This is a genomic window from Bradyrhizobium sp. USDA 10063 (genome assembly GCF_054063735.1).
Map to the genome: position 1 here is coordinate 4940670 of NZ_JBSSGP010000002.1, position 55498 is coordinate 4996167.

General features: G+C 63.9%; 54 protein-coding genes, 1 tRNA gene, 2 pseudogenes and 1 riboswitch (2 of these 58 only partly in view). Of the genes and pseudogenes, 25 read left to right on the top strand and 32 right to left on the bottom strand.

The annotated features are described in order from the left end of the window. Nucleotides 1-545 carry the 3' portion of a 2-dehydropantoate 2-reductase gene (locus ACVJGD_RS25375; RefSeq protein WP_456636867.1) on the top strand. 400 nt of this gene lie to the left of the window's left edge, so the window shows 545 of its 945 coding nt (coding positions 401-945); its start codon lies off the left edge, out of view; its stop codon occupies nucleotides 543-545. A 139-nt stretch (nucleotides 546-684) separates the two neighbouring features. Here the strand turns inward: ACVJGD_RS25375 and ACVJGD_RS25380 are convergent, their stop codons facing one another. From ACVJGD_RS25380 to ACVJGD_RS25400, 5 genes are all read right to left on the bottom strand, one after another. Further along, a complete protein-coding gene (locus ACVJGD_RS25380; RefSeq protein ID WP_456636868.1) occupies nucleotides 685-2325 on the bottom strand; it encodes a lysine--tRNA ligase in 1641 nt (546 codons plus the stop codon). A gap of 169 nt (nucleotides 2326-2494) precedes the next feature. Next, nucleotides 2495-3367, bottom strand: a complete 873-nt coding sequence (locus tag ACVJGD_RS25385) for a transporter substrate-binding domain-containing protein (protein ID WP_456640367.1) — start codon at nucleotides 3365-3367, stop codon at nucleotides 2495-2497. Nucleotides 3368-3489: 122 nt separating this feature from the next. Next, entirely contained in the window at nucleotides 3490-4080 is a 591-nt protein-coding gene (locus tag ACVJGD_RS25390; protein WP_456636869.1) for an SCO family protein, read from the bottom strand. Nucleotides 4081-4114: 34 nt separating this feature from the next. Then, entirely contained in the window at nucleotides 4115-4351 is a 237-nt protein-coding gene (locus tag ACVJGD_RS25395; protein WP_456636870.1) for a hypothetical protein, read from the bottom strand. Nucleotides 4352-4546: 195 nt separating this feature from the next. Further along, nucleotides 4547-5011 (bottom strand): hypothetical protein, encoded by a 465-nt coding sequence (locus ACVJGD_RS25400; RefSeq protein WP_456636871.1) that lies wholly within the window; start codon nucleotides 5009-5011, stop codon nucleotides 4547-4549. A 272-nt stretch (nucleotides 5012-5283) separates the two neighbouring features. Here ACVJGD_RS25400 and ACVJGD_RS25405 point away from each other — a divergent pair, with 272 nt between their 5' ends. From ACVJGD_RS25405 to ACVJGD_RS25415, 3 genes are all read left to right on the top strand, one after another. Continuing rightward, nucleotides 5284-6942 carry an FAD-binding dehydrogenase gene (locus ACVJGD_RS25405; protein ID WP_456636872.1) on the top strand — a complete coding sequence of 553 codons (1659 nt, stop codon included), beginning with the start codon at nucleotides 5284-5286 and terminating at the stop codon, nucleotides 6940-6942. A 64-nt stretch (nucleotides 6943-7006) separates the two neighbouring features. Then, entirely contained in the window at nucleotides 7007-7357 is a 351-nt protein-coding gene (locus ACVJGD_RS25410; protein WP_456636873.1) for a RidA family protein, read from the top strand. 114 nt (nucleotides 7358-7471) lie between these two features. Beyond that, entirely contained in the window at nucleotides 7472-8596 is a 1125-nt protein-coding gene (locus tag ACVJGD_RS25415) for an SbmA/BacA-like family transporter (protein WP_456636874.1), read from the top strand. A 181-nt stretch (nucleotides 8597-8777) separates the two neighbouring features. Here the strand turns inward: ACVJGD_RS25415 and glk are convergent, their stop codons facing one another. The 3 genes from glk to ACVJGD_RS25430 form a co-directional block, all read right to left on the bottom strand. Then, complete coding sequence (gene glk / locus ACVJGD_RS25420; RefSeq protein WP_456636875.1) at nucleotides 8778-9746, bottom strand: glucokinase; 969 nt, start codon at nucleotides 9744-9746, stop codon at nucleotides 8778-8780. Between the two features lie 49 nt (nucleotides 9747-9795). Continuing rightward, nucleotides 9796-11199 carry a GH1 family beta-glucosidase gene (locus ACVJGD_RS25425; protein ID WP_456636876.1) on the bottom strand — a complete coding sequence of 468 codons (1404 nt, stop codon included), beginning with the start codon at nucleotides 11197-11199 and terminating at the stop codon, nucleotides 9796-9798. A gap of 114 nt (nucleotides 11200-11313) precedes the next feature. Beyond that, entirely contained in the window at nucleotides 11314-11769 is a 456-nt protein-coding gene (locus ACVJGD_RS25430) for a CBS domain-containing protein (protein ID WP_456636877.1), read from the bottom strand. Nucleotides 11770-11968: 199 nt separating this feature from the next. On the opposite strand from ACVJGD_RS25430, the gene ACVJGD_RS25435 reads away from it, so the two are divergent. From ACVJGD_RS25435 to ACVJGD_RS25445, 3 genes are all read left to right on the top strand, one after another. Beyond that, nucleotides 11969-12805, top strand: a complete 837-nt coding sequence (locus ACVJGD_RS25435) for a universal stress protein (RefSeq protein ID WP_456636878.1) — start codon at nucleotides 11969-11971, stop codon at nucleotides 12803-12805. Nucleotides 12806-13071: 266 nt separating this feature from the next. Next, nucleotides 13072-13674, top strand: a complete 603-nt coding sequence (locus ACVJGD_RS25440) for a helix-turn-helix domain-containing protein (protein ID WP_456636879.1) — start codon at nucleotides 13072-13074, stop codon at nucleotides 13672-13674. 40 nt (nucleotides 13675-13714) lie between these two features. Then, nucleotides 13715-13906, top strand: coding sequence for a hypothetical protein (locus ACVJGD_RS25445; RefSeq protein ID WP_456636880.1), 192 nt, complete (start codon nucleotides 13715-13717; stop codon nucleotides 13904-13906). A 15-nt stretch (nucleotides 13907-13921) separates the two neighbouring features. On the opposite strand, the gene ACVJGD_RS25450 is transcribed toward ACVJGD_RS25445, so the two are convergent. Further along, nucleotides 13922-15010: an alpha/beta fold hydrolase gene (locus ACVJGD_RS25450; protein WP_456640368.1), complete on the bottom strand. Its 1089-nt coding sequence runs from the start codon at nucleotides 15008-15010 to the stop codon at nucleotides 13922-13924. 241 nt (nucleotides 15011-15251) lie between these two features. Between ACVJGD_RS25450 and ACVJGD_RS25455 the strand changes: the two genes are divergently transcribed. Further along, nucleotides 15252-15467 carry a ChaB family protein gene (locus ACVJGD_RS25455; protein WP_456636881.1) on the top strand — a complete coding sequence of 72 codons (216 nt, stop codon included), beginning with the start codon at nucleotides 15252-15254 and terminating at the stop codon, nucleotides 15465-15467. Here ACVJGD_RS25455 and ACVJGD_RS25460 read toward each other — a convergent pair. After that, the gene (locus tag ACVJGD_RS25460; RefSeq protein ID WP_456636882.1) at nucleotides 15464-16285 is read right to left on the bottom strand and encodes a universal stress protein; all 822 of its coding nucleotides are present in this window, start codon (nucleotides 16283-16285) and stop codon (nucleotides 15464-15466) included. The genes ACVJGD_RS25455 and ACVJGD_RS25460 overlap by 4 nt on opposite strands. Before the next feature lie 270 nt (nucleotides 16286-16555). Here ACVJGD_RS25460 and ACVJGD_RS25465 point away from each other — a divergent pair, with 270 nt between their 5' ends. From ACVJGD_RS25465 to ACVJGD_RS25485, 5 genes are all read left to right on the top strand, one after another. After that, entirely contained in the window at nucleotides 16556-16921 is a 366-nt protein-coding gene (locus ACVJGD_RS25465) for a nuclear transport factor 2 family protein (protein WP_456636883.1), read from the top strand. Between the two features lie 290 nt (nucleotides 16922-17211). Next, on the top strand, nucleotides 17212-18270 hold the full coding sequence (locus tag ACVJGD_RS25470) for a class I SAM-dependent methyltransferase (protein WP_456636884.1): 1059 nt from the start codon (nucleotides 17212-17214) through the stop codon (nucleotides 18268-18270). 143 nt (nucleotides 18271-18413) lie between these two features. Beyond that, on the top strand, nucleotides 18414-19946 hold the full coding sequence (gene amaB, locus ACVJGD_RS25475; RefSeq protein WP_456636885.1) for an L-piperidine-6-carboxylate dehydrogenase: 1533 nt from the start codon (nucleotides 18414-18416) through the stop codon (nucleotides 19944-19946). A gap of 270 nt (nucleotides 19947-20216) precedes the next feature. After that, nucleotides 20217-20387 carry a hypothetical protein gene (locus tag ACVJGD_RS25480; RefSeq protein ID WP_456636886.1) on the top strand — a complete coding sequence of 57 codons (171 nt, stop codon included), beginning with the start codon at nucleotides 20217-20219 and terminating at the stop codon, nucleotides 20385-20387. A gap of 337 nt (nucleotides 20388-20724) precedes the next feature. Beyond that, entirely contained in the window at nucleotides 20725-20907 is a 183-nt protein-coding gene (locus ACVJGD_RS25485) for a hypothetical protein (RefSeq protein WP_456636887.1), read from the top strand. A 547-nt stretch (nucleotides 20908-21454) separates the two neighbouring features. Here the strand turns inward: ACVJGD_RS25485 and ACVJGD_RS25490 are convergent. Together ACVJGD_RS25490 and ACVJGD_RS25495 are read right to left on the bottom strand one after the other, a co-directional pair. Beyond that, nucleotides 21455-22873, bottom strand: coding sequence for an amino acid permease (locus ACVJGD_RS25490; protein WP_456636888.1), 1419 nt, complete (start codon nucleotides 22871-22873; stop codon nucleotides 21455-21457). Nucleotides 22874-23087: 214 nt separating this feature from the next. Continuing rightward, nucleotides 23088-23161, bottom strand: a tRNA-Gly gene (locus ACVJGD_RS25495). A gap of 144 nt (nucleotides 23162-23305) precedes the next feature. On the opposite strand from ACVJGD_RS25495, the gene ACVJGD_RS25500 reads away from it, so the two are divergent. The 4 genes from ACVJGD_RS25500 (at nucleotide 23306) to ACVJGD_RS25515 (ending at nucleotide 25623) form a co-directional block, all read left to right on the top strand. Then, nucleotides 23306-24145 carry a helix-turn-helix transcriptional regulator gene (locus ACVJGD_RS25500; protein ID WP_456636889.1) on the top strand — a complete coding sequence of 280 codons (840 nt, stop codon included), beginning with the start codon at nucleotides 23306-23308 and terminating at the stop codon, nucleotides 24143-24145. Nucleotides 24146-24204: 59 nt separating this feature from the next. Then, nucleotides 24205-24564, top strand: coding sequence for a VOC family protein (locus ACVJGD_RS25505; RefSeq protein WP_456636890.1), 360 nt, complete (start codon nucleotides 24205-24207; stop codon nucleotides 24562-24564). A 127-nt stretch (nucleotides 24565-24691) separates the two neighbouring features. Beyond that, complete coding sequence (locus tag ACVJGD_RS25510) at nucleotides 24692-25093, top strand: SRPBCC family protein (RefSeq protein WP_456636891.1); 402 nt, start codon at nucleotides 24692-24694, stop codon at nucleotides 25091-25093. After that, nucleotides 25093-25623, top strand: coding sequence for a hypothetical protein (locus tag ACVJGD_RS25515; protein ID WP_456636892.1), 531 nt, complete (start codon nucleotides 25093-25095; stop codon nucleotides 25621-25623). Before ACVJGD_RS25510 ends, ACVJGD_RS25515 begins: the two co-directional genes overlap by 1 nt. Before the next feature lie 95 nt (nucleotides 25624-25718). On the opposite strand, the gene ACVJGD_RS25520 is transcribed toward ACVJGD_RS25515, so the two are convergent. Next, nucleotides 25719-27164 (bottom strand): MATE family efflux transporter, encoded by a 1446-nt coding sequence (locus ACVJGD_RS25520; RefSeq protein WP_456636893.1) that lies wholly within the window; start codon nucleotides 27162-27164, stop codon nucleotides 25719-25721. A 206-nt stretch (nucleotides 27165-27370) separates the two neighbouring features. Here ACVJGD_RS25520 and ACVJGD_RS25525 point away from each other — a divergent pair, with 206 nt between their 5' ends. Together ACVJGD_RS25525 and ACVJGD_RS25530 are read left to right on the top strand one after the other, a co-directional pair. Continuing rightward, nucleotides 27371-28708, top strand: a complete 1338-nt coding sequence (locus ACVJGD_RS25525) for a PQQ-dependent sugar dehydrogenase (RefSeq protein WP_456636894.1) — start codon at nucleotides 27371-27373, stop codon at nucleotides 28706-28708. A 168-nt stretch (nucleotides 28709-28876) separates the two neighbouring features. Then, nucleotides 28877-29110 carry a hypothetical protein gene (locus tag ACVJGD_RS25530; protein ID WP_456636895.1) on the top strand — a complete coding sequence of 78 codons (234 nt, stop codon included), beginning with the start codon at nucleotides 28877-28879 and terminating at the stop codon, nucleotides 29108-29110. A 145-nt stretch (nucleotides 29111-29255) separates the two neighbouring features. Here ACVJGD_RS25530 and ACVJGD_RS25535 read toward each other — a convergent pair whose 3' ends face one another. Next, nucleotides 29256-29867 (bottom strand): TetR/AcrR family transcriptional regulator, encoded by a 612-nt coding sequence (locus tag ACVJGD_RS25535; RefSeq protein WP_456636896.1) that lies wholly within the window; start codon nucleotides 29865-29867, stop codon nucleotides 29256-29258. Nucleotides 29868-29968: 101 nt separating this feature from the next. Between ACVJGD_RS25535 and ACVJGD_RS25540 the strand changes: the two genes are divergently transcribed. Continuing rightward, nucleotides 29969-30709 (top strand): SDR family NAD(P)-dependent oxidoreductase, encoded by a 741-nt coding sequence (locus tag ACVJGD_RS25540; protein ID WP_456636897.1) that lies wholly within the window; start codon nucleotides 29969-29971, stop codon nucleotides 30707-30709. Nucleotides 30710-30840: 131 nt separating this feature from the next. Beyond that, on the top strand, nucleotides 30841-31173 hold the full coding sequence (locus ACVJGD_RS25545) for a hypothetical protein (protein ID WP_456636898.1): 333 nt from the start codon (nucleotides 30841-30843) through the stop codon (nucleotides 31171-31173). Between the two features lie 157 nt (nucleotides 31174-31330). Here ACVJGD_RS25545 and ACVJGD_RS25550 read toward each other — a convergent pair whose 3' ends face one another. Further along, nucleotides 31331-32743 (bottom strand): DUF5939 domain-containing protein, encoded by a 1413-nt coding sequence (locus tag ACVJGD_RS25550; RefSeq protein ID WP_456636899.1) that lies wholly within the window; start codon nucleotides 32741-32743, stop codon nucleotides 31331-31333. A 776-nt stretch (nucleotides 32744-33519) separates the two neighbouring features. Next, entirely contained in the window at nucleotides 33520-34626 is a 1107-nt protein-coding gene (locus ACVJGD_RS25555; RefSeq protein WP_456640369.1) for a 2'-deoxycytidine 5'-triphosphate deaminase, read from the bottom strand. Between the two features lie 109 nt (nucleotides 34627-34735). After that, nucleotides 34736-34815, top strand: a riboswitch (SAM riboswitch). Between the two features lie 65 nt (nucleotides 34816-34880). Here ACVJGD_RS25555 and ACVJGD_RS25560 point away from each other — a divergent pair. Continuing rightward, a complete protein-coding gene (locus ACVJGD_RS25560) occupies nucleotides 34881-36089 on the top strand; it encodes an O-succinylhomoserine sulfhydrylase (protein WP_456636900.1) in 1209 nt (402 codons plus the stop codon). Between the two features lie 112 nt (nucleotides 36090-36201). On the opposite strand, the gene ACVJGD_RS25565 is transcribed toward ACVJGD_RS25560, so the two are convergent. From ACVJGD_RS25565 to ACVJGD_RS25575, 3 genes are read right to left on the bottom strand one after another with little or no spacing between them, the layout of a single operon-like run. Continuing rightward, complete coding sequence (locus tag ACVJGD_RS25565; RefSeq protein ID WP_456636901.1) at nucleotides 36202-37224, bottom strand: SGNH/GDSL hydrolase family protein; 1023 nt, start codon at nucleotides 37222-37224, stop codon at nucleotides 36202-36204. A gap of 15 nt (nucleotides 37225-37239) precedes the next feature. Further along, nucleotides 37240-37998, bottom strand: a complete 759-nt coding sequence (locus tag ACVJGD_RS25570) for an SGNH/GDSL hydrolase family protein (protein ID WP_456636902.1) — start codon at nucleotides 37996-37998, stop codon at nucleotides 37240-37242. Beyond that, nucleotides 37995-39245, bottom strand: a complete 1251-nt coding sequence (locus tag ACVJGD_RS25575; protein WP_456636903.1) for an OpgC domain-containing protein — start codon at nucleotides 39243-39245, stop codon at nucleotides 37995-37997. The genes ACVJGD_RS25570 and ACVJGD_RS25575 overlap by 4 nt, the downstream gene beginning before the upstream one ends. A 232-nt stretch (nucleotides 39246-39477) precedes the next feature. Between ACVJGD_RS25575 and apaG the strand changes: the two genes are divergently transcribed. Further along, nucleotides 39478-39873 carry a Co2+/Mg2+ efflux protein ApaG gene (gene apaG / locus ACVJGD_RS25580; RefSeq protein WP_456636904.1) on the top strand — a complete coding sequence of 132 codons (396 nt, stop codon included), beginning with the start codon at nucleotides 39478-39480 and terminating at the stop codon, nucleotides 39871-39873. 128 nt (nucleotides 39874-40001) lie between these two features. Here the strand turns inward: apaG and ACVJGD_RS25585 are convergent, their stop codons facing one another. The 3 genes and pseudogenes from ACVJGD_RS25585 to ACVJGD_RS25595 all read right to left on the bottom strand — a co-directional run bounded on the left by ACVJGD_RS25585 (nucleotide 40002) and on the right by ACVJGD_RS25595 (nucleotide 43347). Further along, nucleotides 40002-41000 (bottom strand): Hsp33 family molecular chaperone, encoded by a 999-nt coding sequence (locus ACVJGD_RS25585; protein ID WP_456636905.1) that lies wholly within the window; start codon nucleotides 40998-41000, stop codon nucleotides 40002-40004. Between the two features lie 211 nt (nucleotides 41001-41211). Beyond that, nucleotides 41212-42138 (bottom strand): ornithine carbamoyltransferase, encoded by a 927-nt coding sequence (argF, locus tag ACVJGD_RS25590; protein ID WP_456636906.1) that lies wholly within the window; start codon nucleotides 42136-42138, stop codon nucleotides 41212-41214. After that, nucleotides 42135-43347 (bottom strand): annotated as a pseudogene (locus tag ACVJGD_RS25595) (acetylornithine transaminase). Before ACVJGD_RS25595 ends, argF begins: the two are co-directional and overlap by 4 nt. A 491-nt stretch (nucleotides 43348-43838) precedes the next feature. Here ACVJGD_RS25595 and ACVJGD_RS25600 point away from each other — a divergent pair. Further along, a complete protein-coding gene (locus tag ACVJGD_RS25600; protein WP_456636907.1) occupies nucleotides 43839-44354 on the top strand; it encodes a GcrA family cell cycle regulator in 516 nt (171 codons plus the stop codon). Between the two features lie 153 nt (nucleotides 44355-44507). Here the strand turns inward: ACVJGD_RS25600 and phoB are convergent, their stop codons facing one another. From phoB to ACVJGD_RS25650, 10 genes and pseudogenes are all read right to left on the bottom strand, one after another. Beyond that, nucleotides 44508-45215, bottom strand: a complete 708-nt coding sequence (phoB, locus tag ACVJGD_RS25605) for a phosphate regulon transcriptional regulator PhoB (RefSeq protein WP_225120842.1) — start codon at nucleotides 45213-45215, stop codon at nucleotides 44508-44510. A gap of 110 nt (nucleotides 45216-45325) precedes the next feature. Further along, nucleotides 45326-46042, bottom strand: coding sequence for a phosphate signaling complex protein PhoU (gene phoU, locus ACVJGD_RS25610; protein ID WP_130583023.1), 717 nt, complete (start codon nucleotides 46040-46042; stop codon nucleotides 45326-45328). A gap of 11 nt (nucleotides 46043-46053) precedes the next feature. Beyond that, nucleotides 46054-46875 (bottom strand): phosphate ABC transporter ATP-binding protein PstB, encoded by an 822-nt coding sequence (pstB, locus tag ACVJGD_RS25615; protein WP_456636908.1) that lies wholly within the window; start codon nucleotides 46873-46875, stop codon nucleotides 46054-46056. Then, nucleotides 46872-47717, bottom strand: a complete 846-nt coding sequence (gene pstA, locus ACVJGD_RS25620; protein WP_456636909.1) for a phosphate ABC transporter permease PstA — start codon at nucleotides 47715-47717, stop codon at nucleotides 46872-46874. The genes pstB and pstA overlap by 4 nt, the downstream gene beginning before the upstream one ends. 3 nt (nucleotides 47718-47720) lie before the next feature. Next, nucleotides 47721-48710 (bottom strand): phosphate ABC transporter permease subunit PstC, encoded by a 990-nt coding sequence (pstC, locus tag ACVJGD_RS25625; RefSeq protein WP_456640370.1) that lies wholly within the window; start codon nucleotides 48708-48710, stop codon nucleotides 47721-47723. A 194-nt stretch (nucleotides 48711-48904) separates the two neighbouring features. After that, nucleotides 48905-49915, bottom strand: coding sequence for a phosphate ABC transporter substrate-binding protein PstS (gene pstS, locus ACVJGD_RS25630; protein ID WP_456636910.1), 1011 nt, complete (start codon nucleotides 49913-49915; stop codon nucleotides 48905-48907). Between the two features lie 143 nt (nucleotides 49916-50058). Next, nucleotides 50059-51357, bottom strand: coding sequence for an ATP-binding protein (locus ACVJGD_RS25635; RefSeq protein WP_456636911.1), 1299 nt, complete (start codon nucleotides 51355-51357; stop codon nucleotides 50059-50061). 32 nt (nucleotides 51358-51389) lie between these two features. Beyond that, nucleotides 51390-52445, bottom strand: a complete 1056-nt coding sequence (locus tag ACVJGD_RS25640; RefSeq protein ID WP_456636912.1) for a lysylphosphatidylglycerol synthase domain-containing protein — start codon at nucleotides 52443-52445, stop codon at nucleotides 51390-51392. A 313-nt stretch (nucleotides 52446-52758) separates the two neighbouring features. After that, nucleotides 52759-53056, bottom strand: a pseudogene (locus ACVJGD_RS25645) (hypothetical protein). Beyond that, entirely contained in the window at nucleotides 53056-54450 is a 1395-nt protein-coding gene (locus ACVJGD_RS25650) for an OmpA family protein (RefSeq protein WP_456636913.1), read from the bottom strand. The pseudogene ACVJGD_RS25645 and the gene ACVJGD_RS25650 overlap by 1 nt, the downstream one beginning before the upstream one ends. A gap of 168 nt (nucleotides 54451-54618) precedes the next feature. Between ACVJGD_RS25650 and ACVJGD_RS25655 the strand changes: the two genes are divergently transcribed. Beyond that, nucleotides 54619-55498 carry the 5' portion of a polysaccharide deacetylase family protein gene (locus ACVJGD_RS25655; protein ID WP_456636914.1) on the top strand. The gene runs 182 nt beyond the window's last position, so 880 of the gene's 1062 nt are visible here — the first part of the coding sequence; its start codon is at nucleotides 54619-54621; its stop codon lies beyond the right edge, outside the window.

The following is a 55498-nucleotide window of genomic DNA, read 5'->3' on the forward strand; positions in this document are numbered from 1 at the left end:
AGCGATTGGCGCCGGACCGCGTTCGCTTCCGACGTGCCGGCGAGCATGAATTTGCCGTCGCAGACGATGCGGACGGGCAGGCGTTCGAAACCCTGCTCGATGGGACGGGCATGCGGGTATTGCGCAGTACCGACTTCGCCACGCGCGCCTGGCGAAAGCTCCTGATCAACGCGGTCGCCAATCCGATCACCGCGTTGACCCTGTTGCGGCAGGCTGTGTTCCGGCGCGAGGACGTCAAGACGCTCTGCCTTGCCATCCTCGAAGAGGCTGTGACCGTCGGGCGCGCCGATGGCGCTCGGCTGGCGCCGGATGAAGCCGAACGAACGCTGGCGACGCTGCTCACCTATCCGCCCGACGCCGGCACCTCGATGTATTTCGATCGCCTCGCCGGCCGTCCGTTCGAAGTCGACGCGCTCACCGGCGCGATCGTCGCGGCGGGCGAACGACATGGTGTCGCCACGCCGCTCAACGGCCTGTTGCTGACGCTGTTGCGCGCGACCAGCGATGGGCTGCGTGATGCGAGTTGTAGGGTGGGCAAAGCGTAGCGTGCCCGCCTCTTCTTGCATCGCCCTTGATGGTGGGCACGCTACGCTTTGCCCACCCTATGCGCTCCTGTCATTGCCGGGCTTGACCCGAAGGAGGATGGATGCGCGGGTCAAGCCCGCGCATGACGGATTGAGAAAGCTATGACGATCGCGCCAATGCGCCGTCGATCATGTTGACGGCGTTCTGGATGCCGTAGACAGCGACGAAGGAGCCGAAGCGCGGGCCTTTCTCCTGGCCGAGCAGCACCTGGTAGAGCATGTTGAACCAGTCAAGCGAGACGCCGGGGCGGCCGTCCTTGCCCTTCTTCACAGGATCGAGGAACGGCTCGCGGCGGCCGATCTCGTAGACCACGTTCTGGATGTCCTCCGCACTCGAGCCCGCCGGCATGTTGGACAGCGCATCGCGCAGATCCTGCAGCGCCGCGCGCTCGCTCTCGGTCGGCTCGCGGAATTGCTTCGTCGGCGCGACGAAATCGCGGTAGTAGTTGATGGCATAGCCGACCATCGCATCCAGCTTCGGATGCGTCTTGGGCGTCACGCCCGGACGATAGCGGCCGATGAAGCCCCACAGCGTCCCGGCGTTCTCCGCGTTCGATGACGACACCAGCGTCAGGAGAAGCTGGAAGGTGACGGGCATGTCCACCTTCGGCGGGTGGCCGGAATGGATGTGCCAGACCGGATTCTGCAGTTGCTGCCGCCCTTCCTGGCGCGGGAAGGCGTCGATGAACTGCTGGTACTCGTCGACATTGCGCGGGATCACGTCGAAGTAGAGCCGCTTGGCCGCCTTGGGCTCGCGGTACATGAACAGCGACAGCGATTCCGGCGAGGCATAGCGCAGCCATTCGTCGATGGTCAGCCCGTTGCCCTTCGATTTCGAGATCTTCTGGCCCTTCTCGTCGAGGAAGAGCTCGTAGTTGAAGCCTTCCGGCGGCGTGCCGCCAAGCGCCGCGCAGATCCTGCCCGACAGCTTCACCGAATCGATCAGATCCTTGCCCGCCATCTCATAGTCGACGCCGAGCGCATACCAGCGCATCGCCCAGTCCGGCTTCCACTGCAGTTTGCAGCGCCCGCCGGTGACGGGGACCGTGACGGTCTCCTTTGTTTCCGGATCCTCGTAGGAAATGGTGCCGGCCTTGGCGTCATGCGCTGTGACCGGCACGTAGAGCACGAGGCCGGTGCGCGGGCAGATCGGCAGGAACGGCGAATAGCTCGCGGCGCGCTCCTCGCGGAGCGAGGGCAGCATGATCGCCATCACCTTCTCGATCCGCTCCAGCATGCGGAGCAGCGCAGCATCGAAGCGGCCCTGGGTGTAGTAGTCGGTCGAGCTGGCGAATTCATAGTCGAAGCCGAACTGGTCGAGGAAGGCGCGCAGCCGCGCATTATTGTGCTCGCCGAAGCTCGGATGGGTGCCGAAGGGATCCGGCACCTTCGTCAGCGGCTTGCCGAGGTGCTGCTCCAGCAGTTCCTTGTTCGGGACATTGTCCGGCACCTTGCGCAAGCCGTCCATGTCGTCGGAGAAGGCGAGCAGGCGCGTCCTGATCTTGTCCTCGGTGAGCACGCGGAAGGCGTGGCGCACCATGGTGGTGCGCGCGACCTCGCCGAAGGTGCCGATATGCGGCAGGCCGGACGGGCCATAGCCGGTCTCGAACAGCACCTCGTCCTTCGGATTTTTTTTCAGCCGCGCGACAATCGCCTTCGCCTGCTCGAACGGCCAGGCGTTGGATTGTTCGGCGAGCGCACGCAGATCGCTCGGGCTTGCGGCAAGGTCAATCACGGACATCAGGGGTCTCCAAGGCCGCGGAAACTAACGGCCTCCGCGGCAAAATGCAAAATGACGGCGTACGAAGAATCGTAGGGTGGGCAAAGGCGCCCTTGCGCCGTGCCCACCATTCACACTCCGCTCGTTATTGGTGGGCACGCTGCGCTTTGCCCACCCTACGACACCTGCGTCAAAACGGGCTGACGGAAAAATAGCGCAGCCACAGATCGGTGTAGCGGCCTTTTTCCCAGAGCCGGAACAGGGCCCAGTTCAACGCCTGCCGGAGCAGGTCGTTGCCCTTGCGCACGGCAATGCCGATGCCTTCGCCGAAAAAGCGGCTCTCGACGAAGGGGCCGCCGGAGAAGGCGCAGCATTCGGCGGAATCCGTGCCGTTGATCCAGAACGCGAGCGCGATCGCGTCGCCGAAGATGAAATCGACCTCGCCGCGGCGGAGCGCCTGCCTGAGCGCATCGTCATTGGGGTAGGTGTGCAGTTCGGCGTCGGTGAACATCGCCTTCAGATAGGCCTCGTGCGAGGTACCGCCGATGACGCCGACCTTCTTGCCTTCGAGATATTCCGGCCGCACCTCCGGTATTACGGCGTTACGCCGCGACACGAAGCGGGCTGGCGCGCGGTAATAGGGATCGGAGAAATCAACCCTCGAGCGCAATTGCGGCGTCACCGCCATCGACGCGATGATGGCATCGCCGCGGTTGGTGGCGAGCGCATCCACCAGCGTCTCGAAGCGGCGCATCTGGATGGTGCAGGTGACCTTGATCTCGTCGCAGATCGCGCGCGCCAGGTCGACGTTGAAACCGGCCGGATTGCCGTCCGGGCCGGTGAAGTTGAACGGCGGATAATCGGTTTCGGTCAGGAAGCGGATCACGGTGATGCGCGACAGGTCCGGCCGCTCCGGCCGCCGCCGCGGGTCCCAGAATCCGGGCACCGCCTGCGGCGCCGCCTCGACAGGCGGCTTCGGGGGCGGGGTTTGCTGCTGTGGGGTTTGTGCGATCGCCGCGTTGCTACAGCCGACCAGCACCGCTGCGACCAGCCATCTGGCCATGGCGCGGATAGCACGGGAGATGTCGAGCGGGGCAATCTGATCTGGCATTTGGCCGGGCAATGTTGCGGAATTGGACGGCCTTATAGACCATCCGGGGCATGATGCGAGGGCCGAGTGGCAATTCAAAGATAACGCTTAAGATCGGCCGCAGCCTCTTCCGGCGAGCGTTTGAGGTTGAAGGACGAGACGAACTTGCCGTCGCGGTCCATCAGATAAATCAGCGCGGTGTGGTCCATGGTGTAGTCGCCGTCTTTCAGCGGGACCTTCTTGGCATAGACGCGGTAAGCCGAGAGCACCTTGGCGATGGCATCGGGATTGCCGGTGAGGCCCTTCAGATGCGGGTCGAAACTCGAGAGATAGTCCTTCATCGCCGCCGCGGTGTCGCGCTCCGGATCGACCGAGACGAAATAGGCGTTCACCTTGTCGGCGTCCTTGCCCATCGCCCGCAGCACTTCGGAAATCTCGAACAGCGAGGTCGGGCAGACGTCGGGGCAATGGGTGAAGCCGAAGAAGATCAGGCTCGGCTTGCCCTTCAAGCTCTTGTCGGTGACGGTCTGGCCGGCCTGGTCGGTGAGCTGGAACGGGCCGCCGATCGCCGACGGGGTGGTCATGCTGCGCAGGCCGCCCATGGTCCAGAACAACAGCAATAGCCCGACCGCCAGGCTGCCGGCGAAGGCAGCCACGATCACGAGCGGGCGGGTGGTCCGATCCATGAAAAAATTCCTCTTGGCCGGTTGTTGGCCCCTGTCAGAAACAGGCGGAGACGCCGGCCGCGATGGTCTCGAAGAACACCGCCGTGCCGTAATGGAACCAGAGCGCGCCTGCGCCGAGCAGGGCGAGCGCGCCCAAGCCCGCAGCGGCCCAGGCGATGGCGGAGGCCACCTTGCCCTGTGCCGAGGCAGGCGCGGTCATTCCATGCGAGGCGGAAACCGGCTGAACCATCTCCTTGAAATAAGCCCGGTTTCGCCGGCCGGCAAGCGCCATGCTGCGGCGCGCCGTCACATCATGCGGAGGGAGATCAATCCGTATTGCATCCCTAATGTACGCTGCGCTCCCTCTCCCGCTTGCGGGAGAGGGCCGGGGTGAGGGTATCTCCTCGATGGGATCATCCGTGAGGACAGAGCCCTCACCCGGCGCTACGCGCCGACCTCTCCCGCAAGCGGGCGAGGTGAACCGCCCTCAGCGCGGGCGGTTCGCCGAGGCCTGGGCGTCGAGGTAGCAGGGCCTGAACATGGCCTGCAGGGCCTTGCCGCGCAGGAAGATCATCCGCGGGGTGAGGCCGCCGCGCGAGGCGATCCAGCGGCGGATCGGGGCCGGGTACATCGAGTACAGCATCTGGGTCGCTTCGGGATTGGTCACGGCGCGGCCGTTGGCGGCGAAATCCCAGGCGGCGTGAAAACCGAGATTGGCATGCGAGGTGACGCAGATCCTATCATGTGGAACCGCGCCGAGGACGATGGTGCAGGCCGAGGCGCAGAGCCCGTCGATGATGACGGTTTCGCCGGAACTGCGAAGACCTTGATATCTGTCGACATAAGTGCCGATCCTGCCGCCGCGATCGTCGGCGATCCGGACCACTGCATGCGAAGCCCCTATACCCGCCAGCAGCAAAACCGCCGCGAGCAACCCCGTCATCAACTTCATGGCCTGCCCCAGTCGAATATCGAATCTGTTGGTTTCAGTGATGCAAGACTTTGGCCAGCGTGTTGTGGCCGCGGATTTTTGTCCAGTCGTCGCGGGTCGGTTAAAACAAATTCAAATCGAGTGTTGCGCGCACGCTGCAGTTTGCGGATGAAAGGTCCCAAACTGGAACAACCTTACCGTGTCCTCGCGGGACAGCCGCCACGAGCCCATTTGCCGTTGACCGCGTGCGAACGCACAGGTCTCATTCAGAGGGAACTCGGGGGAAGAAAGAAATGGCTGAGGATGTAGACGTCATTGTGGTCGGTGCGGGTTTGGCGGGCCTTGTTGCCGCCACAGAGATTACCGATGCCGGGAAACGCGTCATCGTGGTCGAGCAGGAAGGGGAGCAATCGCTCGGCGGCCAGGCGTTCTGGTCGTTCGGCGGATTGTTCCTGGTCGATTCGCCCGAGCAGCGCCGGCTCGGCATCAAGGACTCTCACGAGCTTGCGCTGCAGGACTGGATCGGGACGGCGGGCTTCGATCGCGACGAAGACCATTGGCCGCGGCGCTGGGCGGAGGCTTACGTTGCTTTCGCGGCGGGCGAGAAGCGCAACTGGCTGCGCGCGATGGGCCATCGGCTGTTTCCGATCGTCGGCTGGGCCGAGCGCGGCGGCTACGACGCGATGGGCCACGGCAATTCGGTGCCGCGCTTTCACGTCACCTGGGGCACCGGGCCCGGCATCGTCGAGCCGTTCGCGCGCCGCGCACGCGAGGCCGAGAAAAATGGGCGGCTGATCTTCAAATTCCGCCATCGCGTCGATGCGCTACAGGTGACGAACGGCGCCGCCAGCGGCGTCACCGGCGCGATCCTCGAACCAACGGCAGTCGAGCGCGGCAAGAGCTCGTCACGCAAAGTGGTCGGCGAATTCTCGTTGCGCGCGCCAGCGGTGATCGTGGCGTCCGGCGGCATCGGCGGCAATCACGACCTGGTGCGCCAGAACTGGCCGAAGCGATTGGGCGAGCCGCCGCAGCACATGATCTCCGGCGTGCCCGAGCATGTCGACGGCCGCATGATCGGCATCACCGAAGCGATCGGCGCGCGGCTGATCAACCGCGACCGGATGTGGCACTACGTCGAGGGCATCCAGAACTGGGCACCGATCTGGCCCAAGCACGGCATCCGCATCCTGCCCGGACCGTCATCGATGTGGTTCGATGCGACCGGCACACGATTGCCGGCGCCGCTGTTTCCGGGCTCCGACACGCTCGGGCAACTGCAATACATCATGGGCACGGGTTATGATTATTCCTGGTTCATCCTGACCCAGAGCATCATCAAGAAGGAGTTCGCGCTCTCGGGCTCCGAGCAGAATCCCGATCTCACCGGCAAGAGCTGGCGCATGACGATCAAACGCGCCACCAACAAGGGCGCGCCGGCGCCGGTCGAGGCATTCAAGCAAAACGGCGTCGACTTTATCGTGCGCGACAGGCTCGAGGAGCTGGTCGCGGCGATGAACCAGCTTTCCGGCGACAACCTCTTGAAGCTCGATCATATCCGGATGCAGATCGAGGCGCGCGACCGCGAGATCGCTAATCCTTATGTGAAGGACGCGCAGGTGATGAACCTGCACAATGCACGCAAATATATCGGCGACCGCCTGATCCGCACCGCGGCGCCGCATCGTATCCTCGATCCCGCGCATGGACCGCTGATCGCGGTGAAACTCAACATCCTCACCCGCAAGACGCTCGGCGGATTCGAGACCGACCTCGATTCACGCGTGTTCGACCAGGATGGCCAGATCATCAGGGGACTCTACGCCGTCGGCGAAGCCGCGGGCTTCGGCGGCGGCGGCATGCACGGCTATCGCTCGCTGGAGGGGACCTTCCTCGGCGGGTGCCTGTTCTCGGGGCGGAACGCAGGACGCGCCGCGGCAAGGGCGGTGGGATGAATCGCGACTCGCCAGAGCTTGACCGCTGCGCTAGGTAGTCACCGCCAATCAACGGGAGAACAACATGACCATTCAGCGTTTTGAAACCGGGCCGCGGATGAGCCAGGTCGTCGTGCATGGCAACACGGTGTACCTGGCCGGCGTCGTCGCCAACAAGACGGCCGGTGAAAGCGTGACGAAACAGACCCAGGAGATCCTCTCGATCATCGATGGCCATCTGGCAAAGGCCGGCACCGACAAATCGAAACTGCTGACGACGACGATCTACATCACCGACATGAAGACGTTTCCCGAGATGAACGCCGTGTGGGACGGCTGGGTGTCGCCGGGCAATACGCCGGCGCGGGCCACCGTCGAGGCAAAGCTGGCGGCGCCGCAATACAATGTCGAGATCATGGTGACCGCGGCGAAGTAACCCCGCATTTCACGAGAATGACGATGCCGGCCGTTATGTGCGGCCGGCATCGCCGCACTTTGCGAAAGATCAATCGCGGGCCCACGAGACGGCCTAGAGTTCGATCATAACATCATGATCGACAATCGCGACATCCGGCAGCAGCGATGGCATCGATTCTGGGAGAGCGCCTCGGGTTTCTGGCTCTCGCCGGCGTCGTGGCGGATCTGGCTGCTCTGCGCGCTGCTGGTCAGCGTGGTCGTGCTGCAGCTCTATGTGCAGTTTCGGCTCAACTACTGGAATCGCGATTTCTTCAACGCGCTGGAATCGCGCAGTCCGGATCGCCTGAAGGCCGAGGCGCTGCTGCTGATCCCGTTGGCGGGCGCGAGCATCATGCTCGCGGTGACCTCGGTGTGGGGCCGCATGACCGTGCAGCGCAAGTGGCGTGCATGGATGACGACGCACCTGATCGACTACTGGATCGATCATGAGCGTTACGCCCGCCTGACCGTCGAAGGCGAGCAGACGATCCCGGAATATCGCATCGCCACCGACGCCAGGATCGCCACCGATGCGCCGATCGACTTTGCGCTCGGCCTGGTGTCGTCGCTGCTCACGGCGATCATCTTCCTCCAGGTTCTCTGGACGACCGGCGGCAATGCGGAGTTCGACCTGTTTGGCCACCGGATCTGGATTCCTGGCTATCTCGTCGGCAGCGTCATCATCTATTCGGGCGGCGTCACCGCGGTGATGGTGCTGGTCGGCTCGCCGTTGACGCGCATCATCCAGATCAAGAACCAGACCGAGGCCGAACTGATCAACGCCGCCAACCTGCTGCGCGACCTCGGCGAAGGGGTGGTCCCGGAGCTGAAGGAAGCCGACGTCGAACGCGGCCTTCGCGGCGCGCTGCAGAACGTGCTGACCCAGTGGCGGTATCTGTGCTGGCAATTGATGCGGACGACGCTGGTGTCGCACGGCAACACGCTGTTCGCCCCGATCATCGGGCTCATCCTGTGCGCGCCGAAATTTCTGGGCGGGGCGATGACGCTCGGCGAGCTCACGCAAGCGGCCGCCGCCTTCACGCTGGTGCAAAGCTCCTTCAACTGGCTCGTCGACAATTACAGCCGTCTTGCGGACTGGGTCTCATCGCTTGAACGCGTCGGCGGATTGCTGCTGTCGCTCGATCGGCTGAGCGGCGACACGCGACCGGTCTCGGTCAAGCCCGATGCTCCTGTCGCGGCGGTCGAGCCGCTTCCGTAGATCATGAGCCGATTAGATTGAGGTGCAGCCGGGATGAAGCTGCGCTCCCTCTCCCGCTTGCTTGCGGGGGAGGGCTGGGGTGGGGGTATCTCCGCGAATCGCGCTGTCCGATCGTGGGGAGAGAGCCCTCACCCGGCGCTACGCGCCGGCCTCTCCCGCAAGCGGGAGAGGTGAAGAGAACCTATGCGGCCGTGACGTTCGTCTCGAAGAACGCCTTGAGCCCGACGAAACTGACGTCGGGCCTGGTGACGATATGGACCGGAATATCCCGCAGGTAGCCTTCGAACCGGCCCTTGCTCGTGAAGCAAGTGCCAAAGCCTGACCCTGCCAGATGATCGACGAAACGAGGCACGATACCGCCGGCGATATAGACGCCGCCGCGGGCGCCGAAGGTCAGCGCCAGATTGCCGCAGACCATGCCGAGCATCGCGCAGAACATGTCGAGCGCCGCCCGGCTCGTCTTGCAACTGCCATCAAGCGCGGACTGCGTGATCGAGGCCGCGTCGCGTTCGGGCGCGCCGGCGCCGTCGATGGCGTTCAAGGCGTCATAGAGATTCTTCAACCCGGACCCGGATAGCGCACGCTCAATCGAGACGTGACCGAAGCGCGTACGCATGTGATCGATCACCCGCTCTTCCCGTTCCGAAGTCGCCGGCAAGGTGGCATGCCCGGCTTCGGTCACGATCGCCACGGGCGGGTTGCTCGACGGAACCAGGCAGGACGCCCCAAAGCCGGTCCCCGGACCGACCACGAGCATGGGAGCGCCGGCGATCGGAGTTCGACTGCCGAGCGAGACGAGATCGGAAGCTCCCAGTGCCGGCAGCGACCAGGCCAGCGCCTCGAAATCATTGAGGAGATGCACGGCCGCGAAGGCGAATTGCTGGCGAAGGCTGGCCGCATCGAACATCCATGGGCTGTTTGTCAGCACGACGCGGTTGTTCTCGATCGGGCCCGCGATGCCGAAGATCGCCGCCGTGGCAACGCCGCTCGTCGCGTGGCGGGCGAGGAAGGCGGCGATCGCGTCCGCCGAGGTCGGATAGTCGGCGACCTTGACGTGTTCGATGGGGCCGATCTCGCCACCCCTGACGAGCGCAAAGCGCGCGTTGGTGCCGCCGATATCGGCGAGCAATGCTTGGTTGATCCCGGTCATTGCCTCCGTTCCTGTCGAGTTGCGGTCGGTTGCGCGGGTGGCTTCCGCTTTACCCTTTCGCCGCGACGACGTCCGCCGGCCGTTTGCCGGTTCCGATCCACGTCCGCCTGCTAGCGGCGATGAGGTCCGAGTACCACCGCGCGGAGGCTTTGGGAATCCGCCGCTGCGTGGGGTAATCGACATAAACCAGGCCGAAACGCTGCGAATAGCCTGCGGTCCACTCGAAATTGTCGAGCAGCGACCATACGAAATAGCCTCGGACATCCGCTCCGGCGGCGATCGCCTCCTGCATGGCGGACGTATAGGCCTGCAGATAAGCGATCCGGCCAGTATCCTGGACTCGCCCTTCGCCATCGACCTTGTCGTCGGCCGCTGTGCCATTCTCGAGCACATAGATCGGCAGGCGGAAGCGCGCGTCGATATCGAGCAGCGTGTCGCGGAAGGCATCGGGAACAATGGTCCAGCCGATCGAGGTCCGCTGCACGTCGGCAGGCGCGGGACCGAACGAACATCCGATCACATTGCCGGGATCCGCCTTGATGTAATGCGGCGAGTAATGGTTCAAGCCGAACCAGTCGACCGGCCGCGCGATCAGCGCCATGTCGCCGGGCCTCTGGAACGGCTCGATCGCCTCGGCCAGCCTGGCAGGGTAGCGCGCGAGATGCTGCGGCAACGGGAAGGCATCGTTCCAATAATCGGCAAAGGCCAGCGCCGCTTCCTGGTCCTCCTTGCCGGTTCCGGATGGAAAGCACGGCTGCCGGTTGTGGATCGCGCCTACCGAGACTTTCCCGATCGAATCCCGCAAGACATCGACCGCCGCGCCGTGGCTCAGATTGACGTGATGGATGGCCTTGTGAAGCGCGGTCCGATCGGCGATCCCGGGCGCGTGCCAGCCAAAGCCGTAGCCGAACAGTGTGAACACGCAGGGTTCGTTGAACGTGGCGAAGCGCTTGACGCGGTCGCCATAGCGGCGGGCGACGAGCGCCGCATAGTCGGCAAACCAGCCTGCGATGTCGCGATTGGTCCAGCCGCCGAGATCGTCAAGCGCCTGGGGAAGATCCCAATGGTAGAGGCAGATCCAGGGATCGATACCGGCGGCAAGCAGCGTATCGATCAGCCGGTCATAGAACGCCAGTCCCGCCTCGTTCACGACACCGCGACCGCGCGGCAGGATGCGAGGCCACGACAGGGAGAAGCGATACGCATCGACGCCGATGTCGCGCATCAGGGCGACGTCCTCGGCGTAGCGGTGATAGTGATCGCACGCGACATCGCCGGTGTCGCCATTGCTGACGCGATTTTGCTGCCGGCAAAAAGCATCCCAGATGCTGTCGCCCCGACCGTCCGCCTGCGCCCCACCCTCGATCTGAAAGCTCGACGTCGAGACACCCCATACAAATCCGGGTCCCGGAGCGGGCACCTGCCCACGATCCTTCGAACCATCCTCAGCCATGGCTTCATGCACCCTCTGCGTGGACTCCTGTTCGAATTCACACTGGATGCATTTCACTGACAATGTTTGATGAGGATCAAGCTCCGCCGGCGCCAACGGTTCGCCGCGCTTTTGTCAGTCATGCCGGCACAGGCAGCGTTCGAGCGCGACGAGCAATTGCGTCCGGCCAACGATACCGATCGGCTTGCCGCTACGGACCACCAGCACCTGCGAGATCTGGTGCGCGTCCATTCGCGTGACGACATCGTCCACCGTTGCCGTTTCATCCACGAGCACGGGATCCCGCGTCATGACGGCATCGACCCGCAACGCGTGCGTTCGCTCGTGCATCAGATGACCTTCCGCTCTTCCGAGCATCAATTCGAGCAGGAATCCTGCAGGGCCGGTCACACCCAGCTCCTGGCGGTGCAGGAAATCGCCCTCGGAGATGATGCCGACCAATGATCCATCGTCATCGATCACGGGCAAGCCACGCTGGCCGGTTTCCAGGAGCAGGTGGACGGCATCGAGCAGCGGCGCGTTCGGCTTTATGGTGGCGAACCAGGTTCGCATGACATCCGTTGCCAGCATTGTTTCTCTCCAACAAGCTTCGGCTCTGATCCGATCAAAACGGCAACTCTAGCCTGCACCGGCAAGCCGGCCGGGCCTTGATGTGCGTCAAAATGACGACTGCGTGCTCTGACCTGGATCAATACATCGATCGGTCGCTGTGCTCTTATTGTGAGGTTCAATTTGCGCCGATTGCCACCAATTGTGGGGGAGAATGACGATGCTCAAGAACCTGCTGGTGCTTATCCCTTCCGAACGTCCGGCGCGACCGGTGATCGATGGTGCCGTGCTGCTGACCATGGCCTACGGTGCCCACCTCGACGCGCTGGCGGTCGCCTATGAGAGCGCCAATGTCCCGATCGCCGCGGCAGGCGGCGCCGCAGTCGCCATGATCGTCGAAGAGACCCGGCAGCGCGCGCTCGAGCGCGCGGAGGCCGCGATGCGCGTGTTCGAGATCCAGGCGAAGCACGCGGGGATTTCGTTCACCTGCCGCACGATGAGTGCGACACCGGGCGAGGCGATCGCGATTGCCACCGCCAGCGCCCGGCTTCATGATCTCACCGTCGTCCTGCAGGCGGAACCCGAGCGCGATACGTTCGACAACGACGTGCCTCAGGAGGTGATGTTCCAGTCGGGCGGGCCGGTATTGTTCATGCCCTACACCTTCCGCGGCGCATTTGCAGCGCGGCGCATCGGGATTTGCTGGGACGGAAGCCGCCTCGCCGGCCGTGCGCTGCGGGATGCCATGCCGCTCCTACGGCACGCTGACGCGCTCACGATCATTTCGGTCGGCAATCCGGGGGCGATCCCGGACGAGGCAAGCCCGCAGCGCCTCCTCCAGTATCTGGCGCGGCTTGGACTGCCGGCCAGGGTCGTAGCCTTCCCGGCCGCACACTCCGAAATCCAGCCGGCCATCCTCTCCGTTGCGGCCGATGAGAGCCTCGATCTGTTGGTGATGGGCGGTTACGGGCATTCGCGCCTGCAGGAGCGGCTGCTCGGCGGCGTCACGCGCGAGATGCTCCGGAGCATGACCGTGCCGACGCTGATGTCGCATTGATCATTGGCGAGCACGCCAGGAACAAAGCCCGAAGCCCGGATGGCGCCAACGGGTCGCGCGGATGCGCGCCCGGTTGAGCCTACGGACCTTGAGAAATCACCCCTCCGTAATCTTCCTTAGGGAAGGACTCCGAATTTTCAGGCGCGGTGGAAGCAGGCACTCTGGTTCCATCAGATGATTTGAAGGAGCCCGCCATGCACACCGACGCTTCCCGCCCCGCCCTTCGCCAAGCCCCGGGCATGTCGCCCCGCTTCGGAAGTCCAGCCGTGCAGGGTCCGCTTGCGCTAATGGCCACGCCCTTTCAATACGCGCGCAATGCCGAGATCTACGGCGAAGGTGACGAGGCCGAATATCTCTATCAGGTGATCTCGGGGACCGTTCGTACCTACAAGATGCTGGAAGATGGCCGCCGCCAGATCGGCGGCTTCTATCTGCCGGGCGACGTCTTCGGCTTCGAAGCCGGCGAAACGCACTCGTCTTCCGCCGAGGCCGTGAACGGAGCACAGGTGCTGATCGTCAAGCGCAGCGCGGTCATGCTGCGTGCCGAGCGCGAAAAGGATCTGGCGCAGCAGCTCTGGGATGCCACCACGCGTGAATTGCAGCGCTTCCGCAATCACATGCTGCTCCTGATCAAGACGGCCGAGGAGCGGGTCGCCGGGTTCCTGCTCGACATCGCCCGCCGCACCGCCAGCACGGCGTCGATCGAACTTGCGATGTCGCGCCAGGACATTGCCGATTACCTCGGCCTCACCATCGAGACCGTGTCGCGCACCTTCACGCAGCTTGAACAGTCCGGCGCCATCGCGCTGGCGACCTCGCGCCGGATCGAATTGCGCAACCGCGCCGCGCTGAACCGCCTGAACGCCTGACTATCGATACAATAGACCGAGGTGTGCCATGAACCATTCATTGATCAGTGCGGATCGTGGCACCCATCGCAAGATCATCGCGCTTGGTGCTGCTGCCGCGGTTGCGATCATGCTGCTGGCAGCTCATGGCCGAAGCAGCGAACAGATCGAAGCTTCACACCGGCAGCCCGCCGTCCAGCGTATTGCCGCGCCCAATGCGATGCGCCCAATTACCGTGGCCGAGCTGAAATAGCGCCACCTCTCAGTTTCAGGCGCTGATCCTCTGCCGCAACGCCGCAACCTCGTCACCGCCGGCCTGGAGCCAGCGGACGATCCGGGGCCACGAACGGCTCAAGCTCTCGCGCCCCATGAAAAGACCGAGATGACCGCACGGCTCGGAAGCCTGCGCCAGCCATTGCCGCGGCGTGCCGAGCAGGCGCGCCGTGGCGAACGCCTGCTCGCGTGGCACGACGTTGTCCTTCTCGGCTGCCAGCAGGAACACCGGGACCGTCACCTCGGCGAGATCGATCCTGCGGCCGAGCGCGATGAAGCGCCCCTCGGCGATGCGGTTCTCGCGGAAGATCCAGTTGGTCGCCTCGAGATAAAAGGTCCCCGGCAGATCCAGCACATCGCGATCCCAGCGCTCGAAGCGGGCCAGCAGCGCCGTGCCCTGCTCCGATCCATCGCCGACATCCCTCTGCAACGTCGCTTCGACATCATGCGGGGTGAGCGGCATGCTCCAAAAGCGGAGCGTATGCGTGCCGCTTACGATGCCCTTGCCCTGGTGCACCAGTTCGTCGAACGCTTCCTTTGGCACGCCGGCCACCATCTGTGACAGTTCCGAGGGCACGGAGACGTCGACCGGCGCACCGGCGAGCACAAGTCGCCGCACCTTGTGCGGAAAACGGGCGGCATAGATCAACGACAGCCAACCGCCCTGGCACAGGCCGATCAGATCGACCGGCGCGCCGATTTCATCGACCGCCACGTTGAGATCGGCGAGATAGCTGTCGATCGACAGATAGCGCATCTCTGATGTGGCCGAGCACCAGTCGGTGACATAGACGCGATCCATGCCGCCCTGTTGCAGCGCCTCCACCAAACTATGACCAGGTGCGAAATCGGCGATCAAGGCCTCGTGCAGCGAGAACGGGGCGCAGATCAGAAGCGGCGGGCCTGCGGCCTTCCGTGAAAAATCCCGCAGCCGCAGCGAAGCAAGCTGCAGCGCAATCACGTTCGGCGTGGTCCAGGACAGCGGCGCTTCGCTCCGCGGTTCGGACGGCGCGGGCTCGCGGTTAGCGAACCAATGCAGATAGGCTTCCAGCGCCAATCGGGTGGCGGCCATCGGCCATAGCATCGCCTGCACCGCCCATTCGGTACCTGCGCCCACCTGCTCTTCCGGTGGTCTAGGCTTCTCGCTCAAGCTCACTCTCCCTTTTCTCGCCGGCGCCATGGTTGAGCAGGCATCGGCGAAAGGTTTGACCTCGATCAAGCACCAGAGAAACGCAGGACTGTTATATTAGCTCCGTTTCGGCGAGGAATGCACTCGCGCAAGGGATTGCGGTGCGGCCCGAGCGGGCTGGCCGGAGGAGTTGTCCATGCCCTACCGCTCGAATACGGATCTGCCATTTCCAGTTCGCAGCCACCTGCCTCCGCATGCCCAGGATATCTACCGCGAAGCCTTCAACCATTCCTTTGCCGCGCATGCGGGAGACATCCGGCAAGAGGAGATCGCTCACCGCACCGCCTGGGCGGCGGTGAAGCGATCTTATGAGAAACTCGGCGATCATTGGCTCCGGCGGCACGGAATCTAGTGCGACATCATCAGGCAGATCGGGGCTTCCTGCAGCAGGCCGCGGGTCATGCCGCCGAACATCCATTCGCCGAGCCGGCTGTGGCCATAGCCGCCGGTCACGATCAGATCCGCCCCTTCGTCTCCGGCGAAGCGGATCAGATAGCGGGCATCGGGTTCGGACGTGTGCACGCGAACGTCGCACTGGCAATGTGCGCCGTGGCGTTCGAGATATTTTGCGACATCGCGCACGCGGAGCCGCGCCGCGTCCTGCTGGTCGGAGGTACAGAGCTCGACGACGATCACCCGTGACGCCTTGGCGAGGAACGGCAATGCGTCGCGCACCGCCAGCCGCGCCTCACGGGTGTCCTTCCAGCCGACCACGATGCGGTCGGCCGACAACCCCGTCACGCCGTCCGGCACCGAGAGAATGGGCCGCCCCATCCGCAGCATCGCCTGCGCGGAATCGACATGGTGGTAGTAATCCTCGCCCAACTGCTTGCGCTTCACGACCACGAGATCCGCGGCCCTTGCCTGCGCGGCCAGGAACACGGTCGGATATTCAACACCCCAGCGCCACTCGACCTTCTCCTTTGCCAGGCCGACGATTTTCCTGAACCATTGTTCTTTCGCGGCGACTTCCGACTGCATGCGCTCGACATCGGCCTCCGTGGTCTCCGCGATCACCACGCCCTCGGCAATGAAGGGCGGTTCGATGGCGAAGGCGGAGACGCCGATGATCGATGCCTCGAACCTGGTCGCGATGGCTTCCGCGACACGAATCTGTCCCTCTTCCTGCTGCTGGGGATCCACGTACACCATGATGTTGGCAAAGCTCATAACCACGCTCCGACAATCCGGGATGATGGAGACTTTGTCCCGCATCATCCGGTCATCGCCATTGACCGAGATCAAGCGACGCGACGAAACCGGCCGGCGCCGCATCAGCGATGGTGCGCGAAATCAACGACCGGCACATGATCGGGTTTCGCGCACCACCGCCAATTCCCAGGCGGCGGGTGATGACCTCGGAGGTAATCGATTGGCTCACGCGAACCGCCGATAGTCTTGATCAGCCGATCCGTTCGGCCACAAGCGAAGGAGAGCAGGATGACCGACCACAAGACCATCGCAAGCCGCTATATCGAACTGTGGAACGAGCGCACGCCGAGCCGGCGCCGCGAGATGCTGGCCGAGAACTGGACCGCGGATGCACGCTATGCCGATCCGCTGATGAGCGGCGACGGCCATGAAGGCGTCGATGCGCTGATAGCAGGCGTGCAGGAAAAATTTCCGGCCTTCAAGTTCAAACTGATCGGTGAGCCCAACGGCTTCGGCGACCATCTCCGCTTTTCCTGGGGCCTCGGTCCCGATGGCGTGGACAGTCCGATCAAGGGCACGGACTTCGCGGTGCTGAAGGACGGCCGCATCAAGAGCATCACCGGCTTCCTCGACCAGGTGCCGCAGGGCGCATGATACGAAACCGTGCATGGCGGTGCGGCCGACGAACATCCGTCAGCCTCTCTGCCATGCACTGCCGAGATGAAAGAATGCCGCGCGTCACTATGACCCGCCTCCCGCGGAAGCTCGCGCGCTTGTGACAGCAATCTCGCTGTCGTGAGACGTGACCACCTCGCACCCCGCACCGAAACGGCCTTACGATCACCTCGACGCTGCGATGAAGCGATCTTGCATTCTGCAAGTTCCGCTTCGACTGCGTTGAGGTGACAGTCTCGGTGAAAGACAATTTTTGACGGAGGCATATCATGGAAGTTGATAATGACCGCCTGAACTCTTTCATGGGCAAGATGATCGGTGATGTCGGCGCCGCGATGAACGCGTCGCTGATGCTGATCGGCGACAGGCTCGGCCTCTACAAGACGTTGGCCGAGAAGGGACCGATGAACTCCGCAGAACTGGCGAAGGCCACAGGCACCGCGGAACGCTATGTGCGCGAGTGGCTGGCGGCGCAGGCAGCCTCGGGCTACGTCGAATACAACACTGCATCGGGGAAGTTCTCGATGCTGCCAGAGCAGATCATGGCGCTGGCCGATGAGGACAGTCCGGTTTTCCTGGGCGCCGTCGGCAACGTGATCGCGGCCACATTCCTCGATGAGTCGAAAATCTCCGACGCGTTCAAGACCGGCAAGGGCGTCGGCTGGAACAAGCGCAGCGAATGCCTGTTCTGCGGAACCGCGCGCTTCTTCCGCACCGGCTACAAGCATCATCTGGTGCAGGAATGGCTGCCCTCTCTGGAGGGTGTCGTCGACAAGCTGACGCGGGGCGCGAAGGTGGCCGATGTCGGTTGTGGCCATGGCATATCGACCCGGCTGATGGCGGAAGCGTTCCCGAAATCCAAATTCTTCGGCTTCGACTATCACGATGGCTCGATCCAGGCCGCGCGCGAGCTGACGCGGGATGCGGGACTGGCCGATCGCATGCGCTTCGAGACCCACACCGCGAAGAGTTTTCCGGCGAACGGCTACGATCTCGTGTGCTTCTTCGACTGCCTGCACGACATGGGCGACCCGGTCGGCGCGCTCAAGCATACCCGCAGCACCATGGCCAAGGACGGCACCTGTATGCTGGTCGAGCCTTTTGCCAACGACCGGCTGGAGGACAATTTCAATCCGATCGGGCGGGTCTACTATGCGGCCTCGACGATGGTCTGCACGCCGGCCTCCCTGGACCAGGAGGTCGGGCTCGCCTTGGGCGCGCAGGCCGGCGAGGCCAGGCTTCGCGAGATTGCCCGCGAGGCCGGCTTCACCCGGTTCCGGCGCGCCACCGAAACGCCGTTCAACCTGATCCTGGAGGCGCGGCCATAACGGCCCGGTACTGACGCGGCGCCGCCGCGCGAAGATTCTTCGCGTGGCGGCGGGTGGACTTGACGCGGACAGGCGCTTGCGGGACTTGCTAGCGGATCGAGCGAGCGCTTGCATTAGCGACCGCTGATCCGAGGACATCCGCCATGAGCACCTCCACGCCAGGCTCCACTGTGGCCCGCGAAGCCATCGATCTCCTGTCGAGGCTGCGGGCTGCGCCGGCCTTCGTCGCCGATGGCGGGCTTGTCGCCCGCTCGCCGATCGACGGCCACGCCATCGGGCATCTCAAGCCTGGAAGCGACGACGACATGCGCGCGGCAATCGCTCGCGCGCGCAGTGCGTTCCTGGCATGGCGAACCGTCCCCGCCCCGCGCCGGGGCGAACTGGTCCGCCTGCTCGGCGAGGAACTGCGCGGCTCGAAGGAACTGCTCGGGCGGCTGGTGACGATCGAGGCCGGCAAGATCCTCTCCGAGGGACTCGGCGAGGTGCAGGAGATGATCGACATCTGCGACTTCGCCGTCGGGCTGTCGCGCCAACTTTACGGATTGACGATCGCATCCGAGCGCCCCGGTCATCGGATGATGGAGACCTGGCATCCGGCCGGCGTGTGCGGCATCATCACGGCGTTCAACTTTCCGGTGGCCGTGTGGTCCTGGAATGCTGCGCTTGCGCTGGTCTGCGGCAACGCGGTGGTGTGGAAGCCCTCGGAGAAAACGCCGCTGACCGCCTGCGCGGTACAGGCAATCTTTGAGCGCGCGCTCGCGCGGTTCGGCGACGCACCGCAGGGTCTGGCCGAACTGGTCCAGGGCGACCGCACGGTCGGCGAGGTTCTGGTCGATCACCCCGACGTTGCGATCGTCTCCGCCACCGGATCGACGCGGATGGGCAAGCAGGTGGGTCCGCGCGTCGCCGCGCGCTTTGGCCGGGCCATTCTCGAACTCGGCGGCAACAATGCCGCGATCGTCACGCCCTCCGCCGATCAGGATCTCGCCTTGCGCAGCATCGCGTTCTCCGCGATGGGCACCGCCGGCCAGCGCTGCACCTCGCTGCGCCGTCTGTTCGTGCACGACAGCATCGCCGATGATTTCGTCTCGAGGCTCAGCCGCGTCTATCGTTCCGTCACCATCGGCGACCCGCGCGAGCCGACGACCCTGGTCGGCCCGCTGATCGATGCGGCCGCTTTCGAGGCGATGGGCCGCGCACTGGATGAAGCCACCTCGCTCGGCGGCAAGGTGCATGGCGGGACCCGCGTGGATCAGCAATCGCCGGCCGCCTATTACGTCGCACCCGCCTTGGTCGAGATGCCGGCCCAAACGGGTCCGGTGCCGCGCGAGACCTTCGCGCCGATTCTCTACGTGATGCGCTACCGCGACCTTGCCGAGGCGATCGCCAGCCACAATGCGGTGCCCCAGGGGCTCGCATCATCGATCTTCACGACCGATATCCGCGAGGCCGAGACCTTCCTGTCCGCGGTCGGCTCGGATTGCGGCATCGCCAACGTCAATATCGGCCCGTCCGGCGCGGAAATCGGCGGCGCGTTCGGCGGCGAGAAGGAAACCGGCGGCGGCCGGGAATCCGGATCCGACGCGTGGCGCGGCTACATGCGACGGGCCACCAACACCATCAACTATTCGCGCGACCTACCGCTGGCGCAGGGCGTCAAATTCGACGTCGGGTGAAAAGCCGCCGGCGCAAAGACCGACGCGGGTTTCGTCCAAAGACCGACGCGGGTTTCGTCCAGTGTTCCCTCCGCCGCGGCTCCCGCCCGCATGCGCTTTGGCGTCGTCTGTTCAGCCTCGCGCGCAGTCGATCCGCGCGGTTTGGTTGTCTTTCTGAAACAAAAATTGATCGAACTGCCCCAAAAGAGCGAGGATATCTCCCGGAATATGGCTTGATTTCTCCCTTTCCTAAATTTCGTAGCGGCATTTTTATTTGATGAGTAAGCAATAATGACTGATCAACCATTAGCCATGCAGGCGCTTGGCGACGTCCAACACCAACAAGAATACCTGCGGCCCTGCCGTGAGCATAATGTCGATATCCTTGACGAATTGGTGGAAGTTCTTGAACGCCCCGACTTGATCGTAGCTGTAAGCAGATTGCAGCAACGAAGCGGTTGAGCGCGCTCATGGGGAAACCGCTTCGATCGCTCGCTTTGACCACTTGGATGGCTGTGCTCCCGTTCGTCGGGATGCCGAATGCGCAGGCAAAGCAGCAATGCAGCGCAGCGATGCCCTCAAATCCGCACGGGCAATGGTGGTCCTATCGCCTCATCGACGGACGAAAATGCTGGTATGCGGGCAAGCCCATGCTTTCGAAAGCGTTGCTGGAGTGGCCTAAGGAGGCACCTGCCAAAGCTGGTTCTGCGGAAGTTGGAGGCGTCCTCGCAGCGAAGCCTGGCGATCCATTGGACGCGCAAGAGGTGGCGCTGAAAGACTCTGACACCTTCGAAGCGCGATGGCGCGACCGGATATCTATTTGCAGGGCATGCAACTGACCATCATTTTTGACGGCGCGAAGACGCTTGATCGTCTGTTCGCTGCATGCAGTTCGACAAGATCGACGGCTGACCAGTTCACCTTGGCAGCGGCTGGTCAGCTTGGCCGAATGGCGATGGTCTGGCTTGGCGCCAGAGTCTAGCAAACCCTGACAGTCTGCTGGACGTAGGTATATCCGTTCCAGACCGACTGCGTTTGATAACACGACGAACCAAAGGCTGTAGCGGCACCGATTGCCGCGCCAGTTGCGACACCGGCGGCTGCCGCAGCAGGCCATCCCCAACCGCCGCCTCGGTAGCCGTAGTATCCGCCGCCTCGGTAATAGCGACCGCCGGCCCATCTCGTCCCGCCGCCATGCCAGCCGGGCCTCACTCCAGGATTAAAGTGCGCGGCGCGGACGCCGCCCGCTCGGTAGCCACCTCCACGGCGCGCGTCCGCGCTGTCGGGAATCAGTGTTGCTGCAGTAGCGAACAGTCCGAGAGCCAAGAGCATTCTGGTTGGTCGCATCTTCCGCACTCCCTTTTGGGTGATACAACCAAAACAAGAGTCGCTGTGCGCAAATTCGTTCCCGAAGCAACCTGACCCGCCTGCGTACGGACGAGAGGCTACCCGCTGCTGGCTGACCAAAGACGGGCAAATTTGCCGGCTTCGTCCCGACGGGCAGCGGCCTGCAACCGAACAACACCCCATCAGCCTTGGAGCTGCTCCACCGACGATCGCGGGACGAGCCGACTACGCCTTGCGCCGTAGGTGAAATAGATCAGCAGGCCGATCACTAGCCACGCAGCGAGCCTGATCCAGGTGTCGACCGGCAGCTCCAGCATCAGGAGGAGCGAGGTCCCGACACCCGCGGGTGCAACGAGCCAGATCGCCGGCGCACGAAAGGGGCGGTGCAGGTTGGGCTCGGTGATGCGCAGCACGAGAACGCCGAGACAGACGACGGCGAACGCAAACAACGTTCCGATGCTGACGAGCTCGGCAACAAAGCCGATCGGCAACAGCGTCGCGAGGATCGCCACCACGAGACCGGTCGAGATCGTCGCGACATAGGGTGTGCCGAGCTTCGGATGGATCTTTGCCGCTGCCCGTGGCAGCAGGCCGTCGTGCGCCATGGCGCGAAAGACCCGCGGCTGCGCCAACAGAACCGCGAGAAGACCCGAGGTGAGACCGAAGATAATCCCGAGCTTGATCAAGGGCCCGAGCCAGCCGATCCCGGCCGCGTCGATGCCGACCGCGATGGGATCGGGCACATTCAATTTATCGAACGGCACGATGCCCGTCAGCACGAAGCCAACGGCCACGTAGATCACCGTGCAGATCGCGAGAGAGCCAAGGATACCGATCGGCATGTCGCGCCTTGGATTCCTGGTTTCCTGCGCCGCTGTGGAGACGGCATCGAATCCGATGTAGGCGAAGAATATCACGGCTGCGCCGCGCGCCACTCCCGACCAACCGTAAATGCCCGTTCCGGCATTGGGCGGGATGAACGCGCCCGAGGGATTGGCCGGCGTCACCCAATGCGCGGTGCTGATCGCGGGTGCGGCGCAGAGGATGAACAGTCCTATGACGATCAGTTTGACAACGACGATGATCCTGTTGAACCGGCACGTTTCCCGGATGCCTGCCACCAGCAGCGCGCTGATGAAGATGACCACGACCATCGCCGGCACGTCTGCAATGGCGCCGGTCAACGCCCATGTGCGCGAGGCGGCGTCGTAGGTGAGCGGTGCGGCGGCAAAGCGTGCCGGAAGGTCAAGGCCGAAGTCTCGCGCCAGGCTGACAAAATAGCCGGACCAGCCGATTGCGACCGTAGCGCCGCCCATCACATATTCAAGGATCAAGTCCCAACCGATGATCCACGCAACCAACTCGCCCAGTGTCGCATAAGCATAGGTGTAAGCGCTGCCGCTGATCGGAACGATCGCGGCCATTTCGGCGTAACACAGCCCCGTGAACGCGCAGGCGATGCCGCCGAATAGAAATGAGAGCACCACCGCCGGCCCGGCGTTCTCTGCCGCCGCATGCCCGGTTACGACGAAAATTCCCGCGCCGATGACCACGCCGACCCCCAACGCGATCAGATCGATGGCCGACAGCGTGCGCCTCATCGATCCCCCCTCGGGGTCGGCACAGTCATCTTCAGCGGCCAAATCCACCGCAGATTTGCGGCTCCAGAAGCTGGTCATTAACAACGGTCGCTCTGCTCATGCCCTTTGATCGTCACGCTTAGTGACGAGGTCGAGCTACAATCGTGTTGCTGAACGCCGGAACAGAGTTACTGCGGTAACACCGACAGTCAGACGCTGGGTTGGGTTGTCAGGCTGGAGCGGGCGAAGGGAATCGAACCCTCGTATGCAGCTTGGGAAGCTGCCGTTCTACCATTGAACTACGCCCGCGGATCGCGTTGCCGCTCCTGATTAGCCGAGACTGGGGCTTTCGCCAAGTCGCCTCTCGCGTTCTCCTTAACGGAAAACGTCAGGATTCCGAATGCGCTGTTTGGGGCGTTGCGCCGCCGCGGGCGCATCGCTAAGTCTTGGGGCATGATCCGGACGCCGCTGTTGCAGCGTGAGCGCATCTCCGTGAACGAGTTCCGCTGCACCGCGGAGCCCGGCGAGAAACCGTTTGCCGAACAATATGATGCGCATTCGCTTTCCTATGTCCGCAAGGGCAGCTTCGGCTGCCACTGCCGCGGCCGTTTCCATGAGCTGGTGACCGGCGCGGTCCTGGTCGGCCATCCCGGCGACGAATACACCTGCACCCATGACCATGTCGGCGGCGATATATGCCTTTCGTTCTACCTGGATCCGGAGCTGGTGCAGGCGATCGGCGACAGCCGCGCGGTCTGGCAGATCGGATCGGTGCCGCCGCTGCCGGAGTTGATGGTGCTGGGAGAACTCGCGCAAACGGCAGCAGATGGCAACAGCGACATCGGCCTCGACGAGGCCGGCCATCTGCTGGCCAGCCGCTTCATCGAAGTGGTGTCGGGACGCGCGGCAAGGCCGGTGACGGCCGCCTTACGCGATCGCCGCCGCGCGGTCGAGGCCGCGCTGTGGATCGACGCGCATTCGCAAGAGGACATCGGCCTGGATGATGCGGCGGATCAGGCCGGCATCAGCACGTTCCATTTCCTCAGGCTGTTCTCGGAAGTGCTCGGCGTGACGCCGCATCAATATCTCGTGCGCTCGCGGCTGCGTCACGCGGCGCGGCGGCTGGCCAATGACGACAGCCAAATCACCGAGATCGCCTACGATGTCGGTTTCGGCGATCTCTCCAATTTCGTGCGCACGTTCCACCGCGCCGCCGGCGTCTCGCCGCACGCGTTCCGGAAAGCTTCGCGCGGCGACCGCAAGATTTTCCAAGAACGGCTGGCGCTGCACTAGCTAGCCTCCTCTCCAGTCCCGCGCGTCATCAGGCGCGCTCAAAGCACTGGAGAACAATCATGTACGACCATATCGGCCTGCGCGTCGGCGATCTCGACGCCAGCGTGCGTTTCTACACCGCAGCGCTTGCCCCGCTGGGCTTTGTCCTGTGCTCGCGCGATGACTCGGGCGCCGGCTTCGGCCCGAAGGGCGAGCCGGCGCTGTGGCTGCATCTGCACAAGGGCAAGGGTAGTGGCGGCGCCCATGTCGCATTCCGCGCGCCGGACCACGACGCGATCAAGAGATTCCACAGCGACGGATTGAAGGCCGGCGGCCGCGACAACGGCGCGGCCGGCCCTCGCAAGGATTACAGCCCGACCTATTACGCCGCGTTCCTGATCGATCCCGACGGCAACAATGTCGAGGCGGTGTGTACGTGAACACCGTCATCTCCGCCGTCATTGCGAGCGTAGCGAAGCAATCCATGGTGCCACTTGCGGAGGCATGGATTGCTTCGTCGCTTCACTCCTCGCAATGACGAATTCCACATGCGAAAGGACTCATTCCATGGCTTCCATCCACAAGGAATTCATCATCGACGCGCATCCCGACCAGGTCTGGGACGCCTTGCGCGATTTCGGCGCGCTGCATACGCGGCTGGTGCCGGGCTTCGTGCTCGACACCAAGCTCGACGGCGATGCCCGCATCGTGACCTTCGCCAACGGCACGGTCGCGCGTGAACTGCTGGTCGACTGCGACGACGCACGGCGGCGGCTGGTCTATGCTGTCGTCAGCGAGCGGCTGAAGCAGCACAGCGCATCCGTCCAGGTGGTTGCCGACGGCGACTCCCGCAGCCGCGTGACCTGGATCGCCGACGTGCTGCCGAACGATGTCGCGCCCTACATCTCCTCGCAGATGGATCTCGGCGTGAGCGCGATGCAGAGCAAGCTCGGGCGGGAGGCGGCGTGATGAATCCGTTTCTCGAAGCGCTCGGTGCGGACGGACCTTCGGCCGACCGCGCCGGCAAGATGGATCTCTACGGCCGCTTCGTCGGCTCCTGGGATCTCGACGTCACCCATATCGCCGAGGACGGCAGGAGGCGAGAGCGGAAGGGCGAATGGCACTTCGGCTGGGCACTCGAGGGCCGCGCGATCCAGGATGTCTGGATCGTGCCGCCGCGCGGCGCGTTGCGCCAGGCCGATGCCGCCACCAACGCCAATTCCTACGGCACCACGCTCAGGGTCTACGATGCCGAGCTCGACGCCTGGCGAATCCAGTGGACCGATCCGGTCACACGCACCTTCCTGCAGATGATCGGCCGCGCCGAGGGCGCCGACATCGTGCAGTTGGGCACGCGGCCGGACGGACACCTGGTGCGCTGGAGCTTTTCTGAGATCACGCCGAATTCGTTCCTGTGGCGCGGCGAAGTCTCCGCCGATCAGGGCGCGACATGGCGCCTCAACGTGGAGTTCACGGCGCGCCGGGTTGCCCCTTCGTGATCATGCCGTCATTGCGAGCGAAGCGAAGCAATCCATCTCACCGCAAGCGGAGGCATGGATTGCTTCGTCGCTTTCGCTCCTCGCAATGACGGGTGTCAGGACAGCGCCGGCCGCACCTTCGCGATCGGCGCGCGTTTCGACCCCCAGCGCGTCAGCACCACGCTTAAGCATGAGAGCACGCCGAGCACGACCATCGAGGCGGCTGCGAGCATGAAGAAGTTCTGCGCGGTCGCCGCATGCGTCGACAGCCACCAGCCGCCGGCGGCGATGAAGGCGAGGCGCGCGGTCTGCGCCAGCACCGGGCCAAGCACCTTCGCCGCTCCTTGCGAGGAGAAATACATCGACATCGCCAGGCCGATGAAGGCGTACATCGGCGCCGCCGTCGACAGATATTGATGGCTGGCCAGACGCACGGCGGGGTCATCGGTGAAGATGTTGACCCACAGGTCGGGGAAGATGGCAAGGAAGGTGCCGATCATGCCGACCGAGACGAACGACAGCGTGCCCGCGGTCCAGGCGATCCGCCGCGCCCGCGCAATGCGGTCGGCGCCGACGGCCATGCCGATCATCGGCACCGAGGCGATGCCGGTCGCGAACGCGAGCGACGTCAGCATGAATTCGAGCCGCGCGCCGATGCCGTAGCCGGCGAGGATCGCGGTGCCGAAATTCGCCAGCATGTGGGTGAAGATGCTGATGGTCAAAACCGACTGCAGCGGCGAGAAGCAGGAGATGGCACCGACCTTCAGGATGTCGATGAACATCGCCCATCGGACACGCAATCCCCTGAGCTTGGGCACGACGCGCGCCCGGCCGGAGAACAGGTACCAGCCCATCACGGCGATGCTAATCGAATAGGCGATCAGCGAGCCCGCCGCGACGCCGCGCATCCCGAATTGCGGGATCGGCCCGAGCCCGAGGCCAAGCGTGCCGCCCAGGATGATCTGCCAGATCGCGGACGAGAGGATCATGGTCGACGGCAGTTTCATGTTGCCGGTGCCGCGCAACACGCCGGCCATGGTATTCATCAGCCACGGCAGCACGGCGCCGCCGAAGAAGATCTGGCTGTAGGCGATCGCCTGCGCCAGCACGTTGCCGCGGCCGCCGAGCAATTCCAAAAGACGTGGGCCGAAGATCAGCATGCCCAGCATGAAGACGAGCCCGAAGCTGACGCCGATCAGAAGCGCGTGCGCGGCAAGCGTGGAGGCGCGCTCGACCTCGCCGGCGCCGAGCGCACGCGCGATCGCGGACGCCACCCCGCCGCCCATGGCGCCGCCCGACATGGTCATGGTCAGGATCACGCAGGGAAACACCAGCGCCATCGCGGCCAGCGATTCCACGCCAAGCCGGCCGATATAGGAGGTCTCCGCGATCACCACGCAGGTGCCGGCCGACAGCGCGATCACGTTCGGCCAGGCAAGCCACAACAGCGTGCGCAGGATCGGCCCGTCCAGCAGGCGGTTGCGCGCCGGCGCCGTCACCGGCGGCGGCAACGGGCGCTCTTCCTCGTCGACTAGTATTTCGGCAACCGCAATATCGGGCATTTCCACTCCCACGCGCGCGGTCTGGTTGCCGCGGCGCGGTGCTTCCCTACCATGGCCGCGATCAATTCCACGTGCGTCCCGCGCAGAGGCCCTCTGCGCGATTAGCCGGTCGGCCAAGCGAACCGCGCCGCCAAATTCAGGCCGAACGATACGAACATTCGCCCCCCTGTCGCATTGTCCCTGCGCCATATTTCAGGGAACCCAACATGCGCAAAAATCTGCTGTTGGCCATGTCGATCGGCGCGTTGGCGCTGTCGCTTTCCGCCTGCAATGATCCGGAGGATACCAAGACCGTCGCGCAGAGCTACGGGGCCTCGCCGGCGCTGCCGCCGCCACAGCAATCCTGGATACCGACGGTCAACATCGCGCCCGCCAAGAGCTGGCCGGCCGGCGGCAAGCCTGTGGCCGCGAACGGCATGGCGGTGAACGCGTTCGCGACCGGGCTCGAGCATCCGCGCACGGTCTATGTGCTGCCGAACGGCGACGTGCTGGTGGCGGAGAGCAACGCACCGTCAAATCCCGACGACGCCAAGGGCATCAAGGGCTTTGTCTACAAACAGGTGCAGAGCTGGGCCGGCGCCGGCGTGCCCAGCCCGAACCGCATCACCCTGCTGCGCGATGCCGATGGCGACGGTGTTGCCGAAACCCGCAGCATTTTCCTGAAAGACCTGAATTCGCCATTCGGCATGGTGCTGGTCGGCAATGACTTCTACGTCGCCAACTCCGACGCGATCGTGCGATTCCCCTATCGCGAGGGAGACACCGGGATCGACGCGCCCGGCGTGAAGCTCGCCGACCTGCCCGCGGGCGGCATCAATCATCACTGGACCAAGGACCTGACCGCGAGCCCCGATGGCAGCAAGCTCTATGCGACCGTTGGGTCCAACAGCAATGTCGGCGAGAACGGCATCGAGGCCGAGACCAACCGCGCCGCGGTGCTGGAGGTCGATCGGCAGAGCGGCCAATGGCGCGTCTTTGCCTCGGGCCTGCGCAACCCGAACGGGCCATCATGGAATCCGCAGACCGGCGAGCTCTGGGTCACCGTCAACGAGCGCGACGAGCTCGGCAACGATCTGGTGCCCGACTACATGACCTCGGTGAAGGATGGCGGCTTCTACGGCTGGCCCTACAGCTATTTCGGCCAGCATGTCGACAGCCGCGTCGATCCGCGGCGGCCGGAGATGGTCGCGAAGGCGATCGCGCCGGACTATGCGCTCGGCGCACATACCGCTTCGCTCGGGCTCGCGTTCAACACTGGGAATCTTTTTCCGCAGGACATGGCCGGCGGCGCCTTTATCGGCCAGCACGGCTCGTGGAATCGCAAGCCTCGCTCCGGCTACAAGGTGATCTTCGTACCGTTCGCAAATGGCAGGCCGGCGGGCCCGCCGAGGGACATCCTGACGGGATTCCTCAGCGACCAGGGCGAAGCGCAGGGCCGCCCTGTCGGAGTCCGCATCGCCAAGGACGGCGCGCTGCTGGTGGCCGATGACGTTGGCAACACCGTCTGGCGCGTGACGCCCGCGACGCATTCGGCGGCGAAATAGCGATTGCATTGACCCGCCGCGCTGCACGGCCGCCAAGGTTCCTGCTGTGGCTTTGCTGCACGCGAACGCAAACATTACCCGCGGAGGTCGCATCCTCGCCCAAATCGCTTCTCGGTCTCGCCACGAATTCGGTCCACGAAGCATCGACCATACTTGGGGAGATGGTTTATGCGGGCGACCAGACTATCTGCGCCGGTGGTGTCCACCCATGCCACGGTAGAAATTGAGCGGCTTCAAGGTGAGCTGGCCTCATATAATGAGCGAATCACGGAACTCGAAAAACAACATCCCGAGGCATCAAGGCTGGAAGCGCTGAGGGCGAGCGCGTTGCTGCTGGCCCGGCGAATCGACGAGCTGCGCTGTCCGAACTCAACCGACCTGACCGAGTTGCTCGCAAAGTAAGTCGCGGGACCGCGGAAGAACAACGGGGACGATCTTTCCCAGAGCTTCGGTTCTGATTACATCAGAACCGAAGCTCTAGACTCTAGTTTTGACGCGTTTTCTTCACGCGAACCGGTATCCACTTCGCTCGAAAACGCTCTGAGGCTCAGCCGGGCGCGCTGGTTAGGGGCTTCCATGCGGCGAGCGCCGCGCGCGCAACGCGTTCGAGCTCTCGCCGTGTCGCGCCGTCGCGCGCCTGGATCGACATGCCCTGTTGCACGGTCACGTAATATCGAGCGATCGCCCCGAGATCGGCCTCTGCTGATATCTCGCCGGATGCGACGCCCTCCTGCAGGCGCCGCCGCAGATCCTCGACGTTCTGTTCACGCATCGCGATCAGCTCGCGCCGCACTGTTTCGGACTGCTCGGTTGCATGCAGCGCCGACAGCACCACCAGGCAACCCGGCGGCCGGTTGCGTCGCGTGAACGCTCGCGCCGTCTGCATGAGATAGCTTTCAACCGCCTCATAGGCGGTAGGCGCGCCAGCGATGCCAGCCCAGATCTCGGGCCCCTGGATCGCGCTGTACAATTGCAGCACTTGCCGGAACAGTTCTTCCTTGCAGCCGAAGGCCGCATAGAGGCTTGGCGAAGCAATCCCCATCGCCGTGGTGAGATCGGTCATCGAGGCCCCTTCATAGCCTTTGACCCAAAACACCTCCATGGCGCGCGCCAGCGCCGCATCCTTGTCGAAGCCCCTGGGGCGACCTCGTTCGACCATCCGTCCACCCGATTTCTGTGTCGATCAATACATAATCAGCTTGACCGTCCGGCGCAACCGACCTATTTCTGTATCGATCGACACATAAATGGAGATGGATCATGAGCACATTGCAGGGAAAGCGGGCGCTGGTGACGGGCGCGAGCCGCGGGATTGGCGCCGCGATCGCAAGAAGGCTCGCCGCCGATGGCGCGAACGTTGCGATCACCTATGAACGTTCGGCCGACAAGGCGCAGGCGGTGGTCGCCGAGATCGAGCGATTGGGCCGGCGGGGACTTGCGATCAAGGCCGACAGCGCCGATGCCGCCGCGGTCAGGGCGGCCGTGAATCAAGCCGCCGAGGCGCTCGGCGGCCTCGATATCCTCGTCAACAATGCCGGCATCTTCAGGGGCGGACCGATCGACCAACTGAGCCTTGAAGACATCGATGCGACGCTCGCGGTCAATGTCCGCGCAGTGGTGGTCGGATCGCAGGCGGCGGCAGCGCACATGAGTGAAGGTGGCCGCATCATCTCGATCGGCAGCAATCTTGCGACCCAGGTGCCCGGTCCCGGCGTGAGCCTCTACTCGATGAGCAAATCCGCGCTGATCGCCTGGACCAAGGGCCTGGCGCGCGATCTCGGCAGCCGCGGCATCACGGTCAACATCGTGCATCCGGGCTCGACCGACACCGACATGAACCCCGCCGAAGGCGAGCAGGCGGCCGCGCAGCGGGCGCGGATGGCGATCCCCCGCTACGGCAAGGCAGACGACGTCGCAGCGCTGGTCGCATTCGTGGCCGGGCCGGAGGCACGCTCGATCAACGGCACGGAGCTTACCATTGACGGCGGCGCCAACGCGTGAGCGGCCCCCTCCCGTCGGGCCCTCTCCCGACGGCAGCGGACCATAGGGGTCGCGGGGCTTGAGAAACTGCTGCTATAAGAGCATCGCTGCCGCCACAGCCCGGTGGTCCTTACTGTGCCGGAGGGGAGTCCATGAAGCTCATCTATGCTGGCCTACTGTTCGCCGCAGTATTCTGCCAAACTGCCGACCGCTGCTATGCCCAGCAGGGCTCGTTGGGCCCCACCGATGTAGACGGCCTCTATCAGCCTCCAGCGGAAGCCACCCTTTCTCTTCCGCAGCAGCCGACGGCCCGCAAGCGGGCTAAGGCTGAAACAGCGCAGGGTTCGGCGTCAAAATCGGAATTGACCAACTGGGAGGAAGAAGCGGCGCGCCAGCAAGCTGATGACGATCGGCTGAGGCGCAAACTGAATATCTGCCAGAACTGTGTTTCGCCGAACGAGAAAGGCAAACCTGCGCGCTTTTAATCTGCGAAGCCCGTCCGACGGAAAGCCATGTCGCCACTGGCGGTCAGCCCGGCTAGAGCATGATCCGGAAAAGTGCGAAGCGGTTTTCCGAAAGGATCATGCTCAAACAATAACCTAAAGCGCGATGATGATTCATCCTCATGTCATCGCGCTTTAGTCAACCTATCGCGAAGATGGGCATGCGCTCACCGACACCGCGGAGCGTCATCACCTGAGGTTGGGCATCCACCCCGCGCGACGAGATGAGGCGGGCCGATTCCGGATCTTGCACGACCGCCTGGGTGACGAAGATGCTGTCGCCGGTCGCCAAGGTCTGCACTCGCGACGCGATGTTCACCGTCTGGCCGAAATAGTCCTGCCGGTCGTTCAGGTTCACCGCAAGGCATGGCCCCTCGTGGATCCCGATCTTCAGGATCAGTTCCTCCGCTCCCCGCCGGACATTCAACTGCCGCATCGAATCCCGCATCCTGAGCGCGGCGGAGACGGCGCGGTGCGGCACCGGGAAGGTCGCCATCACGGCGTCACCGATGGTCTTGACCACGGCGCCGGATTCAGACGCCACGATTTCGTTCAGGATCTGGAAGTGGGAGCGCACCAGATCATAGGCGACGAGGTCGCCGACCCGATCGTACAAGTCGGTCGATCCCTTCAGGTCCGTGAACAGGAAGGTCAGGCTCATGATCTTGAGCCGCTGCTCGACGTCAAGGGTCTCCGTCCGATAGAGGTCGCGGAATGTCTGGTTCGTCAGCAGTCGCTTGGCGGTAAGGAACGGGCGGCGGCCGCCGATCAGCCGCTCCAGCTCCGGGCCCATCACATAGACGCCGACCAGAACCCGGCGCTCCGTCCGGTTATCCAGCAGAAGACGCAATGGACCCGGAGACAGGGTCACGCGGCTGAGGCCGGTAGGGGGGTTCATGAAGATCATCGAGAGCTCGCGACGTTCCGCCGTCGGCTCGCCTGAGGTCTCGATCAAATGGGCACTATGGGTCACCGGGTCGAAGACGATCACGGGCTGCGCCGGAAGTTGCAGAGCCAAAATCATCCGTTCGCCGGCCTGCAGCTCGATCGTCTCCAACAAAGCCTTACGGGCGAACTCGGCGAACGCGTCCGGCTCGGGGAAGACGACCCCCGTCCCGAAAAAGACCTGCCGGTGATAGTCCCAGAAGCCGAGTTCGTCCGGAGCGTGGGCGGCGATGCGGCGAAGCCGGGGGCTGACCGTGAAGCTGACCTCCACCGTTTCGTCCAGCACCGGCTCGCTCGTCAGCCCGCAGAAAGCGCAATGGTAGTCCTCCTTCCGCACGCTCCGCAGCGTGGCGTTGGCGCCGAGGACGCCGCCGCAGCTTGGACATAGAATGTTCCAGGACATCTCGAACAGGCCCAGCCGCGACGCGTGCAGAAGCGTCGCGATGACTTTTGCCTCGTCCAGCCCGCGGCCGGCGGCCAAGGCCACGGCATTGACCCGGGCCAGTTCCTCGCCGCGGCCGTTCTGGACGAGATTATCGACGGCATCGACCACGATAGGGTCGGCCGAGCGGCGCAAGGCGTCGAAGAGGGTGTCGCTATCCTGCATGTGCCGAACATACCTCAATTGTCCCGGTGATGTCCCTCCTGTGTTGACTGCGGCGCACGCGAAAATCTGGACGACACTCGGCCGCTAACTAAAGCGTGATGACTTTTCTTCGAATCGTCATCCCGCTTTAGCTCTTTGTTTGAGCATGATCTCCGCGCAAACGCTTCGCGTTTGTCGCGAGGGAAAACCGGTGCCCACTTTTCCGGATCATGCTTTAGGGTCGAAGGGCGTCGATAGCGTGGGCTATGAGAATACCGACGCTCAATATAATCAGACATGAAATTGCTGCATCAAACATGCCTTTAGTGGATGATCTCACGCCTGATCAGTCAAAAAGATTCGACCGCGAGGGAACGTTTCCAGCACTGTTGATGCGGCTAGGCCACAACCGGCGTCATGTGGGCCAAGCGAGCGTTACGTAGGCCTGAACACGCTCAATATTGTCGTTTCCCCTTCCGAATGGTGGCGGCTACGACCGCGGTCGACAGGTTCTGATCGCTGACGGCGCCAAAGGCGCTCACCCGGAGAGCAATGGGTCAGTGCGATGGCAACAAGCCCATTGAAGGCGAGCCAAGCCGCAATGATCTCGAAACAGGTTACAGTGTAGTCCACAGACCACCCATCAAGCCGTCCCACGCTAAGATAGGCCACGACGTCTTTGTGTCGTTATGGTGGTCACAAAGAATGCAAATTGTGATTGAGGGCTAACCGTACCGAAGGGCAACAGTGCAACTTGTGCCAAGGCCGACCTTGCAAGCGGCGGCAGAGGATGAAGATCACACCCTGAAATGTTTGGACAGCTTCAGGCCCTGGGCCTGGTAGTTCGAGCCGATGCGCTGGCCGTACATCGCATCGGGACGGGCGAGCATTTTCTCATAGACCAGGCGGCCGACGATCTGGCCGTGCTCGAGGATGAACGGCACTTCGCGCGAGCGCACTTCCAGCACGGCGCGCGCGCCCTTCCCGCCGGCGCCGGCATAGCCGAAGCCGGGATCGAAGAAGCCGGCATAGTGCACGCGGAATTCACCGACCAAGGGATCGAACGGCACCATCTCGGCGGCGTAGTCCGGCGGCACCTGCACGGCTTCCTTTGACGCGAGGATATAGAACTCGCCAGGATCGAGGATCAGGCTGCCGTCGGGGCGCGCGCGGATCGGCTCCCAGAAATCATCGACTGGATAACCGCCGCGGCGATCGACGTCGACAACGCCGGTGTGACGCTTGGCGCGATAGCCGACGAAGCCGCCAGAACTCTCGCCCGAGAGATCAACCGACACCGCGACGCCGTTGGTGAGATCGGCATCGTCGATATCGACCAGGCGCTCGACATCGTGCAGCGCGTCGAGCTCATCGGCGTTGAGGATGGCATCGCCGGTGCGGAAGCGCACCTGCGACAGCCGCGAGCCCTCGCGCACCAGGATCGGAAACGTCTTGGGGCTGATCTCGGCATAGAGCGGGCCATGATAGCCGGCCCCTATCATATCGAAACGACGCGTGCCGTCGGCGATCACGCGGGTGAAGACGTCGAGCCGTCCGGTCGAGCTTTTGGGGTTCGCGCTGGCTACGATCTCCTGCGGCAGCGCGAGGCTTTCCAGCAGCGGCACGATATAGACGCAGTTAGTCTCGAGCACCGCATCATCGGACAGATCGATCTCGTGCAGCTTCAGCTCGTCGATGCGCTCGGCGACGGTGGCGTCCGGACCGGGGAGGAAGCTCGCGCGCACGCGATAGGCGATGTCGCCGAGGCGAAGGTCGAGGCTGGCGGGCTGGATCTGGCTCTCGACAAAGGGATAGGCAGGCAGGATCAGGCCGGCATCCGCCATCGCCGCGATCATGCGGTCGGGCAGGATCCCATTGGCATCGTCTTGCAGCACGAACGACACGGACACGGTCCCTCAAGACGGTTTTCAGCCACTCAAGCCCTAAAATAAGAGCTTTTACGGGGTAGCCGATGCCCGCCTTGACGGAAAGAGCGGGAACGAATATCAGCAGCACTTATCCCGTGGTGATTTGAGCCGGCCGGCTTGCAGCCACGTTAAATAAGTAGCTAAACAGGCCGGGGACCTCAGCGATCCCGGCCCTTCAGGCCGGTTTTTTTGTGACCATTTTCCCAAAGAATGGTCACGTTGGAGGTCCTATGTCTGAATCAAAATCGTCTGAGTCAAAATCGGCTACGCGCTACCGCCCCGAAACCCGGCTGGTTCATTCCGGAACGCTGCGTTCACAATTCGGCGAGACGTCCGAGGCCCTGTTCCTGACCCAGGGGTTCGTCTACGCCACCGCCGAGGAGTGCGAAGCGCGGTTCAAGGGCGAGGATCCCGGTTTCCTCTATTCGCGCTTCTCCAACCCCGACGTCTCGATGTTCGAGCGCCGCATGATCGAGCTCGAAGGCGCGGAAGCCGCGCGCGCGACCGCGACCGGCATGGCGGCGGTGACGACCGCGATCCTCGCGCCGCTGAAGGCCGGCGATCACGTGGTCGCCTCCAAGGCGATGTTCGGCTCGTGCCGCTACGTGGTGGAGGACCTCTTGCCGCGCTACGGCATCCAGTCGACCCTGGTCGACGGTCTCGACCTTGACCAGTGGAAAAAGGCGATCCGGCCGAATACCAAGACCTGCTTCCTCGAGAGCCCGACCAACCCGACGCTCGACGTGCTCGACATCGGCGCGATCGCCGAGATCGCGCACCAGGGCGGCGCGCGGCTGATCGTCGACAATGTGTTCGCCACCCCGATCTGGCAGAGCCCGCTGTCACTCGGCGCAGACGTCGTGATCTATTCCGCGACCAAACATATTGACGGCCAGGGCCGCTGCCTGGGCGGCATCATCCTCTCAAGCGAGGCCTTCATCAGCGAGCACATCCATAATTTCCTGCGCCAGACCGGGCCGTCGATGTCGCCGTTCAACGCGTGGATACTATTGAAGGGGCTGGAGACGCTCGCGGTGCGCGTCCGCGCGCAGACCGAGACAGCGGCCAAGATCGCGGACGTGCTCGCGAGTCATCCGAAGATCACGCGGCTGATCTATCCCGGCCGCGCCGATCACCCGCAGGCGGCTACGGTGAAGAAGCAGATGCGGTCGGGCTCGACCCTGATCGGGTTCGAGGTGAAGGGCGGCAAGGCCGGCGCATTCCGCTGCCTCAACGCCCTCAAGATCGCGCGCATCTCCAACAATCTCGGCGACGCCAAGAGCCTCGTCACCCATCCCGCCACCACGACGCATCAGCGTCTTGCGCCGGAAGCGCGCGCCGAACTCGGCATCAGCGAAGGCTTCATCCGCTTCTCCGCCGGCCTTGAGCACGCCGATGATTTGATCGAGGATTTTGTCCAAGCGTTGGAGAGCGTGTGAGCGCGGTTGCCGTAGGGTGGGCAAAGCGAAGCGTGCCCACCATCACGAGCGAAATGCGGATGGTGGGCACGGCGCAAGTGCGCCTTTGCCCACCCTACGCATCCGAGTTGAACTACATCGGCCTATACGTCCGCACATCCGCCGGCACATTCACGCCGAGCTTGATCTGGCCGACCGACTTGATGATGTCGTCGCCGAGCAATTGGGCGAAGCAGGCATAGCCCCAGTCGTTCATGTGCAGGCCGTCGGCGATCACGAAGCTATCGATCGGGATCGACTGCTTCTCGTGCCACTCGCGCATCACCTCAAAGCGCGGGAAGATGCTGACATGGCGGAGTTCGGCGATCCGGTTGAGCAGCCGGATGATCTTGTTGGCGCTGGCGGCGCGTTCGGTGACGCGCGGCGAGTATTGGGGATCGACCAGCACGACGTCGGCGCCCGCCGCCTGGATGCGCGCCACGCCATCCTCGACCATCTTTCCGGTCTCGCTGGGATCGAGGTCGCGCAACACCGCATTGGTGCCGACCTGCCAGAGCACGAGGTCCGGATGCGCGTCGATCACCTCGGTCTGCAGGCGCCGCATCATTTCGGGGGCGTCTTCGCCGCCCCTGCCGCGATTGACGACACGGATGTCGGCGCCGGGATATTGCCGGTGCAACTGCGCCGCGAGCCGGTTCGGATAGGTGAATTCCGGCGCCGACGAGCCATAGCCCTGGGTGGAGGACGAGCCGAAGGCGATGATCGTGACCGGCTGGCCCGCGGCAAGCTTGCTCGCAACGTGGGGCAGCGAGCCCATCGTCTTCGCCACACCCTTGGGCGGCAGGCAGGGCACGCGGTGGAAGATGTCGCCAGCAGACTTCGCGACCTCCTTCACCTTGTCGATCGCCTTGCCGGCGATGCCCTTCTGCGCGGCATCACCCTGAGCGGCGCCAGCCGCATTGGCCGCGGCGGCGGCCGGCGTGAACGATCCTGACTTGTCGGATGAGGGATGGGATTTCGCACCCTCAGGAAGCGCCGCATGCTGATCGCCTTGCGCAACTTGCGCGCGCAGTGGCGAGGTCACGAGCACGGATGCCGTGACGGCGGCGGCTGCGACCAGCCAGGCGCTTCGACAAAAAGGGCGGTAGGTACTCATTAACGCTGGTTCCCTTTAGTTCTGCTGCGCCGGGCCGAGATGGGCCGCGTCGATCACGAATTTCGACAGCGCACGGCCGAGACAGGCATGCACCCGCTTGGCCAGTTCCACGCCGTGGGTGGCGCTGAACAGGTCGAAATCACCGGCATCGTTCCAGTGATGCATGATGGCGAAACGATCGAACAGCGGAACATCATGTTCTTGTGCCGAGACCCGCATGTTATCTAGGTATGGTGAGCCGGAAATCATGCTCTCGGTGCGGGGGCTGTACTGAAGGTTGACCAGGACCACGTCGGTTCCCGCCTGTTGCAACGCACCAATCCCCGCATCGATGGCGTTGCGGAAGTCATCGGGATCAGTCGATCGGATAGCATCGACGGTACCGGTCTGCCAGATGACCAAAATAGGCCATTTTGCTTCCACGAGCTTAACGAGGGTACCGGCCGTATCCTCCGCGGTCTTGGCCCCCTGCAGCTCCACGGACAGATTCACAGTGGTCGTGGGCAGGCTTTCCTTGAGCGCCGCCTGCAACTTCGCCGGGTAGGCGCTTCCTTCCGACGAGGGAATGGTCGAGGAGCGGCTGCCGACCACCAGCACGTTCAGGGGCTGGCCGCTCTGCACCGCCTCGGTCACCTTGCGCAACGAGCTTTCGGTGGACAGCAGATTGGCCGGGACGTCGCAGATCTGTTCGGGATCGCCGGCGCGTGCCGGGGCCGTGGCCAGATAACCGGCCAGCACTGTCAAGCCCAGCACAGTCCATAAGCCGGACTTCATACCGCCCCTCCCGCCAGATCGGCATTGCCGCCGGCGCTCTTGTATCGTGAGGCGCCTTTGTCGGCGGAGTGCTTGTACCACGAAATCACCCACGCCATGGCGCACATGATGACAATTCCGGTGACGCTGACCAGGAAGTGCATCCCGGCGCCGCCGGACACCTCGGCCAAGATGAAATGCCCGGCAAACGCCAGGAACACGCCAAGGCAGAATATCTCAAGGGAGTGCTGGCCGCAGAGGATCAAAGGTCGCAGCCAAGGCGATCGCAGGCCCGGCCAATCCTTCGGCAGGACCCGGACGGTAATCGCCGCCAGCGCCAGGAAATGGGCGAAGCGCAATACGTCCAGATCGGTCTTGTTGATCGGGTACATCCACTGCTCGATGCGGCGCGGCACGATATGGCCGAGCTGCGGCAGGTACCAGGAGAGCGTGACCAGGAAGGCAGCGAACAGATAGGCGATGCAGATCCAGAGCGTGATCGGAGAGGCCAGGATGCGCGACATTCGTCTTGCCCCGCCGAGCGCACACCAGGCGCCGAACACGAACAGCAATTGCCAGGCGAACGGATTGAACGCCCAGACGCCGTTCGGATAGGCGCTGAGATAGAGATCGAAATGCCAGGTCAGGACGTACAGGGCGGCCGAGAGCGCCAGCGTCACGTCGGTCCGCCATTTCATCAGCCACAGGATCAAGGGCAGGAACAGCATCAGCACGATGTAGAGCGGCAGCACGTCCATGTTGACGGGGCGGAAGCGCAACAGCAGCGCCTGGACGATGGTGACATCGGGCTGCTTGAGGAAATCCATGATCCCCATCTCTTCGCTGTAGAGCGGGTTCTCGAAGCGGGTGGCGACGTAGGAGATTTCCGCAAGGAAGATCGTGAACAGGAACACGTGCGCGACGTAGATCTGCCAGACGCGGCGCAGGATGCGCGCGGTCGCAACCACGAAACCGGCCTGGAGCATCGCGCGGCCATAGACGAAAGCCGCGGTGTAGCCGGAGATGAAGATGAAGATCTCGGTCGCGTCGGAGAAGCCGTAATTGCGGATCGTGAGCCAGGTCAGGATGTTCGTCGGCAAATGGTCGATGAAGATCAACCACAGCGCGAGCCCGCGGAATAAATCCAATCGCAATTCGCGCTCGGAGGTCGCCTGCAGCGTGATCGCGGGCGCGGCGGCGGCCGCTTCGCTCGCGTTATTGGCGTCGGCAAGCTGCGTCCCGGAAATTGGATCGGCAATCGACGTCATCGGGCACCGTGAACGAACAGAGTTTTGCGCCGCCCCGATTCAAAAAAACATAATATCTGCCCGCAACTTGCAGACAAGAGACGTGGACTGGGCGCGGACGCTCGCGGCTTTAGAGCGGAACTATGGTCAAACGGCGATGAAAAGCAGTAGCTAAGCAAACTTTCGTCGCCCGGCCCGACGATTGGTTCCGACGGACTTATTGGCTATGATGCGACTTCAGGAGACCTGATACGTGTACCGCGCCGTCACCCGCGACATCGAAGTCACTGTCGAGCCGAACTTCCTGCCGGAACGTTCGTCGGTCGAGAACCGGCAATATTTCTGGTCCTACACCATCGTCATCACCAATTCCGGCACCGAGACGGTGCAACTGCGCACCCGGTATTGGCTCATTACCGACGCCACCGGCCGCCAGCAGGAAGTGCGCGGCGAAGGCGTGGTCGGCGAGCAGCCGGTGCTCGCGCCGGGGGAGCGCTTCGAATACACCTCGGGCGTGCCGCTGCCGACCGCCTCCGGCTTCATGAGCGGGCGCTACCAGATGGTGAGCGAAAGCGGCGAACGGTTCGAGATCGACGTGCCGACATTTTCGCTCGACAGCCCCGCGGACGGGAAAAGGGTGTTGAATTAGCCTCTCGCCCTCACGCGGAGTCGTAGGGTGGGCAAAGGCGCGTCTTCGCGCCGTGCCCACCCTCAGCATTCCGCTCGCAATGGTGGGCACGCTACGCTTTGCCCACCCTACGTTCTACATTCGAGGCCCTACTCCACCCCGGCTTCTTCCGGCGTGAATTGATACACCGACGAGCAGAACTCGCAGGTGACGACGACCTTGCCGTCCTTCACCATGTCGGCGCGGTCCTTCGCCGTAAAGCTTTTCAGCATCGAGGACACCGCCTCGCGCGAGCAGGAGCATTGCGCGCGCAGCGGCAGCGGCGCGAACACGCGCACGCCGCGCTCGTGGAACAGGCGGTACAGCAACCGCTCGCCTGAGAGATCGGGATCGAGCAGTTCGATGTCTTCGACCGTGCCGATCAGCGACTGCCCCTCGACCCAGGCATCGTCGTCCGGGACCTCGTGGGCGACAGTGCCTTCGGGCGCATCGCCGGGATGCAGATCGGCCTGCCGCGCGCGCTCCGGCGCCTTCGGCAGGAACTGCAGCAGCATGCCGCCGGCCCGCCAGCGATGCTTGCCGCCATCGCCGCCGCGCCATTCCTCGCCGACCGCAAGCCGCACGCGCGTCGGGATCTGCTCCGAGCGCAGGAAGTACTCATGCGCTGCGTCCTCGAGGCTGCCGCCATGGAGCGCGACCAGGCCCTGGTAGCGGCTCATGTCCGGCCCCTGGTCGATGGTCATCGCCAGATGGCCCTTGCCGAGCAGCGCGCCGGAATCGAGCCCGTCATGCAGTCGCGCTGCATCGTAGCGCGCATAGGCCCGCAGCCGATCCGGCGCCTTGAAATCGACGATCAGGAACGAGACCGGACCGTCGGTCCGGGTCTGCAGGATGAAACGGCCGTCGAACTTCAGGGATGAACCGAGCAGCGTCGTCAGCACAATCGCCTCGCCGAGCAATTTGCCGACGGCAGGCGGATAATCGTGCTTGTGCAGGATGTCGTCGAGGGTGGGACCGAGCCGCGTCAGCCGGCCGCGCAGATCGAGTGCATCGATCTCGAACGGCAGCACCGCGTCGTCGACCGGCACGGCTGATGGCGCGCGGGTCGGCGTTTCCGTGATCTTGATGTCGGGGGATTGTGAAACCATGGCGCTTTATCTGGGGTCTCGAGAGGCGAAACGAAAGGGGTTCACATCTATCGTTGTTAGCCGTCATCCCTGCGAAAGCAGGGATCCATAACCACCGATGCTAGTATTGCGAAAAGCTGGGGCCGCAGCCTGATGCAACAACTCGCATCGGTGGTTGTGGGTCCCGGCTCGCGCTTCGCTTGGCCGGGACGACAGCTATGTTGGCGACGCGCTACGCGACTGCGTCGAAACACCAGGCCAGAATGCCCTTTTGCGCATGCAGGCGGTTCTCGGCCTCATCGAACACCACCGACTGCGGACCGTCGATCACTTCGTCAGTGACTTCCTCGCCGCGATGTGCGGGCAGGCAATGCATGAACAATGCATCGGGCTTCGCCAGCGACATCAGCTTGGCATTGACCTGATAGGGCCGGAGCAGATTGTGCCGGTGCTCGCCGTCCTTGTCGCCCATCGACACCCAGGTGTCGGTGACGACGCAGTCGGCGCCGCGCACGGCTGCCTCGGGGTCGTTGCCAAGCACGATCGGCGCCTGGGTCGCCTTGATCCAGTCGCGCATCACCTTCTTGGGCGCGAGTTCCGGCGGCGTCGCAATGTTGAGTCTGAACTTGAAGCGCTCGGCGGCATGCGCCCATGATGCCAGCACGTTGTTGTCGTCGCCGGTCCAGGCCACGGTCTTGCCCTCGATCGAACCGCGACGCTCCTCGAACGTCATCAGGTCGGCCATCACCTGGCAGGGATGCGAGCGGCGCGTCAGCCCGTTGATGACGGGGACGGTGGCATGCGCGGCAAGCTCCAGCAGCGCCTCGTGGTTGAGGATGCGGATCATGATCGCATCGACATAGCGCGACAGCACGCGCGCCGTGTCGGCGATGGTCTCGCCGCGGCCGAGCTGCATCTCGGCACCGGTGAGCATGATCGATTCACCGCCGAGCTGGCGCATGCCGACATCGAACGATACCCGCGTGCGGGTCGAGGGGCGCTCGAAGATCATTGCCAGCGTCTTGCCCTCGAGCGGCTTCGTAGCTTTCTCATGCGCCTTCAGTCTCGCCTTCATGGCGGTGCCGGCGGCAAGCATGGCGCGCAGCTCGTTCAGCGGCATCTCGCTGATATCGAGGAAATGACGGGGCATCGTGCTCATTGCCCCGCTGCCTTCTTTGAGGGGTCGCTGGAGAGCGCAGCGCAGGCGCGCTCGAGGCAGGCGATGGACTGCTCGATTTCGGCCTCGCCGACGATCAGCGGTGCGAGGAAACGCACCACGTTGTCGCCGGCGCCGACCGTGAGCAGCTTCTGCTCGCGCAGGGCGTTGACGAGGTCGCCCGAAGGCACCACGGCCTTGACGCCGATCAGAAGCCCCTCGCCGCGCACTTCGGATAGAATGGACGGATAGCGATCGACCACGGAGGCGAGCTTCTGCTTGAGCAGGAGCGACATCTTCTGCACGTGATCGAAGAAGCCGGGCTGCAGCATCACGTCGAGCACGGCGCTGGCGGCCGCGACCGCAAGCGGGTTGCCGCCGAAGGTCGAGCCGTGCGAGCCCGGCGCCATGCCGGACGCGGCTTCCGCGGTCGCGAGGAAGGCGCCGATCGGAAAGCCGCCGCCGAGCGCCTTGGCGAGCGACATCACATCAGGCGTGACCCCGACGCGCTTGTAGGCGAAGAGCTCGCCGGTGCGGCCCATGCCGGTCTGCACCTCGTCGAAGGCGAGCAGCAGGCCGTGCTCGTCGCAGAGCTGGCGCAGCGCCTTGAAGAAGGCTGGCGGCGCACTGCGCACACCGCCTTCGCCCTGCACCGGTTCGATCAGGATGCCCGCGGTCTGTGGACCGATCGCGCGTTTCACCGCTTCGATGTCGCCGTGCGGCACCTGGTCGAAGCCGTCCATCGGCGGACCGAAGCCCTCGAGATATTTGGCGGCGCCGGTCGCGGCGAGCGTCGCGAGCGTACGGGCCGTGGAAGGCGCCGTCGAAGGTGATGATGCGATAGCGTTCCGGGCGCCCCTTCGAGAAGTGATAGTGGCGCACGAGCTTGATCACGCCCTCCATCGCTTCAGCGCCGGAATTGCAGAAGAACACGAGGTCCGCAAAACTCTGCTCGCACAGCCGCGCGGCCAGCTTCTCGCCGTCCGGGCTCTTGAACAGGTTCGACATGTGCCAGAGCTTTGTCGCCTGTTCCTGCAGCGCCTTCACCAGATGCGGATGGGCGTGGCCGAGCGCGTTCACCGCGACGCCGGAGGTGAAATCGAGATAGCGCTCGCCCTTGGTCGAGATCAGCCAGCAGCCTTCGCCGCGCTCGAAGCCGAGATCGGCCCTGGCAAAAACGGGAAGCAGATGCGACGTGGCGCTGTCGGTCATGGCGATCACTGAAGAGTTTCAGACAAGCCTTTTCAGATAAGCCCTGGCGGCGTGAGGCACGCGGCTAGATGCTCATCCAGCGAAAACAAAACGTGCCGCCTTTGCAGGGCGGCACGTAGAGGCATTCTATGCGCGCGGCGGGTGCTGTCAATCGCCACGAAGCCGCCAAGCTGCGCTGCAAAGTACAGGTATTCCGTAGCTTTCCGGTGTGGTGGAAAAGCCCGATTGCAATCCCTAAATGTCGGAACATGTGGACGCACAGGCGCGGACTCTTGCGCCAGAGTCACGCCATATTGTAGCGTCTGGGCTGTCGGGTACGACATCTCGTGCGGCGGTTTTGATCCCAAGAGTTCTCTGTGTGCAGCGTACACGTTCGGGCGCGCTTTTCGCGCCCGGCGAGCCTTAAGGGATTCTGCCCGCAGGGATTTTTGAGATTTGGCATCGCAGCGCCGTCCAAGGATCGGCCGGCGCAACGCGAAGGGAAACATGCGATGACGGTATTGACCTGGTCCGACGAACGCGTCGAGCAGTTGAAGAAGCTCTGGGAAGCCGGGCTTTCGGCGAGCCAGATCGCTGCGGAACTCGGCAACGTGACGCGCAATGCGGTGATCGGCAAGGTTCATCGGTTGGGCCTGTCTGGCCGCGCCAAGAGTCCCGCTGCGGCAGCGCCGCGGCAGCGCAAGGCGCGTCCCGCACAGCCGATGATGCGGGTGGCGCGACCGGTCTCCCGCGGCAACACCGCGCTCGCCCATGTCTTCGAGGTGGAGGTGGAAGCCGACCCGGTCGCCTATGACAATGTGGTGCCGATGAACCAGCGCCTGTCGCTGCTCGAATTGAACGAGGCCACCTGCCACTGGCCGGTCGGCGATCCCTCGAGCCCGGAATTCTTCTTCTGCGGCGGCAAGGCGCTTCCCGGCCTGCCCTATTGCGCGCACCACTCGCGGGTCGCCTACCAGCCGGCGGCCGACCGCCGCCGTCCGACAGCCAAGCCGTCACACGGCAAGTAAGCCGGGTTGCATCAACGAATGTCGTCCCGCGAACGCCGGGACCCATAACCACAGGTGTTCGTGGTTACTGCCCGCTGGGGCCCAGCGTGTTCAAACAAATGGCTGCGGTGGTTATGGGTCCCGGATCAAGCCCGGGACGACGAGTCAGCGATCTTACGATGGCTCGGCCTTCGCGAAGCGATCATCCAGCGCGTAGCCGGCGCCGCGCACGGTGCGGATCGGGTCCTGCTCGCGGCCGGGATTGAGCAATTTGCGCAGGCGGCCGATGTGGACGTCGACGGTGCGCTCGTCGATATAGATGTCGCGGCCCCAGACGCTGTCGAGCAATTGCTCGCGGCTGAACACGCGGCCCGGATGCTCCAGGAAGAACTCCAGCAGCCGATATTCGGTCGGGCCGAGATCGATCGGCCGGCCCGAGCGCGCGACGCGGCGCTTCTCGCGATCGAGTTCGATGTCGCCATAGGTGAGCACGGTGGCGAGCCGCTCCGGGCTTGCCCGACGCAACAGGCCCTTCACCCGTGCAAGCAGCTCGGGCACCGAGAACGGCTTGACGATGTAGTCGTCGGCGCCGGTAGCCAGCCCTCTCACGCGCTCGCTTTCCTCGCCGCGCGCGGTCAGCATGATGATCGGGAGCTGCTTGGTCTCGGGCCGCGCCCGCAGGCGGCGGCACAGCTCGATGCCGGAGAGCCCCGGCAGCATCCAGTCGAGCACGACAAGGTCGGGAATGCGTTCCTTGAGCCTTGTGTCCGCATCGTCTCCACGGGCGACCGTTTCGACATCATAGCCTTCTGCATCGAGATTGTAGCGCAACAGCGTCGTCAGCGCTTCTTCGTCTTCGACCACCAGAATGCGAGCGCTCATCGGCTTGGCTTCTCCTATAGCGGGACGACTCTCTGCTCAATCGTCATCCCGCTCGTCAATGTTTGAGCATGATCCTGTCGGAAACCGGGTTCGGTTTTCCGGATCGTGCGCTAGTTACCTGGAACAGTGGTAGCGAACGTCGTCATATCCCCCTTCGGACGCTTGTCGGTCATCTGCTGACCCTCGATCATGTAGAAGACCGTTTCAGCGATGTTCGTGGCGTGGTCGCCGATCCGCTCGATGTTCTTGGCGCAGAACATCAGGTGGATGCAGAACGAGATGTTGCGCGGATCTTCCATCATGTAGGTGAGGAGTTCGCGGAACAGCGAGGTGCAGATCGCGTCCACTTCCTCGTCGCTCTTCCAGACGTTCATCGCCGCCGGCAGATCGTGCGCGGCATAGGCGTCGAGCACGGATTTGACCTGCGACAGCACGAGGTCGGTCATGTGCTCCAGGCCGCGGATCAACTTGAGCGGCTGGAAGTCGTTTTCCAGCGCGGCGACGCGCTTGCCCATGTTCTTGGCGAGGTCGCCGATCCGCTCGAGGTCGGTCGCCACCCGCATCGCGCCCACGATCTCGCGCAGGTCGACGGCCATCGGCTGGCGGCGGGCGATCGTCAGCACGGCGCGCTCTTCGATCACGCGCTGCAGGCTGTCGATCTCGATGTCGGAAGCGACGACACGCTTGCCTAGCGCGATGTCGCGGCGGATCAGCGCATCGACGGATTCGGTAATCATCCGTTCGACCAGCCCGCCCATCTCCGCGACCAGGCGGGTCAGTTCCTGAAGATCGCTGTCGAACGCCTTGGCGGTATGTTCAGAAGCCATGATGTCCCTCCTCAGCCGAACCGGCCGGTAATGTAGTCCTGGGTGCGTCGATCGCTCGGCGAGGTGAAGATCTTGCTGGTGTCGTCGAACTCGATCAGTTCGCCCAGATACATGAAGGCGGTCTTGTCTGAGACGCGCGCCGCCTGCTGCATGTTATGCGTGACGATCGCGATCGTGTAGTCCTCCGACAGCTCCTGGATCAATTCCTCGACCTTGGCGGTCGAGATCGGATCGAGCGCCGAGCAGGGCTCGTCGAACAGGATCACTTCGGGCCGCACCGCAACCGTACGGGCGATGCAGAGGCGCTGCTGCTGGCCGCCGGAGAGGCTCAGGCCGGAGGCGTTGAGCTTGTCCTTGACCTCGTTCCACAGCGCGCCGCCGCGCAGGGCCTTCTCGACGCGCCCGTCCATTTCGGACTTCGAGATCTTCTCGTAGAGGCGGATGCCGAAGGCGATGTTCTCATAGATCGTCATCGGGAACGGCGTCGGCTTCTGGAACACCATCCCGATCCGCGCCCGCAGCAGGTTGAGGTCGAGCTTAGGGTCAAGGATGTTGGTCTGGTCCAGCATCAACTGCCCGGTGGCGCGCTGGCCCGGATAGAGATCGTACATCCGGTTGAAGATCCGCAGCAGCGTTGACTTGCCGCAACCGGACGGACCGATGAAGGCGGTGACGCGGTTGGTTCCGAGCGTCAGGTTGATGTTCTTCAGCGCGTGGTGCTCGCCGTAATAGAAGTTGAGGCTGCGCGCGGTCACCTTCGGCGGCGCTTCCGGCAGCGACTTCTGGGGAATGGCCGCGCTCGGGCTGGTCGTCGATACGGACAGATCGGTCATTTTGCGCTCCTTTCGGCGCCGAGGATGCGCGCGCCGATGTTGAGCGCGAGCACGGTCAAGGTGATGAGCAAAGCGCCGCTCCAGGCAAGTTCCTTCCAATAGGCGTAGGGGCTTTGCACGAAGTTGTTGATGGTCACCGGCAGGTTCGCCATCGTCTTGGTCAGGTTCAGGCTGAAGAACTGGTTGGACAGCGCGGTGAACAACAGCGGCGCGGTCTCGCCGGCAACGCGGGCGGTCGCCAGCAGCACGCCCGTGATCAGGCCGGAGCGCGCCGCGCGATAGGCGATCCTCTTGATCACCAGCGAGCGCGGAAGGCCAAGCGCCGACGCCGCCTCGCGCAGCGGGTTCGGGACGAGCAGCAGCATGTCCTCGGTGGTGCGCAGCACGACGGGGATGACGATCACCGCCAGCGCCAGGCAGCCGGCCAGTGCAGAGAAGCCGCCCATCGGCACGACGACGGCGCCATAGATGAACAGGCCGATGATGATCGACGGCGCGCTCAGGAGGATGTCGTTGATGAAGCGGATCACCGAGGTGAGCCGGTCATGCTTGCCGTATTCGGCGAGATAGGTGCCGGCAAACAGGCCGAGCGGCGCGCCGATGCCGACGCCGATCACGGTCATGATCAACGAACCGACGATCGCGTTCAAGAGGCCGCCATCGGTGGAGCCGGGCGGCGGCGTGTTCTTCGTGAACACGTCGAGGCTAAGGCCGGCGAGACCGTTGTAGAACAGCGTGAACAGGATCAGCGCCAGCCAGGTCACCCCGAACGCGGCAGCGGCGATGCAAAGCCCGCGGACGATGATGTCGTTGCGGCGGCGGGACCTGTAAATCGGATTCATGGCTCAGTTCCCAGCCTTCTTTTCCAGACGCATCAGCATCAGTCGCGCGCAGGCGAGAACAATGAACGTCAGCACGAACAGCAAGAGGCCGAGCAGGATCAGGCCCGACTGGTGCAATCCGTCACTCTCGGCGAATTCGCTCGCGATCGCCGCCGAGATCGTAGTGCCCGGGGCGAAGATCGACGAGGAGATGCGGAACGAGTTGCCGATGATGAAGGTCACGGCCATGGTCTCGCCGAGCGCGCGGCCGAGCGCCAGCATGATGCCGCCGATCACGCCGACGCGGGTATAGGGGATCACGACGTTGCGGACGACTTCCCAGGTGGTGCAGCCGACCCCGTAGGCCGCCTCCTTGAGGACGGGTGGCACCGTCTTGAACACGTCGACCGAGATTGCCGTAATGAAGGGCAGCACCATGATCGCCAGGATCAGCGCGGCGTTGAACAGGCTGAGATAGGACGGCGGGCCTGCGAACACCGCGCCCAGCACCGGCACGCCGTCGAACAGGCGGATCATGAACGGCTGGAAGGTATTGGCGAGGAACGGGCCCAGCACGAAGAAGCCCCACATGCCGTAGATGATCGAGGGGATGCCGGCGAGCAGCTCCACTGCGATGCCGATCGGGCGGCGCAGCCATTGCGGACAGAGCTCGGTGAGGAACACGGCGATGCCGATGCCGACGGGGATGGCGATCATCATTGCGATCACCGAGGTGATCAGCGTGCCATAGATCGGCCCGAGCGCACCAAGCACCGGCGGATCGGCCGATGGCGCCCAGCGTTGCGTCGACAGGAAGGCGAGGCCGTATTCCTTGATCGCCGGCCAGGCGCCGACGATCAGCGAAAGGATGATGCCGCCGAGGATCAGGAGCACCGAAATCGCGCAGGCCCGGGTGATCCAGTAGAAGGTGATGTCACCGAGTTTGAAAGCGCTGAGGGCCTTGGCACGATCGTAAGGTCCAGCCGCCGTCATTACGTCGCCTTGAACGGCCATGTCTGCCACGCCAATCCCCTGTGTTGACTTGATACAATAAAAAGGTCGCTTCCGCGTGAGCGATCCTGTTGACGATCAGTCCGGCGTCACTCCGGGGTCCGAAGACCAGACCCGGAACCCCCCAGGGATTCCGGGATCACTTTCAGTGCTCGCGCCCCGGAAGATGATGGGGCGCGAGGCTTGCGACGCAAGGCTCAGCTCTTGATGTCCGACGACCAGGTCTTTTCGATCAGCTTGACGACCGATTCCGGCATCGGAATGTAGTCGAGCTCCTCGGCCATCTTGCCGCCCTTCTCGAACGACCACTTGAAGAACTTGATGGCTTCGGCCGAAGCCGCCTTATCCGCCGGCTGCTTGTGCATCAGGATGAAGGTCGCCGCCGTGATCGGCCAGGAGCCGTCGCCCGGCTGGTCGGTCAGGATCACGTAGTAGCCCGGAGCCTTGGACCAGTCGGCATTGGACGCGGCCGCCTGGAAAGCTGCCATGGTCGGCTGCACGGTCTTGCCGGCCTTGTTGATCATGGAAGCGTAGGTCAGCTTGTTCTGCTTGGCGTAGGCATATTCGACATAGCCGATGGCGTTCTTGGTCTGGCTGATATTGCCGGCCACGCCCTCATTACCCTTGGCGCCGACACCGACCGGCCATTCGACCGCGGTACCCGAGCCGACCTTGGACTTCCAGTCGGCGCTCGCCTTCGAGAGATAGTCGGTGAAGTTGAACGTGGTACCCGAGCCGTCGGAACGGCGGACCACCGTGATCGCGTCGGACGGCAGCTTCAGCTTCGGATTGAGCTTGGCGATCGCCGCATCGTCCCACTTGGTGATCTTGCCGAGATAGATGTTGGCAAGCACATCGCCCGACAGCACCAACTCGCCCGGCTTCACGCCTTCGAGATTCACGACCGGCACGATCGCGCCCATCACCATCGGCCACTGGGAGAGGCCATCCTTTTCAAGCTGCTCGGGCTTGAGCGGAGCATCGCTGGCGCCGAAGGTCACGGTCTTGGCCTGGATCTGCTTGATGCCGGCGCCCGAACCGATCGACTGATAGTTCAGGCCGTTGCCGGTCTCCTTCTTATAGGCGTCCGCCCACTTGGAATAGATCGGGAACGGAAATGTCGCGCCCGCGCCGGTGATATCGGCCGCAAAGGCCGACGTCGAAACGGCGACCAGGCCGGCAGCGACGATTGTCCTAAAGAAATTCATGGGGTGGTCTCCATCCTGTGAGCGAACGCGCCGGATGCGCCCGATCGCGCTCACGCCGGTCCGTTTAGGAGCGGTCGATGCTCGTTTTACGAAGGTTGGATGACAGTTGGATGACACATCCAAGCAATTGAAATTGCTTGTTTTTATGCCGCTGCAGCAGTCTTTACCTGGGGAAAACAGGCGGTAAAAGTAGCGCCGTTTTTCGGCACGCTTTCGATCAAAAGACGGCCGCGATGACGGTTAAGAATATGTTTCACCAAGGATAATCCGAGCCCGGTTCCGCCCTGGGCGCGGCTGTCGCCGACATCCACCCGATAGAAGCGCTCGGTCAGCCGCGGCAGGTGTTCTGGAGCAATGCCGGGACCGAAATCACGCACCATGACCCGGATCTCCGGGGTCCCCTCGCCGGAGGTGGCCTCCTTCAGCGAGACGATCACCTTGCCGCCGGAGGCGCCGTATTTCAGCGCGTTCTCGATCAGGTTCTCGAACAACCGCAACAATTCCTCGCGGTCGCCCGCGATCATGACCGGCGTCTCCGGAAGCTCGATCTCGATCACAACCTGCCGCTCGCGCGCCAGCGGCTCCAGGCCGTCGGCGACCTGACGGATGATCGGGATCAGGTCGACGCAGGTGTCGGGGCGGACATGGGCCGAGAGCTCGACGCGCGACAGCGACAACAGATCGTCGATCAGCCGCGCCATCCGGGTGGCCTGGGTGTGCATGATGCCGAGGAAGCGCTCCCGCGCCCGCGGATCGTCCCTGGCCGGCCCCTGCAGGGTGTCGATGAAGCCCGACAGCGCGGCGAGCGGCGTCCGCAGTTCGTGGCTGGCATTGGCGACGAAGTCGGCGCGCATTTCCTCGACCCGGCGCAGCGGCGTCAGGTCGTGGAAGGTCATCAGCATGCATTTGTCGGTGCCGCCGAACAGCGTCGGCACCGGCACCGGCGTGATCACCAATTCCATCCAGCGATCGACCGGGACATGGTCGAGATAGGAAGCGCGCCGCGGCTCGGTGGTGGCGATCGCCTCGCGCAGCGCGGTGATGATCTCGGGCGAGCGCAGCGCGAACTGCGCCAGCTCGTTCTTGCGCAATGCCGGCGCGAGCTGGGCCGCCGCGGCATTGAGGTGGATGACGCGGCCGGCGCGGTCGAGCAGCACAGCCGGGTCCGGCATGCCGGCAACGACGGCGGCAACCGCCCCGGTCTCGACCGGGTTGACGCTGCGGGTATCCTCGCGGGAGGCCGCCACGTCGTGCAGGCGCCAGGGGACCAGCGCCGCGGCGGCAATGCAAAGGAACACCGCAGAAGCCCGGATCAGCGAGAGTTCATCGAGCGCAACCAGCACGCTGAGCGCCAGCCCCGCCGCAAGCAGGACAATGGCCGAATGCCGCAGCCGGTCGGGCCACGGCGAGAAGAAGGAGGAAGAGGATTCGTGAAGTGCCATGGAGCCGGCTTCTTCCTGTTCAGGCGACGGCGTCAGGCGCTGGTGTCTCCACGCTCGCGGACATAAATGGCCTCATGTCGCGGTTCGGCGTCGGGGCCAGCAGCCAAATGGCGCAGCCGCTTGATTCGCGTTCCGAGGATAACCTCCCGAAGCGTCAGCAAGATTACAGATATGACAAAGGGTGAAATATAGTAGAGCATCCGGAACAAGAGCATGCCGCCGAGCAGATCCTCGCGGTCCATCTGCCAGAGGCCGACCAGCATGGCGGCGTCGAATACGCCAAGGCCGCCGGGCGAGTGGCTGGCAAAGCCCAATAGCGTCGCCGAGACGAAAATGACGGCCACCACGATGAAGCCGAGATTGGGCTCGTCGGGCACCAGCACATACATCGCCAGCGCGCAGAAGGCGAGGTCGACGATGCCGATGCAGATTTGCAGGAGCGTCAGGGGCCCGCCCGGCAGCGTCACTGTCCAGGGCCCGCGGCCGACGACCCGCGGCTGGGTCCAGACCCAGACCACATAAGCCACCAGCGCGACGATGATCGCGAATGCCGCGATCCGATTGAGCCAGGGCGGAAGCTGGTCGATCGAAGCGGCGGCCTCCGGGTGATAGGCAATCCCGATGCCGAGCACGGCGGCATTGCCGAGCCAGAAGGTCAGCCCGGCCAGGAAGCAGATCTTGGCGACATCGATCGCGTTCAGCCCCCAGGCCGAATAGATGCGGTAGCGCACCGCCCCGCCGGTGAAGACGCTGGCGCCGACATTGTGCCCGATCGAATAGGAGGTGAAGGCGGCGAGCGCGTTGATGCGGTAGGGAACGTGGCTGTGGCCGATCGCGCGCACCGCGAACAGATCGTAGAAGGTCAGCGTGAAATAGCCGGCGGCCACGAACAGCGCCGCCAGGGCGATCTGACGCGGCTCGGTGCCCTTGATGGCCTCCAGCACCTCATTGGTGTCGATGCCGCGGAGCATGTGATAGAGCACGTAGCAGGCGATCGCGATGACCGTGATGCTGATCGCAACGCCGAATTTGTGCAGGACCTGCTTCTGGCGCAGAAACGCGATCGCCCTGCGGATTGCTTCCAGCATCTAGACCTCGAATTGCGATCCCGCGACGACGGCTACCGGGCGAACCCCGCCGACGCTCCGCTGCTCCCTCTCGCCTGTCGTAGCGCGTTTCGGGCCGAAGTGGAATTCGCCTGACGACGATAAAACGCGCATCTTCAACACATTAGGGGGAGTACATGACAGCGGCTGCACAGTTTTGCTGCATTCTCGCCGATCCGACAAGGCTTTGACACGTTGGCGCCCGCCGCGGCCAGTCAGCGCCGATGCGACCGAACGTCCCGGCGGCGGCCATCGGGAGCACGAAAACCTCGCCTGGCCGCCTCATCCGACCGCCTCACCTGGCCGGCTGGCTGCGCGAGACCACCCAGTCACGCAGCCAAGACCCCGCCAGGCATCCGGCGAGGTAGAGCGCGAACATGATCAGGAACAGATCGAGCCAATAGCCGAAGCGACCGGGAACGACGTGGCCGAGCGCAAGGGCGATCAGGATCGCGGCGAGCAGCGCCAGCCATCGCGCCGAGCTTCCGCGACACGCCTTCCCCGCGCTGCACCACCGATATCCAGCCCATCGCAAGGCCGATCAACAGCGCTGCGAGCAGCCAACCCCAGAAGAATGTCGCCAGATGGGCCATCACTTCACCACGAAATCGATGCGGCGGTTCTGCGCCTTGCCTTCTTCGCTGTCGTTGCCGGCGAGCGGCTGCGTAGCGCCATAGCCGACCGCCTGGAAGCGCGTCGCCGGCAGGCCCGCCTTGACCAGATAGTCCATCACCGCCTCCGCGCGCCGCTCCGAGAGCGCCTGGTTGGCGCTCTCATCGCCGTCGCTATCGGTGTGGCCGGCGATCTCGATCGTGGCATTCGGGCAGCGCAATGCGGTCTCGGTCAGGCGGTCGAGCAGGCCGATCGAGTCCGCGGAGATATCGGCCTTGCCCGATTCAAAGCGGATCCTCGCCTTCGACAGGAGCTCGGTGAAGAGCTGCTGGCACACGGTCGCATCCACCGGCGACGCCGCCGGCTTCACCGAAATATCGGCCTTGTACTGCCAGCCTTGCGGAAAGTCGCGGCCGAGGCCGGCGCGGATCTGGTTGGCGGCGGCGTCATAGAACGCATCGCCCGACAGCTTCACTTCGCGATCGGTCACCACGAGCGTACCGGTCGACAGCCGCGACAAGGCGCTGAGCGCCGGCACTACGGCGTTGGCAAAACCGGAAGGGGCGCCCACGCTCGCTTTGAGATTGTCGACGACCTTCTCCGAGAAGAACTTGCGTCCGGCGGCCGCGACGAGCGCGGCGTGAACGTTGTTGTCGGGCACATAGCCGGTGAGCGTCACGGTCACCGCGACCGGATCCTTGTAGGCCTGGAAAATGTAAGGCGGCGCCTTGATGTCGTTGGCCGCGACCGAATAGCCCTCGGGCAGATTCCGCAGCGCCGCCGCGATCGCCTCGCGTCCGCCGAGCTCGCGCGCCATGCCCGACAGGTTGACCTTGGTGTCGGTCAGCGTGATCTTGCCATCCTTCAGCTTGCCGATCTGGTCCAGCAGCAGCAGTGCCGCGCTGTCGAAGCGCGGCGGGGCGCCGCGCGCGAGCGACATCTGGTCGGCGACTTCGAGGCCGCCCAGCGCATTGCGCGCCGCGTCGAGAAGCTTGCCCTTGCTCGATGGTAACGGCGCACTGCCTGTGAGCGTCACCCGGACGACGTCGCGCTCGGCCGACCAGACAAAAGGCTTTGCTTCGGGCACGAGCCGCGTCTCGTCATTGACGAGGCGCACGCCGGGCACCGCCTCGACGGAGGCCACCGCGCTCTGACGGCCCTCCTCCGAGAACGCCTCCGCCGCAAAGGTCACGTCCCGGCCGGCGACCGCGATCCTGCGCTTGTCAAGGATGGTGTCCTTGAGCGCGGCGTTTGATCGCGCGGCGAGATCAGCCTCCACGGTTGCGGTCGAGGTCCAGGCCGCGATACCCCAACAGATGACCAGCGGAATCACGCCCGGCCACCACTTGCGACTCCACTTGAAAAGTTCGTGCATTCGGGGTCCTGGCTCCGGAACCAGAGAGAAAACAAACCCTTGGCTGACTGTCAAACCCGAAATACCGCGTCTGGTGAAGAGCCGCGTATAACCGGGCCGGCTAACCGTTTGTTCAGCGGTGGTTCGCTAATTTCGACCCGTAATGCAACCGGCCGGCCGATTTCGTGGATGAAAAAACAGCTCAGAAAAACCGTTATCCGCGCCGGACTCGAAGCGCTGTATTTCTCGGGAGCCCATTTCCTGCTGCGACCAATCTTCGCAGGCGTTGGCGCGATTTTCATGCTGCACCACGTCCGGCCACGCCGCAACGATGAGTTCCAGCCGAACTATCACCTCGAGGTTGAACCGGAGTTCCTGCGCGCGATGCTGGAGCATCTGCGCTCGCTCGACATCGACATCGTCACCATGGACGAGATGCACCGGCGGATGGCCGAACGCGATTTCGCGCGGCGCTTTGCCTGCTTCACCTTCGACGACGGCTATCGCGACAACCGCGACCATGCACTGCCCGTCATGCGCGAGTTCGACGCGCCGTTCATTGTCTATGTCGCCAGCGATTTCGCCGAAGGGACCGGGCGGCTGTGGTGGATCGCGCTGGAGCGGGTGATCTCCAAGGTGGCCGTGATCGAGGCGCCGATCGGCGGAACGATGACGCCGATCGATACCTCGACGCCGGAGGCGAAACACACAGCTTTCGAGCGGCTGCACGATTGGCTGCGCAGCTTGCCGGGCGAGCAAGATGTGAAGCGCGAGGTCTCGGCGCTGTGCGCGCGCCATGATGTCGACGAGACGATGATCGCGCGCGAGTTCTGCATGTCCTGGGACGAACTCAAGGAATTTGCCAACGATCCGCTGGTGACGATCGGTGCGCACACCGTCACCCATTGCAATCTCGCCCGGCAGGCGGAGGACGTGGCGGCGTTCGAGATGACGGCCAGCCGAGAGCGAATCGAAGCAGCGCTGGCGCGGCCGGTGCTGCATCTCGCCTATCCCTATGGCGACAAGATCGCCGCCGGCCAGCGCGAATTTGCGCTCGCCAGCGCCGCGG

What these genes read in the sequence shown, in the direction of transcription:
- ACVJGD_RS25380 (WP_456636868.1), bottom strand. Translation starts at nt 2,325, where the DNA reads ATGTCCGTGATTGACCTTGCCGCAAGCCCGAGCGATCTGCGTGCGCTC.
- ACVJGD_RS25385 (WP_456640367.1), bottom strand. Translation starts at nt 3,367, where the DNA reads ATGGCCAGATGGCTGGTCGCAGCGGTGCTGGTCGGCTGTAGCAACGCG.
- ACVJGD_RS25390 (WP_456636869.1), bottom strand. Translation starts at nt 4,080, where the DNA reads ATGGATCGGACCACCCGCCCGCTCGTGATCGTGGCTGCCTTCGCCGGC.
- ACVJGD_RS25395 (WP_456636870.1), bottom strand. Translation starts at nt 4,351, where the DNA reads ATGGCGCTTGCCGGCCGGCGAAACCGGGCTTATTTCAAGGAGATGGTT.
- ACVJGD_RS25400 (WP_456636871.1), bottom strand. Translation starts at nt 5,011, where the DNA reads ATGAAGTTGATGACGGGGTTGCTCGCGGCGGTTTTGCTGCTGGCGGGT.
- ACVJGD_RS25405 (WP_456636872.1), top strand. Translation starts at nt 5,284, where the DNA reads ATGGCTGAGGATGTAGACGTCATTGTGGTCGGTGCGGGTTTGGCGGGC.
- ACVJGD_RS25410 (WP_456636873.1), top strand. Translation starts at nt 7,007, where the DNA reads ATGACCATTCAGCGTTTTGAAACCGGGCCGCGGATGAGCCAGGTCGTC.
- ACVJGD_RS25415 (WP_456636874.1), top strand. Translation starts at nt 7,472, where the DNA reads ATGATCGACAATCGCGACATCCGGCAGCAGCGATGGCATCGATTCTGG.
- glk (WP_456636875.1), bottom strand. Translation starts at nt 9,746, where the DNA reads ATGACCGGGATCAACCAAGCATTGCTCGCCGATATCGGCGGCACCAAC.
- ACVJGD_RS25425 (WP_456636876.1), bottom strand. Translation starts at nt 11,199, where the DNA reads ATGGCTGAGGATGGTTCGAAGGATCGTGGGCAGGTGCCCGCTCCGGGA.
- ACVJGD_RS25430 (WP_456636877.1), bottom strand. Translation starts at nt 11,769, where the DNA reads ATGCTGGCAACGGATGTCATGCGAACCTGGTTCGCCACCATAAAGCCG.
- ACVJGD_RS25435 (WP_456636878.1), top strand. Translation starts at nt 11,969, where the DNA reads ATGCTCAAGAACCTGCTGGTGCTTATCCCTTCCGAACGTCCGGCGCGA.
- ACVJGD_RS25450 (WP_456640368.1), bottom strand. Translation starts at nt 15,010, where the DNA reads ATGCTATGGCCGATGGCCGCCACCCGATTGGCGCTGGAAGCCTATCTG.
- ACVJGD_RS25455 (WP_456636881.1), top strand. Translation starts at nt 15,252, where the DNA reads ATGCCCTACCGCTCGAATACGGATCTGCCATTTCCAGTTCGCAGCCAC.
- ACVJGD_RS25460 (WP_456636882.1), bottom strand. Translation starts at nt 16,285, where the DNA reads ATGAGCTTTGCCAACATCATGGTGTACGTGGATCCCCAGCAGCAGGAA.
- ACVJGD_RS25465 (WP_456636883.1), top strand. Translation starts at nt 16,556, where the DNA reads ATGACCGACCACAAGACCATCGCAAGCCGCTATATCGAACTGTGGAAC.
- ACVJGD_RS25470 (WP_456636884.1), top strand. Translation starts at nt 17,212, where the DNA reads ATGGAAGTTGATAATGACCGCCTGAACTCTTTCATGGGCAAGATGATC.
- amaB (WP_456636885.1), top strand. Translation starts at nt 18,414, where the DNA reads ATGAGCACCTCCACGCCAGGCTCCACTGTGGCCCGCGAAGCCATCGAT.
- ACVJGD_RS25480 (WP_456636886.1), top strand. Translation starts at nt 20,217, where the DNA reads ATGACTGATCAACCATTAGCCATGCAGGCGCTTGGCGACGTCCAACAC.
- ACVJGD_RS25485 (WP_456636887.1), top strand. Translation starts at nt 20,725, where the DNA reads ATGGCGCGACCGGATATCTATTTGCAGGGCATGCAACTGACCATCATT.
- ACVJGD_RS25490 (WP_456636888.1), bottom strand. Translation starts at nt 22,873, where the DNA reads ATGAGGCGCACGCTGTCGGCCATCGATCTGATCGCGTTGGGGGTCGGC.
- ACVJGD_RS25500 (WP_456636889.1), top strand. Translation starts at nt 23,306, where the DNA reads ATGATCCGGACGCCGCTGTTGCAGCGTGAGCGCATCTCCGTGAACGAG.
- ACVJGD_RS25505 (WP_456636890.1), top strand. Translation starts at nt 24,205, where the DNA reads ATGTACGACCATATCGGCCTGCGCGTCGGCGATCTCGACGCCAGCGTG.
- ACVJGD_RS25510 (WP_456636891.1), top strand. Translation starts at nt 24,692, where the DNA reads ATGGCTTCCATCCACAAGGAATTCATCATCGACGCGCATCCCGACCAG.
- ACVJGD_RS25515 (WP_456636892.1), top strand. Translation starts at nt 25,093, where the DNA reads ATGAATCCGTTTCTCGAAGCGCTCGGTGCGGACGGACCTTCGGCCGAC.
- ACVJGD_RS25520 (WP_456636893.1), bottom strand. Translation starts at nt 27,164, where the DNA reads ATGCCCGATATTGCGGTTGCCGAAATACTAGTCGACGAGGAAGAGCGC.
- ACVJGD_RS25525 (WP_456636894.1), top strand. Translation starts at nt 27,371, where the DNA reads ATGCGCAAAAATCTGCTGTTGGCCATGTCGATCGGCGCGTTGGCGCTG.
- ACVJGD_RS25530 (WP_456636895.1), top strand. Translation starts at nt 28,877, where the DNA reads ATGCGGGCGACCAGACTATCTGCGCCGGTGGTGTCCACCCATGCCACG.
- ACVJGD_RS25535 (WP_456636896.1), bottom strand. Translation starts at nt 29,867, where the DNA reads ATGGTCGAACGAGGTCGCCCCAGGGGCTTCGACAAGGATGCGGCGCTG.
- ACVJGD_RS25540 (WP_456636897.1), top strand. Translation starts at nt 29,969, where the DNA reads ATGAGCACATTGCAGGGAAAGCGGGCGCTGGTGACGGGCGCGAGCCGC.
- ACVJGD_RS25545 (WP_456636898.1), top strand. Translation starts at nt 30,841, where the DNA reads ATGAAGCTCATCTATGCTGGCCTACTGTTCGCCGCAGTATTCTGCCAA.
- ACVJGD_RS25550 (WP_456636899.1), bottom strand. Translation starts at nt 32,743, where the DNA reads ATGCAGGATAGCGACACCCTCTTCGACGCCTTGCGCCGCTCGGCCGAC.
- ACVJGD_RS25560 (WP_456636900.1), top strand. Translation starts at nt 34,881, where the DNA reads ATGTCTGAATCAAAATCGTCTGAGTCAAAATCGGCTACGCGCTACCGC.
- ACVJGD_RS25565 (WP_456636901.1), bottom strand. Translation starts at nt 37,224, where the DNA reads ATGAGTACCTACCGCCCTTTTTGTCGAAGCGCCTGGCTGGTCGCAGCC.
- ACVJGD_RS25570 (WP_456636902.1), bottom strand. Translation starts at nt 37,998, where the DNA reads ATGAAGTCCGGCTTATGGACTGTGCTGGGCTTGACAGTGCTGGCCGGT.
- ACVJGD_RS25575 (WP_456636903.1), bottom strand. Translation starts at nt 39,245, where the DNA reads ATGACGTCGATTGCCGATCCAATTTCCGGGACGCAGCTTGCCGACGCC.
- ACVJGD_RS25585 (WP_456636905.1), bottom strand. Translation starts at nt 41,000, where the DNA reads ATGGTTTCACAATCCCCCGACATCAAGATCACGGAAACGCCGACCCGC.
- argF (WP_456636906.1), bottom strand. Translation starts at nt 42,138, where the DNA reads ATGAGCACGATGCCCCGTCATTTCCTCGATATCAGCGAGATGCCGCTG.
- ACVJGD_RS25600 (WP_456636907.1), top strand. Translation starts at nt 43,839, where the DNA reads ATGACGGTATTGACCTGGTCCGACGAACGCGTCGAGCAGTTGAAGAAG.
- phoB (WP_225120842.1), bottom strand. Translation starts at nt 45,215, where the DNA reads ATGAGCGCTCGCATTCTGGTGGTCGAAGACGAAGAAGCGCTGACGACG.
- phoU (WP_130583023.1), bottom strand. Translation starts at nt 46,042, where the DNA reads ATGGCTTCTGAACATACCGCCAAGGCGTTCGACAGCGATCTTCAGGAA.
- pstB (WP_456636908.1), bottom strand. Translation starts at nt 46,875, where the DNA reads ATGACCGATCTGTCCGTATCGACGACCAGCCCGAGCGCGGCCATTCCC.
- pstA (WP_456636909.1), bottom strand. Translation starts at nt 47,717, where the DNA reads ATGAATCCGATTTACAGGTCCCGCCGCCGCAACGACATCATCGTCCGC.
- pstC (WP_456640370.1), bottom strand. Translation starts at nt 48,710, where the DNA reads ATGGCCGTTCAAGGCGACGTAATGACGGCGGCTGGACCTTACGATCGT.
- pstS (WP_456636910.1), bottom strand. Translation starts at nt 49,915, where the DNA reads ATGAATTTCTTTAGGACAATCGTCGCTGCCGGCCTGGTCGCCGTTTCG.
- ACVJGD_RS25635 (WP_456636911.1), bottom strand. Translation starts at nt 51,357, where the DNA reads ATGGCACTTCACGAATCCTCTTCCTCCTTCTTCTCGCCGTGGCCCGAC.
- ACVJGD_RS25640 (WP_456636912.1), bottom strand. Translation starts at nt 52,445, where the DNA reads ATGCTGGAAGCAATCCGCAGGGCGATCGCGTTTCTGCGCCAGAAGCAG.
- ACVJGD_RS25650 (WP_456636913.1), bottom strand. Translation starts at nt 54,450, where the DNA reads ATGCACGAACTTTTCAAGTGGAGTCGCAAGTGGTGGCCGGGCGTGATT.